This is a genomic window from Tistlia consotensis USBA 355, from assembly GCF_900177295.1.
GTDB lineage: Bacteria > Pseudomonadota > Alphaproteobacteria > Kiloniellales > DSM-21159 > Tistlia > Tistlia consotensis.
This window is the reverse complement of record NZ_FWZX01000006.1, coordinates 1-54,776: the sequence shown is the minus strand read 5'-3', so window position 1 is coordinate 54,776 and position 54,776 is coordinate 1. Positions and strand designations below refer to the sequence as shown.

The window sequence follows — 54,776 nt, the reverse complement described above, 5'->3', positions numbered from 1 at the left end:
CAGCCCTGCTGCTGACGGGCATGGACTTCGACCGCGCCGCCGACTACTCGGTGATCACCGAGATGGAGCGGACCGCCGAGCTGCTGGGCTATCTCGCCCTGGCGTGAGGTCGGTGCCGGAGAGGGCTTCACCCTTCGACAGGCTCAGGATGAAGCCCTTTCGATGGGCGAGAGCCCATCGGTCGCTTCATGGTGAGCTTCATCCTGAGCCTGTCGAAGGGCGAACCATGGAGCGACAGGCGCCACGGGCGTCGAGTTGCGAATCGAACGAGGCACAAGGGGGAAAGCAATGGCTGCGCTCTGCGATCTGACGGCGGTCGAGCTGGCGAAGGGGATGCGGGCGCGCGAGCTCTCGCCGGTGGAGCTGCTGGACAGCTGCCTGGAACGCATCGCCGCGGTCAACCCGACGCTCAACGCCGTGGTCGCGACCGACGAGCCGGGCGCCCGCAAGGCAGCCGAGGCCGCCGAGGCCGCCTTCGCCGCCGGCGAGGATCCGGGGCCGCTGGCCGGCCTGCCGCTCGGCATCAAGGACCTCAACGAGACCAGGGGCCTGAAGACGACCTACGGCTCCCTGATGTATTCGGAGTTCGTGCCGACCGCCGACTGCGGCGTGGTCGCCAGCCTGCGCGCCGGCGGCGGCAGCATCTTCGCCAAGACCAACACGCCGGAGTTCGGCGCCGGCGCCAACACGACCAACAAGGTCTACGGCGTCACCGGCAATCCCTACGACCCGGCGCTCACCTGCGCCGGCTCGTCGGGCGGCTCGGCCGTCGCGCTGGCGACTTCCATGCTGCCGCTGTGCAACGGCTCGGACCTCGGCGGCTCGCTGCGCACGCCGGCCGGCTACTGCGGCGTCGTCGGCCTCAGGCCGACACCCGGCACGGTGCCCGACGAGACCCGGGTCAACGCCTTCTCGCCGCTCTCGGTCGAGGGGCCGATGGGCCGCACGGTCGCCGACTGCGCGCTGCTGCTCTCGGCCATGCTGAAGGGCAACACCGGCGAGGCGCTGGATCCCTACGCCGGGCGCCCGGCGGACGCCAGCCTGCTGGGCGCGCTGCCCGAGGTCGACCCCGGCCGCCTCAAGGTCGCCTTCACCGAGGATCTCGGCTTCGCGCCGGTCTCCCAGCAGGTCCGCGGCCTGTTCCGCCAGCGCCGCCAGGCGATCGGCGGCCTCTTCGCCGAGGCCCAGGACCGCGACCCGGAGCTCGGCGAGGCCGACCGGCTGTTCGAGACGCTGCGCGGCCTCAACTTCGTCGCCAGCTACGCCAAGACCTACCGCTCGAAGCCGGAGTCCCTGGGCCCGAACGTCAAGGCCAACGTCGAGCTCGGCCTGAAGCTCGGCGCCGAGGAGCTGGGCTGGGCGGCCGCCGAGCACAGCCGCCTGTTCCACCGCTTCGTCGGCTTCATGGAGCAGGTCGACCTGCTGATCGCGCCGACCGCCTCGGTGCAGCCCTTCGACAAGACCCAGCTCTATCCGGCCGAGGTCGACGGCCGGAAGCTGCCGACCTACATCGCCTGGGTCGCGATCACCTACGGCCTGTCGCTGACCGGCCACCCGGTGCTCTGCCTGCCCTGCGGCCTCGACGAGAACGGCCTGCCCTTCGGCCTGCAGATCGTCGGCCGGCGCCGGCAGGAGGGCCGGCTGCTGGCGATCGGCGCGGCCCTGGAGCGGGCCTTCCGGGACATCCCCGGCTGCGCCGCGCCGAAACCCGACCTCGCCCGCCTCGCCGCCGCCTGATCCGCCTCGCGGCATGGTCGGAACGCATGGCCGCCCCGACTTGCCGGGGCGGGGGCTTCCTGCTTTGCTGAAGCCAATTCCCTGATCCCCCGGGTCGAAACCACGGAGCGTTCCATGAGTCAGCGTCTGTTCATCGGCGGCAAGGTCATCGACGGCGACGGCAAGGCCCTGGAGGGCCACGGCGTCCTGGTCTCGGGCGAGCGGATCGCGCGGGTCGCACCGGCCGCCGAGTTCGAGGGCTTCGCCGGGGAGCGTGTCGATACCGCCGGCATGACGCTGCTGCCCGGCCTGATCGACTGCCACGTCCATCTCTGCAGCGGCGCCGAGGCCGACCCGGGCTCCGCCCAGGCCAAGCTGAGCGCGGCGCAGATCGCCATGCGCGCCCTGGAGCGCGCCCAGACGACCCTGGCCGGCGGCATCACCGCGGTGCGCGACTGCGGCGGCAAGGACTACATCGAGTTCGCCGTGCGCGACGCCTGCAACGCCGGCATCCAGCTCGGCCCGACGATCATGGCCTCGGGCCGGATGATCTGCATGACCGGCGGCCACGGCAACCGCAACGGCCGGGTCGCCGACGGCGTCGACGAGGTGGTCAAGGCGGTGCGCGAGCAGATCCACGCCGGCTGCGACTTCGTCAAGATCATGGCGACCGGCGGCGTGATGACCCCGGGCGTCGATCCGCAGGACGCGCACTACTCGCCCGAGGAGATGGCCGCCGGCATCGCCGAGGGCCACCGCTTCCACCGCACCTGCGCCAGCCATGCCCAGGGCGAGGAGGGCATCCTCAACGCCGTGCGCGGCGGCATCGATTCCATCGAGCACGGCTTCTTCCTGACCGAGAAGACGATCGAGGAGATGATGCAGCGCGGCACCTACCTGGTGGCCACGCTCTCGGCCCTGCGCAACATCCTGGGCAACGGCCACCTGGTGCAGCCCTACGTCATCGAGAAGTCCAGGAAGTACGGCGAGTTCCATGTCGAGTCCGTGAAGCGCTACTACGCGGCGGGCGGCAAGATGGCGATGGGCACCGATGCCGGCACGCCCTTCAACAAGCACGGCGAGAACGCCCAGGAGCTGCGCTTCCTGGTCGAGGTCGGCGTCAAGCCGATGGACGCCATCACCATCGCGACCCGCAACGGCGCCGACCTGATGCGCCTGGAGGAGCGGGGCACCGTGACCGAGGGCAAGTTCGCCGACCTGCTGGTCGTCTACGGCGATCCCCTGGCCGACATCGCCGCGGTCGCCGATCCGGCGAACCACGCCCTGGTCGTCAAGAACGGCCGGGTCGCCGCCGACAAGCGGGCGAGCGCCGCCGAGCAGCGGCGCGCCGCCGAGTAGGGCGGGCCGGCCGATGACCGCCGTGCCGGCCGTCGAGGCGCTGCTGTTCGACGTCTTCGGCACGGTGGTCGACTGGCGCGGCTCGATCGCGCGGCTCGGTGCCGCCTTCGCCGAGGGGCGCGACCTGCCGCCGGTCGACTGGGCGGCCTTCGCCGACGCTTGGCGGGCGCGCTACCAGCCGGCCATGGCCGAGGTGCGCGAGGGGCGCCGTCCCTTCGTCCGGCTCGACGTCCTGCACCGGGAGAACCTGGACGCGATCCTGGCGGACTTCGGCCTGGAGAGCCTCTCCGCGGCCGAGCGTGACGAGCTCAATCTCTTCTGGCACCGCCTCGACCCCTGGCCGGACTCGGTGGCCGGCATGACCCGGCTGAAGCGCCGGCTGATCCTGGCCGCCCAGTCGAACGGCAACATCGGCCTCATCGTCGACATGGCGAAGTACGGCGGCCTGCCCTGGGACGTCGTGCTCGGCGCCGAGGTCGTCGGCGCCTACAAGCCGCGCCCCGAGGCCTATCTCGGCGCCTGCGAGAGGCTCGGCCGCGCGCCCGGGCGCTGCCTGATGGTCGCCGCCCACAACGACGACCTGGCTGCGGCGGCCGACTGCGGCCTGCGGACCGCCTTCGTCCGGCGGCCGGAGGAGAAGGCGCCGGGGGAGACCTACGACCTCGTGCCGACGGGCGACTGGGATCTCGTCGTCGACAGCCTCGATGAGCTGGCCGACCGCCTCGGCTGCTAGCCCTCCGCGAACTGCGCGCGCATGAAGGCGACGTAGTCTTCGTCGGACAGCTCCTGGCGGGCGCGCACGAAGCCGCGGGCATCGTCGCCGACCAGATAGCGCAGGCGCGGGCTGCCGTCCGTCGCGGCCTGGAAGATCGCCTCCGCGACCTCCTCGGCCGACAGGGAGCGTGCCGCCGTCATGCGGGCGAAGGCCGCCGCCGTGCGTTCGACGAAGGCGTCGTAGTCGGGCAGGCCGGCCGCCGCCTGCCGCTCCTGCGCCGAGCGCTCGCCGAAGGCCGTGCCGGTGACGCCGCCATGGGGCACGACCAGCTTCACTGCGACGTTCTGCGAGGCGAGCTCGTAGGCCAGCGCCTCGGAGAAGCCGTCGAGCGCGAACTTGCTGGCGCAGTAGAGCGAGAGCAGCGGCAGGGTGAAGAGCGCCGCGCCGGAGCTGACGTTGACGATCGTGCCGCCGCCCTGGGCGCGGAAGTGCGGCAGCAGGGCCCGGGTCACGTCCATCACGCCGAACAGGTTGACGTCGAACTGCTCGCGGATCCGCTCGGGCGGCGTCGTCTCGAACAGGCCGAAGAGGCCGAAGCCGGCATTGTTGACCAGCAGGTCGATCCGCCCGAAGCGCGCGATGCCGGCCTCGACCGCGGTGGCGATACTCGGGCCGTCGGTGACGTCCAGCCGCTGCACCAGGACGGCCGGGTCTTCGGCGAGATCCGCGGCCTTCGCGGTGTCGCGCAGCGTCGCGACGACGTTCCAGCCGCGCGCCGCGAAGAGCCGCGCCGTCGCGCGGCCGATGCCCGACGAGGCGCCGGTGACGAAAAGGGTTCTGCTCATGGGAGTTCCTTTCTGCCCCTTGCCCGAAGATCGGCAGGGCTGAGATGGACTCCTGTTCGTGCCGGGACAATCGGCCTAGGATTGCACAAGTTGATGCAGGATCTGGGACAATGCAGCGGGCCGGCCTCTTCGAGCTGAACGCCGTGGTCGCGGTCGCGGCGCGGCGCAGCTTCCGCGCGGCGGCCGCCGAGCTCGGCATGTCGCCCTCGGCGCTGAGCCACGCCGTGGCGGCCCTGGAGCGGCGGCTCGGCGTGCGCCTGTTCAACCGCACGACGCGCAGCGTCGCGCTCTCGGAAGCCGGGGAGCAGTTCCTGGCGCGCGTCGGCCCGGCGCTGCGCGAGATCGCCGAGGCGATGGAGGCGGTCGAGCACTACCGCGACCGGCCGGCCGGGACGCTGCGGATCAACGCCTCGGAGGGGGCGGCGCGCCAGATCCTGGAGCCGGTCGTGCTGCCCTTCCTGGAGCGCTATCCCGAGATGTCCGTCGACCTGGTGACCGAGGGCCGGCTGGTCGACATCGTCGCCGAGGGCTTCGACGCCGGCATCCGCATCGCCGAGGCGGTGCCGCGCGACATGATCGCCGTGCCCTGCGGTCCGCCCCAGCGCTTCGTCGTGGTCGCCGCCCCCGGCTACCTCGCGCGGCGCGGCCGGCCCGAGACGCCCGGCGATCTCGTCGGCCACGCCTGCATCCGCGGCCGCCTGCCGAGCGGCGCGCCGCTGCGCTGGGAGTTCGCGAGGCACGGCGAGCCGCTCGCCGTCGAGGTCTCGGGCCCGCTGACCCTCGGCGGCTCGGACCTGATCGTCGAGGCGGCGCTGAACGGCGCCGGGCTCGCCTACGTCAGCGAGTGGGCGGCCGCGCGCGAGCTCGCCGCCGGCCGCCTGGTCCGGCTGCTAGACGACTGGGCGCCGGCCTTCCCGGGCCTCAGCCTCTACTACCCCGGCCACCGCCTTGTGCCGGCCGGGCTCAAGGCCTTCGTCGCCCTGGTCCGCGAGGCGACGGCCCGCTGGGACGCGGCGGATTCCTGACGCCGGCGTCGCGTCACAGCATGGCCAGCGGCTCGGGCCCGCGTGGCGGCGGGAAGAGCCGGTCCAGCTCGGCGAGCTGGCCGTCGTCGAGCGCGAGGTCGCGGGCGGCGACGTTCTCGCGCAGGCGTGCGCGGCTGCCGGTCTTGGGGATCGCGATCACGCCGTCGCGGGCGAGCAGCCAGGCCAGCGCCGCCTGGGCCGGAGTCATGCCGTGGCGCCGCGCGAAGTCGGCGAGGCCCGGCTTGCGCAGCAGCCGCGCCTGCTCGAGCGGCGAGTAGGCCATGACCGGCACGCCGCGCCCTGCCAGCGCCGGCAGCAGGTCCCATTCGGGGCCGCGCCGGGACAGGTTGTAGAGCACCTGGTCGGTCGCGGCGGCGTCGCCGCCGGGGACCGACCACAGCTCCTCCATGTCGGCGAGATCCAGGTTGCTGACGCCCCAGTGGCGGATCTTGCCGGCGCGCCGCAGGGCCTCGAAGGCCTCGACCGTCTCGGCCAGCGGCAGGCTGCCGCGCCAGTGCAGCAGGTAGAGGTCGAGGCGGTCGGTGCGCAGCCGCTTCAGCGAGCGCTCGCAGGCTTCCGGCACGCCGCGCCGCGTGGCGTTGTGCGGATAGACCTTGCTGACCAGGAAAGCCTCGTCGCGGCGCCCGGCCAGGGCCTCGCCGATCAGGCTCTCCGAGGCGCCCTCGCCGTACATCTCGGCGGTGTCGATCAGCGTCGCGCCGAGGTCGAGGGCCTCGCGGATCGTCGCCAGCTCCTCCGCGCGCGCCGATCGGTCGTCGCCCAGGCACCAGGTGCCGAGGCCGAGCGCCGGGACGCGCTCGCCCGAGGGCAGCGCGACCGTTCGCGCCGGCTGTGCGGATGTCGCCATGGATCGGGGCCTCCTTCTGCCGTTCCCCAGGCCTAACCTCTGGCGCAGGGCGAGGGAAGGGGCCTCAGAGGGCCGCCAGGGACTGGGCGTCCAGTTCGCGCAGCCGTCCGGCCGGCAGGCTCACCGTGACGGTGGTGCCGACGCCGGGCTCGCTGACCAGCCCCAGGCTGCCGCCGTGCAGCTCGGTCAGGCCGCGGGCGATCGGCAGGCCGAGGCCGCTGCCTTCGTAGCGCCGGGCCAGGGAACCGTCGGCCTGGACGAAGGGCTGCCAGATGCGCGCCAAGTCGGCCTTGGCGATGCCGATGCCCTGGTCCGCGACCTGGATCGCGAGGCTGCCGTCGGCGCGCCGGTGCGCCGCGACCAGCACGCGGCCGCCGTCGTTCGAGAACTTGACGGCGTTGCTCAGCAGGTTGATCAGCACCTGGCGCAGCTTGGCCGGGTCGCCGAGCAGGCTCGGCTGGTCGAGCAGCTCGACGTCGATGCGGATGGCGCGCCGCTCGGCCGCCGGCGCGACCAGCTTGCGGGCGTGCTCGACCAGTTCGCCGAGGCTGGTCTCGTCCTCCTTGAGCGCCAGCTCGCCGGCCTCGATCCGGCCGATGTCCAGGATGTCGTTGACGACGCTCAGCAGGTGCTCGCCGCTCTTGCGGATGTCCCGGGCATAGTCGCGGTAGCGCTCGCTGCCGAGCGGCCCGAAGGCCTCGGTCGACATGATCTCGGAGAAGCCGATGACGGCGTTGAGCGGGGTGCGCAGCTCGTGGCTCATGTTGGTGATGAACTGCGACTTGGCCCGGCTCGCCTGCTCGGCCAGGGCGTGGGCCCGCTCCATGGCGCGGGCCGCGCGGGCCCGCTCGGTGACGTCGTAGAGCGTGAAGACGAAGCCCTCGATCGCGGGATGGCCGCGCAGGTCCGTGCCGACGAAGTCGAAGTCGCGCCGCCGGCCCTCGACGTCGACCAGCCGGGCACTGCCGGTGACGCGTCCGCCGTCGCCGGCGGCCAGCTCCGCGAGCGCCGCGCCGACGGCGGTGCGGTCCTCGCCGGCGAACAGCGAGGCCAGGTCCCAGTCGCGGAGCAGCCGGCTGTCGAGGCCCAGGCGCTCGGCGGCGGCATAGGCGATCCGGCCCGCGCGGTCGACCAGGAAGATCAGGTCGGAGGAGTTCTCGATCAGCGCCCGCAGGCGCTCCTCGCTGCGCATCAGCGCCAGCGCCTCGCGGCGGCTCAGCGCGTCGAAACGCCGGTGCAGGATCACCGAGGCGAACTCGATGGCCAGGATCAGCGCCGTGCCGACGGCGATCAGCACCGCCAGGCCGATGCGCGGGGTGGTCAGGCCGGCGACCGCCTGGTCGGTCGCCATCGGCACGAAGCTGGCCGCCCACATGCCGGTGAAGTGCATGCCGGAGATCGCGCCGCCCATGAGCACCGAGGCGCCCAGGGTGTAGCGCAGGCTGCGCGCCCGGAAGGCCAGCCACAGGGCGGCGGTTGCCGCGACCACGGCGATCGCGATCGACAGCGCGAAGATCCAGGGGTCGTAGACGATGCGCGCGGCCATGCGCATCGCCGCCATGCCGCTGTAGTGCATCGCGGCGACGCCGAGGCCCATGACCAGGCCGCCGACCACCAGCGCCGAGCGGCCGGCGTCGCGCTGGGCGTTGATCGCCAGGCCGACACCGGCGACCACCACGGCGATCAGCAGGGAGACCAGCGTCCCCGGCAGGTCGTAGGCGATGTAGACCGGGATCGTGAAGGCCAGCATGGCGATGAAGTGCATCGACCAGATGCCGCCGCCGATCGCCGCCGAGGCGGCGGCCAGCCAGACCAGCTTGGTCAGGCCGCGGCTGGATGCGACCTGCTGGGCGACCTGCAGCGCGGTGAAGGAGGCCAGGATCGCGACCAGGATCGCCAGCACGACGAGCCCACGGTCGTGGGCGGTCGTGAAGCAGAAGGCGACCGGGGAATCGAATGCCGGCATGAGCGCCAGTGTCGTCGTCCTTGGTTAAGGGAGCCCTTAGAATCGCCGTGCGAGAATGCGCCCCGCCCGGCGACATTGACCGCTAGGAAGGGACCTCCTAGATGGGATTCTGCACTTGCCGGTGCGGAAAACAATGAGCGGCCGCGGCCGCCGGCCCAGCCGCTTCGGACGGAGCCCGTGAGAAGCCCAGCCAAAGCCCAGGACGAGACGCGCCCGATCCAGGTTCCGGAGCTGGCGCGCCTGCGCGACGACTGGGAGACCTGGCGGGGCTCTGCGGCGCTGCCGCAGCGCTCGGCGCTCAATCCGCTGGCGCTGACCTACTGCCTGCCCAACCTGGCGCTGGTCGACATCGAGCGGGAGCCGTTCCGCCCGCGCTACCGGCTGGTCGGCACGCGGCTGGTCGATCTCTGGGGCCGCGAGCTGCGCGGGCGCTATGTCGACGAGGTCTATCGCTTCCCGGTGCGCAGCGAGGTGCTGGCGGCCTATCGAAAGGTCGTGACCACCGGCGAGCCGCTCTACAACGAACGGCTCTTCAATCTCGGCTTCCGCCGGCTGGGCTATCAGCGGCTGATGCTGCCCCTGACCGCGGGCGGGGACTCGGTCGACCAGGTCGTGCTGGCGATCTATCCGAGCGACCGGCGGATCCGCGTGCGCGCGGACTGGAAGGACCTCGCCGAATAGCGCGCGGCCGGCGCCGGCGTCTCGGGCGCCGCCGTTAACCTCCGTGGCCGGATCGCCTTCTTGCGGCCACGGCTTTGCCGACAGGCCGACCCAGCTATCCCTCGGAAGCGGACCCGTGCCGCCCGGTTCGGTCGGGAACCAGCAGGAGGGACCCATGCTCTCGAGATCTCTGCGCGCCGCCGCCGCGGCGCTGACCGTGATGGCCTGCGCCGGCTTCGCCGGAAGCGCCCTGGCCGACCCGCCGCCCTGGGCGCCGGCCTACGGCTGGCGGGCCAAGCACGGCGGCCATCACCGGGATCGCGACGACTGGGACCGCGACCGCGGCCGGCAGGTCGTGGTCGTCGAGCGGCCGATCCTGGTCCGGCCGCACGACCGGGTCGTCAGCTGCGACCGCTCGCTGCTGGCCGGTGACAATCAGCTGGTCGGACAGATCCTCGGCGGCGCGCTCGGCGGCCTCGCCGGCGCGCAGATCGGCTCGGGCAACGGCAAGCTGGCGGCGACCGCCGGCGGCGCCGTGCTCGGGCTGCTGGTCGGCGGCGAGATCGGCCGCTCGTTCGACGCCGCCGACGCGGCCTGCGCCCAGTACGCCCTGGAGGCCGGGGACACCGGCCGCACCGTGACCTGGCGCGACCCGGATGACGGCGTCGGCTACCGCCTGACGCCGACCCGGACCTTCCGCCGCGGCGACGGCTACTGCCGGGAATACACCGGGACCGCCTCGGTCGGCGGCCGGATCCAGAGGACCTACGGCACGGCCTGCCGCCAGCCGGACGGCAGCTGGCGCCTGGTGAACTGAGCGCGCCGGTCCGGCACGTCCGGCTCCGCTCCGGGCTCAGCCCCGGGCTCAGTCGGTCTCCGCCGGCGAGCCGCAGGCACCGATGGCCAGGAAGGCCGGCACCGGCCGGCCCGCCTCGGTCGTCGCGACCATCGTGCCGTCGATGCAGAGCGCCAGGAAGTCGGGCGCGCGCCACTGCACCTCGGCGATGCAGAGGCTCGGCGCGAGGGTGACCAGGCGGCAGGAGGAGATCGCGATCCGGCTGGCGTCGGCATCCGCCCGGCGCAGTTCGAGGCAGGCCTCGAGCGAGCCGTCCGGGCGTTGCCGGATCGAGAGCGCACCCTGCTCCAGCTCCTTTTCGGCGACGAGCTGCGCGCAGGCAGGCGGCGTCGGTCCGGCGAGGGTGACGGTCAGCAGCAGGCAGCCCTCCTGGACTCCGCTTGGCAGGTCGGCAGTCATCACGCCCGCTGTCCGCTATCCTCCGAGGCATTGCCGGGACACCGCGCGGCGGCGTCCCCGTCGGCCCGACACGGGCCGGCCCATCCTCCCGACAGGCCGTCTGGACCGGCAAGCCGAGATTGACTATTGACTTGGTCATGCCAGACCAAAGATTGCAGCGACCGTTGGATTGCTTGCACCGACGCTTGTGGTCGGCGCGCACCCGACGCGGGCTGTCGCGGGCTGCCGCCAGCGCCGCCCTGGGGGTTTCCAGCAAGCATCTGCAGCGTGTCGAGAACGCCGAGCGCGAGCCGACCGTCGCCCAGGTGACCGCGGCGGCGACCCTCTACGGGGTCGAGGCGCGCTGGCTGCTGCTCGGCGAGCGGTCGCCGGAGACGCCGCAGCCGCCGGTCGCGCTCGCCGAGCTGCTGCACCGCTGCGTGCGGGCCCAGGCGCGGCGCGACGATCCGGGCGGCCCGCAGGAGCCGGGGAGCGCGGCGCAGGGCGAGCTGGCCCGGGACGTCGGCATCCTGACCCTGGCGCTGCTGCGCCGCTGCGCGCAGCCGGCCGAGGCCAGGCCGGGCTGGTGCGGCACCGCCTCGGCGGGAGCGGCGCCGGGCGCGCCGCGTCTCGGCAGCACGGCGGTCAGCCTGTCGCACCGGCCGGCCGAGGCCCTGATCGAGCGTCACGCGGCCTTCCGGGCGGTCCTCGACTGGCATGCGCGGACCGGCGGCGCGCCGCAGGCCGACGAGGCGGCCTTCCAGCGCCAGCTGCCCTGGCTGCAGATCCTGGTGCCGAAGCCGCAGGGCTCGCCCTGCCTCTGGTGCGGCCAGGAGACGCCGCCGGCGGCGATCTGGGGCGAGGCCGCCGCCTTCGAGCTGGTCGGCAAGTGCGCCCTGCCCGATGCCGTCTTCGACCGCGCGATCAGCGGCGAGTTCCTCGAGGTCGCGCGCACCGGCAGGCCGATCGCCCAGGCGGCCAGGGCGCCGCTCAGCGTCGAGGGCCGCAGCTACGTCGTGCAGTGGCACCGCTGGATCGCGCCGCTGCGCTTCCTCGGCCACCCCGCCGTCGCCTCCCTGGCGATCCTCGACCACGACCGGCGCCAGGAGATCTGAAGGCGGATTCTCGGGGCGAGGGGAGCCCAAAGGCGGGAGCGGGCCGGGCCGGACACTTTGAGAATGGTGCCGGGTGAGGGATTTGAACCCCCGACCTTCGGTTTACAAAACCGCTGCACTACCGCTGTGCTAACCCGGCATCCGGCGCCCCGGCAGGGGCGCGTCGGACGAGACGATAGGGGGCCGCTCGCGGCCTCGCAAGACCGAGGGGCCGGCCGGCCTCAGCCGTGCCTGAGCTTCAGCGCCAGGATCGAGCCGGCGAGCAGCAGGGTCAGGGCGTTGGCGACGACGATCGGCACGTCGCCGAGGATCAGGCCGTAGGCCAGCCACAGCACGATGCCCGTCACGAAGACCAGGAACATCGAGAGCGAGAGGTCGCGGGTCTGGCGGGTGCGCCAGGCCTTGAGCGCCTGGGGCAGGAAGGCGGCCGTCGTGCAGGTGCCGGCGGCCAGGCCGACGAGGGTGACGAGGGTCATGGAGGGGTCCGGGCAAAGGGGCCCCGCGCCGTCGCGGAGCTCGTCTGGCGAGACAGATAGAAGCGGCCCGGGCGCTTGACAAGCGGGTCCTTGCGGGCGCTTCGTCGGCCCCTGTATCGTCGCCGAGGATCGGCCCCCCGCGGGCCCTTCGGGCTCTCTCCAGAACGAGGCTTTCCCATGTCCGCCGCGCTGTCCCTCGACACGCTCCGCAGCCAGGCCGCCGGCCTGAACTTCCGCAACCAGGCCTTCATCGGGGGGCGCTACGTCGACGCCGCCGACGGCCGCACCTTCGACTGCATCAGCCCGGTCGACGGGCGGGTGCTGACGCAGATCGCGCGCTGCGGCAAGGAGGACGTCGACCGCGCCGTCAGGGCGGCGCGCGCCGCCTTCGAGGACGGCCACTGGTCGGGCCTGGCGCCGGCCCAGCGCAAGCGCACCATGCTGCGCTTCGCCGAGGCGATCGAGGCGCACGCGACCGAGCTGGCGCTGCTCGAGACCCTCGACATGGGCAAGCCGATCGGCGATTCGACGCGCATCGACGTGCCGGCCACGGTCAACGTCATCCGCTGGTACGCCGAGGCGATCGACAAGGTCTACGACGAGGTCGCCCCGACCGCGCCGAACGTCGTCGCGATGATCCGGCGCGAGCCGATGGGCGTGGTCGCCGCCATCGTGCCCTGGAACTTCCCGATGATCATGGCGGCCTGGAAGATCGGCCCGGCGCTGGCGACCGGCAACTCCCTGATCGTCAAGCCGGCCGAGCAGTCCTCGCTGACCGCGATCCGCCTGGCCGAGCTGGCCCTGGAGGCCGGCATCCCCGAGGGCGTGTTCCAGGTCGTGCCGGGCTTCGGGCCGGAGGCCGGCGAGGCCCTGGGCCGCCACATGGACGTCGACGCCATCGCCTTCACCGGCTCGGGCGAGGTCGGCAAGCTGCTGCTGCGCATGTCCGGCGAGAGCAACATGAAGCGCGTCGGCCTGGAGTGCGGCGGCAAGACCCCGCATATCGTGCTGGCCGACACCCACGACCTGGACGCCGCGGCGACCGCCGCCGCCTGGGGCATCTTCTTCAACCAGGGCGAGGTCTGCAACGCCGGCTCGCGGCTGCTCGTCGAGCGCTCGATCAAGGACCGGCTGCTCGAGAGGGTCGTCGAGGTCGGCCGCAAGATGCGCTTCGGCGATCCCCTCGACCCGCAGACCCAGATGGGCGCGATCGTCGACCAGGACCAGCTCGAGAAGGTGCTGTCCTACATCGGCATCGGCAGCGAGGAGGGGGCGAAGCTGCTGCTCGGCGGCAGGCGCGCCCGTGCCGAGAGCGGCGGCTTCTACATCGAGCCGACGATCTTCGACGGCGTCGAGAACCGCATGCGCATCGCCCAGGAGGAGATCTTCGGGCCGGTGCTCTCGGTGCTGACCTTCGAGGACCTCGACGAGGCGGTGAAGATCGGCAACGACACGATCTACGGCCTGGCCGCGGCGATCTGGACCAGCGACATCAACAAGGCGATGCACGCCTCCAAGAAGCTGCGCGCCGGCTCGGTCTGGGTGAACTGCTTCGACGGCGGCGACATCACGACGCCGTTCGGCGGCTACAAGCAGTCCGGCTTCGGCCGCGACAAGTCGCTGCACGCGCTCGACAAGTACAGCGAGCTGAAGACCATCTGGATCGAGCTGCACTGACGGTGGGCAGGTGAGGGGCCGACGGAGCCAGGTCACCCCTCACCCTCCCACGACCTGACGGTCGCGGGCCCCTCCCTCTCCCCCGAGGGGCGAGGGGTCATTGCGACGCTCCGTCCATTCCCTCGCCCCTTGGGGGAGAGGGAGGGGCCCACGCGACAGCGTGGGAGGGTGAGGGGGGCGGCCTGCTCGATCCGCCGATCAGGGAAGGAGCGGCCGCCATGCTGTTCGTGCTGCTCTCCGGCATCGCCTTCATGGTCATGGGCCACGGCCTGCAGACCTCTCTGCTGGGCGTGCGCGCGGGTTTCGAGGGCTTTCCCGACTACGCCATCGGCCTGATCCAGTCGGCCTTCTACGTCGGCTTCGTGGCCGGCACGCTGTCCGGACCCTGGTTCGTGCGCCGGGTCGGCCACATCCGCACCTTCGCAGCCTTCGCCTCGCTCGCCTCGATGTCGACGGTGCTGCACGCCGTCGTCGTCGACCCCTGGTCCTGGCTCGTGCTGCGCGCGGTCACCGGGGCGGCCCTGGCCGGCACCTTCATGGTCTCGGAAGCCTGGCTCAACGCCATCGCGACGACCGCCAGCCGCGGCCGCATCCTGTCGCTCTACACCCTGGTCAGCCTGGTCGCCTACGGCGCCAGCCAGCTGTTCCTGACCCTGGCCAAGCCGCAGTCCTTCGAGCTCTTCGTGCTGGTCTCGATCCTGATCTCGGCCTCGCTGATCCCGCTCTCGGTCAGCAAGATCGACAACCCGCCGACCATCTCGGTCAACCGCCTGGGCCTCGGCCGGCTCTACCGGACCTCGCCGCTCGGCGCGTTCGGCGCCTTCATGGCCGGCGTCGTGCTGGCGGCCTTCTACGGCCTCGGCGCCGTCTTCGTGCAGCGGCTCGGCTATTCAGGCGACCAGGTCGCCCTGTTCATGACCGTCTCGATCCTGGGCGCCGCGGTGGTCCAGTGGCCGATCGGCGCGCTGTCGGACTGGCTCGACCGGCGCAGCGTGACGGCGGCGACCTGCCTCGCCGCCGCGGTGGCGGCCCTGGCCATCGCCCACCTGGTCGGCGACCGGATGCAGCCGCTGCTGGTCGCCGGCTTCCTGTTCGGCGGCCTGACCGGGCCGATCTACGCGCTCTGCGTCGCCCACGCCAACGACTACATCGACAGCAGCGACGCGGTCGGCGCGGCGAGCAGCCTGCTGACCCTCTACGGCATCGGCGCCGCGGTCGGCCCCTTCGTCGGCGGCACGATCATGGGCCAGCTCGGTCCCGACCGGCTGTTCGACTTCCTGGGCGTCTGCTGCGCCTCGATCTTCGCCTTCGCGCTCTGGCGCATGACGCAGCGCGCAGCGGTGCCGAACGCGGAGCAGAGCGCCTTCGTCGCCGTCGCCTCGACCGCCGCGACGCCGGTCGCCAGCGAGCTCGACCCGCGCGCCGACGACGAGGCGGGGGAGGCCGGCGATCCGCCGGTCGAGCCCGCCGCGCCCGGCCTCGACGAGGCGGGCGAGGAACGGCGCTAGTCCGGCTTGGCAGGCCGCCACGGCGCGCCCACTATGCGCCGTCACCGCCGTCAGGATGGCCCCGATGCTCACGCTCTACTACATGCCGCACAGCTGCGCCTTGGCCTCGCACATCGTGCTCGAGGAGGTCGGCGCCGGCTATCGCTCGGTCCTGGTCGACTTCCGCAAGGAGCAGCAGCGCAAGCCCGAGTACCTGGCGGTCAATCCCAAGGGCCGGGTGCCGGCCCTGGCGACCGGGCGCGGCGTGCTGACCGAGACGCCGGCGATCCTCGCCTTCCTGGCCCAGAGCTTCCCCGAGGCCGGGCTGGCGCCGCTCGACGATCCCTTCGCCTTCGCCGAGCTTCAGGCCGTCAACAGCTATCTCTGCTCGACCCTGCACGTCGCCCACGCCCACCGCATGCGCGGCTACCGCTGGGCCGACGATCCGGCGGCGATCGCCGAGATGAAGCGCAAGGCGCCGCAGGCGGTCGGCGAGGCCTTCGCGCTGGTCGAGCGGGAGCTGTTCCGGGGGCCCTGGGTCCTGGGCGAGCGCTACACGATCTGCGATCCCTACCTCTTCACCCTGGCGCAGTGGCTGGAGGCCGACGGCGTCGACCCCGCCGGCCTGCCGAAGGTCGCCGAGCACCGCCGGCGGATGGCGGAGCGGCCGGCGGTGCGCCGGGCGCTGGCCGCGGAACTGGCGCCGGCCGACTGAGCGGGGCAGCCGGCGCGCGCCCGCTACTCGGGGCAGTAGACCAGGCTCAGATGCCAGGGCGTCGGGTCGCCGGTGCTGGCCCGCGTGTGGAAGTCGAAGCCGTCGAAGGCCAGGCGCTTGGCGACGCGCGCGGCCTGCTCGACCTCCTCGCTGCGCCGCGTGTCGGCCAGCACGTAGAGTCCCGGGTCCGCCAGGTCGGGATCGTCCTGGCGCAGGTTCTCGCCGAGCGCCTTGAGCTCGATCCGGCCGTGTCGCGGATCGGCCTGCTTGAGGCTGGCGAGCAGGCGCGCGATCTCGCTGCGCAGGTAGGGGTCGTGGCGCTCCAGCGCGACCCGGCAGATCAGCAGGTCGTAGTCCCAGCCGTCCTGGCGCCCGGCGGCGACCTGGCCGAAGGGCAGCTTGGCGGCCTCGCTCGAGATCGGCCGGTCGCCTGCTGCGCGGCTCGCCATCGGGCCGGCCAGCGCGGCGCCGGCCTGCTTGGCGGCGACCGGATCGTCGGAGCGGTCGCGCAGCAGGGTCAGCATCTGCCGGCGGAACGGCAGGTCCGGCTGTGCCTCGAGATAGCCGACCAGGGCGCGCTGCTTGGCCGCGTCGCGCCGGGCGACGGCGTCCAGGGCGAGCTGCAGCACGCCGAGCTCGAAGACCTTGCCGTCCTGTGGCAGGGCCGTCGCCGTCGCGGCCGGCTGCGGCGCGGGGGCGGTCCCTGTCGCGACGCCATTCGTCGGGGCGGCGGCGGCCGGGCGGCGGCCCTGGAGCAGGGCGGCCAGCTGGGCGAGCTGCCGGCTCTGCTCGGCGATCGCCTGGCGCAGCGTGGCCTCGTCCTCGGCCAGCTGGTGCTGCTGCCAGGCGAACCAGCCGACCGCCGTGATCAGCAGCAGGGCCACCAGCACGGCGAGAGCGGGGCCGAGTGAGGAGCGCTTGAGCCGAACCATCCGCCAATCCCGGAAAGGCGCCATCAGGCGCTGCGGAGCGTATAGAAGGGCTTAACCGCCGGCCCTGCCGGGGCGCAAGGGCCGGCGGCGGCTACTCGGCGGCGCGCTCCGCCTTCTGGAAGGCGTGGAAGTCGGCCTCCTCCTCGGGCTGGCTCGGGAAGCCCTTGGGCGGGCCGAGCTGCTGGGTGTCGCGCTCGACCGCCGGATAGGACTGCATGTAGGCGGTCAGGAGCTTCGCCAGGCCCTCCAGCGACGACAGGTGCGTGCGCTCGTAGCCGTGGGTCGCGTCGGTGCCGAAGCAGACCAGCGAGACCCGGATGTCGTTGCCGGCCTCGAGCGCCGCGGCGGCGTCGCAGCGGTAGAAGCGGAAGACGTCGCGCACGTGGTCGATGGCGTTCTCGCGGGCGAGGCCGAGCAGCAGGCGGTTGAGGTGCCAGTCGAAGGGCCCGGAGGAGTCCTTCATCGAGATCGTCACTGAGGTCTCGATCGAGGCCTGGCCCGGGGCCTGCGGCGCGGTGTCGATGGCGACCAGCTCCGCGACGTCCTGGTGCAGCACGCCCGAGGCGCCGACGCCGACCTCCTCGGAGATGGTGAAGAGCGGGTGGCAGTCGACCGGCAGTCGGGCGCCCGTCTCGACCACCGCCTTGCAGGCCGCCAGCAGCACCGCGACGCCGGCCTTGTCGTCCAGGTGCCGGCCCTTGACGAAGCCGGAGTCGGTGATCGTCGGGTTGCTGTGCACGCCGACGAAGTCGCCGATGGCGACGCCCATCGCCTCCAGCCCCTCGCGGTCGTGGACCAGCTCGTCGAGCCGGAGCTCGACGTTGTCCCAGCTGACCGGCTGGCTGTCGACCTCGGTGTCGAAGGCGTGGCCCGACGACTTCAGCGGCAGGATCGTGCCGCTGCGGGCGCCCTCCTCGGTCAGCACCGTGACGTCGGCGCCCTCGGCGAAGCGGGCCGACCAGGTGCCGATCGGCGTGACCGCGAGCCGGCCGTTCGGCTTCAGGCCGCAGACCATGGCGCCGATCGTGTCGAGATGCGCGACGATCGCGCGGTCGGGCGCCCGCCGGCTGCCCTGCAGGCTGGCGCGGATCGCACCGCGCCGGGTCAGCTCGTGCTCGATGCCGAGCGCGTTCAGCTCCTCGACGACGACATGGACCACCTGGTCGGTGTAGCCGGTCGGGCTGTGGTGCTCGAGCAGCCGCAGCATGACCCGGCGCAGGTAGTCCATGTCGATGTCGAGGGCCTCGGGCAGCGGCCGCTCGGCGGTCTTTCGGTTCGGTTCGGCCATCATGCCTCCGCAGTAGCCGGGGTGGGCCGGGAGCGCGAAGCCCACGAGGGCCGTGCCGTTCGCCACCATCCCCAAATGGCTTCATCCTGAGCCTGTCGAAGGGCGCGTATGCGCGGCGCGAAGCGCGGGCCATTCGGCCCGGTCCGTGCCGCCTTCGCTCCATCCTTCGACAGGCTCAGGATGAAGCGAATGGGGACATCGAAGCGACGGTTCGGCGCTCTACCCCCCAACGAGCGGCCGTCGATCTGAGAGGCGCGGAAGTCCCGCGATCCCGGCATCCTGGCCTCCTCAGGCGGCGGTCTGGGGGAACAGCAGGTCGACGAAGCGCTCGGCGGTCGGGGCCGGCTCGTGGTTGGCCAGGCCCGGGCGCTCGTTGGCCTCGACGATGGCATACTTCGGCTGCTCCGCCGAGGGCACCAGGAAGTCCAGCCCGACGACCGGGATGCCGAGCGCGCGCGCCGCCTCCTCGGCGGCCGAGCGCAGGCTGGTGTGCAGCCGGTCGGTGACGTCGTGGATCGTGCCGCCGGTGTGCAGGTTGGCGGTCTTGCGCACCAGGATGCCCCGCCCCTCCTCGAGCAGGTCGTCGAAGCCGTAGCCGTAGGATTCGACGCAGCGCCGCGTCTCGGCATCGATCGGGATGCGGCTCTCGCCGCCGGTCGCGGCGGCGCGCCGGCGCGACTGCGCCTCGATCAGCTCGCGGATGGTGTGCTTGCCGGTGCCCGTCACCTCGGCCGGGCGGCGGATCGCGGCGGCGACGACCTTGTAGTCGATGACGATGATGCGCAGGTCCTCGCCCTTGACGTACTCCTCCATCAGGACCTGCTCGCTGAAGCGCCGGGCGTCGGCGACCGCGCGCTCGACCTCGTCGATCGTCGTCAGGTCGACGTAGACGCCGCGGCCCTGCTCGCCGCGCAGCGGCTTGACGACCAGCCGGCCGTAGCGCTCCAGGAAGGCGGCGTTCTCCTCGGTCGTGCCGGCCCGGCGCTGCGCCGGGACCTTGAGGCCGGCGGCGGCGAGCAGCCGCGAGGTCACGGCCTTGTCGTCGCAGCGGCTCATGGCGACCGCCGTGGTCAGCTCCGACAGGGCCTCGCGGCAGACGATCGAGCGGCCGCCGTGGACCAGCCGGAAGAAGCCGCCCTCGGCGTCCAGCACCTCGACGTGGATGCCGCGCCGGCGCGCCTCGTCGACGATGATCTGGGCATAGGGGTTGAGCCTGGCGATGTCCGGCTGCTCGGGGCCGGCGAACAGCACCTCGTTGATCTGGTTGCGGGTCTTCATGGCGAAGACCGGCAGGCGCTCGAAGCCGAGCTTCTCGTAGAGCCCGATCGCCTGCCTGTTGTCGTAGAGCACCGACAGGTCGAGCTGCTCGCGGCCGCGCTCGCGCAGGCGCCGGCCGAGGTCGCGGACCAGCGCCTCGCCGACGCCGGGGTAGGGGGCCTGGGGATCAACGACCAGGCACCAGAGGCTGGCGCCCTGTTCCGGATCGCCGAAGATCTCGACGTGATCGAGGCCGGTCACGCTGCCGATGATCTCGCCGCTGGCCAGGTCGCGGGCAACCAGGTGGATGAAGCGCTCGTCGTCGCGCCGCGCCAGCAGGAAGCCCTCGGGCAGCCGCACCATGCCGGCCTTGGAGTAGCAGCGGTTGACGCCCTTGGCGTCGGCCTCGCCCTCGACCGGGTAGATCTCGCAGGTCGGCGGCAGCGTCCCGCGCGCGAGGCCCGCGAGCCGCAGGCGGAAGGCGTGCGAGGGGTCGAGGAAGACCTGCTGCGGGGCCATCGACTGCACGACGTGCGGCTCGCTGACGTAGAAGGCGATGTCGCGGCAGCCGTCCTTCTCGCGCAGCAGCTCCTCGAGCAGCCCGGCGTGGTCGTCGAAGCTCTGGCCGAACAGCAGCCGGCCCCAGCCGCAGTCGAGCGAGACGTTGCGCGCGGTGGCGCCGGCGGCATTCGGAGCGCTGTGCGGGGCGGCCGCGGCGCTCGGCGATGCGTTGGACAGCATGGTCGCTCTTCCCCTCAGTAGCCGTGCAGCTGCAGCCAGCTTTCCAGCAACGCGATCTGCCAGAGCTTGGATCCGCCGAGCGGCGTGATGTGGTCGCTCGGCGCCTGCAGCAGGCGCTCGACGGTGTCGCGGCGGAACAGGCCGCGCTCGCGCGCCCGGCGGCTGTCCAGCGTGTCGCGCACCCGGTCGAGCACCGGCCCGTCCAGGTACTTGAGGGCCGGCACGGGGAAGTAGCCCTTCGGCCGGTCGATGACCTCGGCGGGGATGACCCGGCGCGCCGCCTGCTTCAGCACGTGCTTGCCGTCGCCGGCGACCTTGTGCTCGGCCGGGATGCACGCCGCCAGCTCGACCAGCTCGTGGTCGAGGAAGGGCACGCGCGCCTCCAGGCCCCAGGCCATGGTCATGTTGTCGACCCGCTTCACCGGATCGTCGACCAGCATCACCGTGGTGTCGAGGTGCAGCGCCTTGTCGACCGGCCGGGCGCCGTCGAGGCCGTCGAAGTGGCTGCGGACGAAGGCGCGGCTGTGGTCCTCGCCGAGCCAGGCGTCCTCGACCAGGGCGGCGTAGTCGGCGTGGTCGCGGTCGGCGAAGACGCGGGCGTAGGCCTCGGCCGCCGTCTCGTCGCTCTCGTCGAGCAGCGGCGGGTACCAGTGGTAGCCGGCGAAGATCTCGTCGGCGCCCTGGCCGGACTGGACGACGCGGACGTGCTTCGAGACCTCCTCGCTCAGCAGGTAGAAGCCGATGTTGTCGTGGCTGACCATCGGCTCCGACATCGCGCGGATGCAGCCGTCGAGGTTGGGCAGCAGGCGCTCGCGGCTGTCGACCCGGATGCGCGTGTGGTCGGTGGCGTAGCGCTCGGCGACGATGTCCGAGTACTGGAATTCGTCGCCGGCCTCGCCGCCGGCGCTCTCGAAGCCGACCGAGAAGGTCTTGAGGCCGGTCTGGCCGAGCTCGCTGAGCAGGCCGACGACCAGGCTGGAATCGACGCCGCCGGACAGCAGCACGCCGACCGGCGTGTCGGCGACCAGGCGGCGGCGCACCGAGGCGCGCAGGCCCTCGAGCACCCGCTCGACCCACTCGCCCTCGCCGCGCGTCAGGTCGGCCTCCTCCCGCGGGCCCATGGCCAGGCGCCAGTAGCGGCGCTGCTCCATGCGGCCGTCGGGGGTGGCGGTCAGGGTGTGGCCGGGCGGCAGCTTGCGCACGCCGGTCAGGATCGTGTGCGGCGCCGGCACGACGGCGTGGAACGAGAGGTAGTGGTGCAGGGCGACCGGATCGATCGAGCGGTCGACCGCCTCGCCGCGGGCGACCGCCGGCAGCGACGAGCCGAAGCGCAGGCCGCCCGGCACCTCGGCGAGGTAGAGCGGCTTGATGCCCAGGCGGTCGCGGGCCAGGAACAGCCTGCCGCTGTCGCGCTCCCAGAGCGCGAAGGCGAACATGCCGTTGAAATGCTCGACGCAGGCCTCGCCCCACTGCCGGTAGGCCTTGAGGATGACCTCGGTGTCGCCGTGCGAGAAGAAGCGGTGGCCCTTGCCCTCCAGCTCCGCGCGCAGCTCCGGATAGTTATAGATGGCGCCGTTGTAGACGATGCCGAGCCCCAGCTCGGGGTCGATCATCGGTTGCTGGGCGGCCTCCGAGTGGTCGATGATCTTCAGCCGTCGGTGGCCGACGGCGATGCCGTTCTGGACGAAGAGTCCTTCGGCATCGGGTCCGCGCGTCTGCATGGCGCGTGCCATCTCCTGGACCAGGGTCGCCGAGGCCGGACGGCCGTCGAAGCGGATCTCACCGACGATTCCGCACATGTCGTTCCGTATTCCCCTGTCTTGGTTGGTCGCCGCGAGCCGCAGCTCAAGCATGGCAAAGGCAAACCCGATCGCCGAGCGACTGGGTGTCAAGATCTGTCGTCGATCTCTCCAATCGAAGCGATCAGACCACAGGATATTGGAGGCTGACGCGAGGCTGTCAACCAACCATAGACGAAGCGAGTGATTGGCGATGACGGTTCCGTGATCGTCAAATCCCGGAAAATATGCCGAAATATACTCACGCCATCCGCTTCCAATACGGCGAACGGGCCGGAATGTTCCGATGGAACGGGCGGGCTTCTATTGCGCGAGAGCTTGCCGGGACGGCGTCGGCGGTGCGCCCGTGCCTTCGAGCAGCGCGCGGCGGGCCAGGATCGCCGGCCCGACGAAGTCGAGGAAGGCGCGGACCCGCGCGGTGTGGCGCAGGTCGTCGTGGAGCAGCAGCCAGAGGCTGCGGTCGGGGACGACCGGGGCGCCGGGCACGCGGACCAGCCCCGGCGAGCGGTCGCCGAGGAAGCAGGGCAGCAGGGTCAGGCCGAGGCCGGCCGCGGCGGCGGCGATCTGCAGGGCATGGCTGGCCAGGTGGTGGCGCACCGGCAGTTGCGGGAAGGACGTGTCGCGCGGCCAGGTCGCGTAGTCGTCGCCGGCGCTCCAGCCGAGCCAGCAGGCCTCGGGGCCGGGCGCCGCGGCATCGAAGCGTTCCAGGAAGGCCGGGGCGGCATAGGTCGTCTTGCCGTAGCGCAGCAGGCGTCGCCGCACGACCTCGCCGGTCACCTTGAAGGCCATGCGGATCGAGACGTCGGCCTCGCGCCGCGCCAGGTCCGAGAAGGCGTCGGTCAGCGCGATCTCCAGATCGATGCCGGGATAGAGCCGGGCGAAGGCCGCGATGTCCTCGGCCAGGAAGGCCTGCATCAGGGCATAGGGCAGGCTGATCCGGAGCCGGCCGCTCAGCGCGGCGTCGCGCCCGGCGATCCGGCGCTGGGCCGCGACCAGCTGCTGCTCGACCCGCTCGGCCGGCTCCAGCAGCGCCTCGCCGGACCGGGTCGGCACCAGGCCCTCGGGCCGGCGCTCGAAGAGGGCCGCGCCGAGCGCCCGCTCCAGGCCCTCGAGCCGTCGGGCCACCGTCGCGTGGTTCACGCCGAGCGCCCGCGCGGCGCCGCGCAGCGAGCGGCTGCGCGCGACGGCCAGGAAGACCCGCAGGTCGTCCCAGTCGAGCGCCGGGTCGAGATCGCCGTGAGTGGATGAAATTCGATCCGCCATGGTGCAGATTATAGGCCTTCCGGATCGCAGGTCATCCAAGGACGGTTCGCAGCGTCGGCGTGGGTGCCCCCACATCCCTCGACAGGCTCGGGATGAAGCGACTGTTTGAGCCAACGCGATTTTTGCTTCGTCCCGAGCTTGTCGAGGGGCGTGCGAGCACGCAGGCCGTCGCGCGACCTCATCGTTCATGATAACCCCCGGGACCCCGCCATGACCGACGCCTGCCCTGTCCACTCTTCGATCCTGGAGCTGATCGGCGAGACGCCGCTGGTCGAGCTGCGCCGCCTGGTGCCGCCGGGCCACGCCCGCGTCCTGATGAAGCTGGAGAGCCGCAACCCGACCGGCTCGATGAAGGACCGCATGGCCCTGGCGATGATCGAGGCGGCGGAGCGGGACGGCCGCCTGAAGCCCGGCGGCCGGGTCGTCGAGTACACCGGCGGCAGCACCGGCGTGTCCCTGGCCCTGGTCTGCGCGGCGCGCGGCTATCCGCTCGACATCGTGACCTCCGACGCCTTCAGCCGCGAGAAGCGCGACCACATGGCCGCGCTCGGCGCCGAGCTCACCATCGTGCCGAGCGAGGGCGGCGGCATGGACGCGGCCCTGACCCGTGCCATGATCGAGGCGGCGCGGCGCATCCAGGCCGCGAAGGGCGGCTTCTGGACCGACCAGCTGAACAACGCCGACCAGCTCGCCGCCTACCGCACCCTCGGCGAGGAGATCTGGCGCCAGACCGGCGGCCGCCTCGACGCCTTCGTCCAGGCGACCGGCACCGCCGCCTCGGTGCGCGGCACCGCCGAGGCGCTGCACGCCCGCGACCCGAAGATCCACGTCGTCGCGGTCGAACCCAGCGAGTCGGCGGTGCTGTCGGGCGGGCCGAGCGGCGTGCACAGGATCGAGGGGGTCGGCGCCGGCTTCGTCGTGCCGCTCTGGGACCCGGCGGCGGTCGAGGAGATCGTCCCCGTCTCGACGGAGGAGGCCAAGGCCATGGCCCGGCGCCTCGCCCGCGAGGAAGCGCTCTTCGCCGGCACCTCGACCGGCGCCAACCTGGTCGCGGCCCTCCGGGTCGCCGAGCGGCTCGGTCCCGAGGCGACGGTCGTGACCCTGCTCTGCGATTCCGGGATCAAGTACCTCTCGACCGACCTCTACCGGGCGCCCGAGGCCTCCGTCTCGCCATCGAGCGTCAGCAGCGGGCGGTAGAGGTCCGGCCGGCGGTCGCGGTAGAAGCCCCAGGAGGCGCGGCGGGCGCGGATGCGGTCGAGGTCGACGGTCGCGGTGACGACCTCCTGGCGGTCCTGGGAGGCCTCGGCCAGCTTGGCGCCCAGCTCGTCGGCGATGAAGGAGCTGCCGTAGAAGGTCATGGTCGCCGCCTCGCTGGGCTCGCTGCCGATGCGGTTGGAGGCGACCAGCGGCACCATGTTGGCGGCGGCGTGGCCCTGCATGGCGCGCTGCCAGTGGCCCAGGGAGTCGATCGTCGGGTCCTGCGGCTCGATGCCGATCGCGGTCGGGTAGAGCAGCACCTCGGCGCCCTTCAGCGCCATGGCCCGCGCGCACTCCGGGAACCACTGGTCCCAGCAGATGCCGACGCCCAGGCGCCCGAAGCGGGTGTCCCAGACCCGGAAGCCGGTGTCGCCGGGATTGAAGTAGTACTTCTCCTGGTAGCCCGGGCCGTCGGGGATGTGGCTCTTGCGGTAGAGGCCGAGCACCGCGCCGTCGGCGTCGGCGATGGCGATCGAGTTGTAGTGGGCGTTGTTGGCCCGCTCGAAGAAGGAGACCGGCAGCACCACGCCGAGCTCCTTCGCCAGATCGGCGAAGCGCGCGACGACGGGGTTGTCCTTGAAGGGCCTGGCGAGGGCGAAGAGCGCCTCCTTCTGGTCCGGGCAGAAGTAGGGCGTCTCGAAGAGCTCCTGCAGCAGCACGACGTCGGCGCCCTTGGCCGCGGCCTCGCGCACCAGGCCCTCGGCGCGCTTCAGGTTGGCCTCGCTGTCCCAGTCGCAGGCCATCTGGGTCGCGGCGAGGGTGATCGTGGTCATCGGCGGCGCTCCGTCGGTTGCCGTGCAACCTTCGGGGCGCTGTGGCGGCCGGTCAAGGCGGCACGCCTTTGCGACGCGACGGCGGGGCCGGGGAGAATTCGCATCCCGATCGTCCACCGAAAGGACAGCGACCATGCCGAGCAAGCGCCCCGCCCGTTCCGGAACCCGCCCTGCGCGCCGAGACACCTTGCTGGCCGGTCGTGCTGAGGCGCCTGACCGCAAGACGGTCCTCTATGGTGCCGGTCCGTCCCCCGACGAGATCGAGGCCTATTGGAAGCGGAAGGGCTACGGCGGCCCGAGGGGCGATCTGCCTGTCCGCGAATTGCGCAACGAGAAGGACCGTCGCCCCAACATACTTGCCGACGAGGCCGCCATCTTCCCGATCGAGGAAAATCCGGATGCCGATCCGACGCCGCCGTGGTCGTCCTGGCACTCGAAGGGTCGGGACGCCGTCGCGAAGTACGAAAGGCTGATCGGCGCGGCAGCCGAGCGGTACGGCGTCGATCCCGACCTCGTGAAGATGGTCATGTACACGGAGAACGCACGCGGCTGGTGGACGGTGGCCGGAGAGCCTGTTGGTGCGTCAGCCACAATCCTGCCGATGAACGTCAATTCCGAGATGTGGCAGCAGCTCGGCGTGACGCCTGAGGAAGCGAAGGATCCAGCCGCCAACATCGACCTTGGCGTCCGTCTCATCAAGCGCTTGGTGGAACGTGCGCCGGGTGCTTCGGCCGGTCAGATCGAGACGCTCTACAACAGCCTCTACGCCGAAAAGACCAACCAAGTCGGGGCCCAGGCGCAACAGGCCTGCGACCAGAGACTCTGGGAGAAGGAGGAGGCGCCGGAGTTCGGCTTCTGGAACCGGGGTTGGGCCACCGTCGAGCAGGGATGGGAGCGTCTCAGACGGCTGCGCCGCTAATCAGCGCCATCAAATGCCACAATCTTTCCGCGGAAAAGCCCCTGGTCATTCGCTCGCAGCACCGCTAGGTTGGCTCGAACAAATGGCGAACATTGGGTGGCGCGATGACACGGAAGAGTCGGTGGACCTGGCGCCAGTGGCTTGGTGCCTGTCTGGGCACTGCCGTCATCTTGCCCGTCCCGCCGCTCGCCGCTCTTTGGCTGACAGGCGCAACGGCTTGTGGACCAGCGCCGTCCAGAGTGCCCTGCGCGGGCTTCCTGGACGACCTTCTCGTGCAGCTGGCGCTCTGGTTCGCCGCGACGACCGTTCTCTTCCCCCCGTGTGTGACCATCGCCTTCGTCGCCTGGGTGGCCGTACGCGAGCGGGGACGTACCGGCTGGCGGTTCTGGATGGCACGCGGCGCCCGATTGGCGCTGCTGTGCTACGTTAGCGGTGCGGCGCTCGTCCTGTGGTGGGCCATCTTCGGCGACTTGGCCCCGACCGGCGGGGGACCGATCAGGGAACTCGTGGCCTTTGTCGCCAAGCCGGCCCTGTACGGTTCAGGCCTTGCGGCTCTGGCCCTCGTGCTCGGCCTGCTGCTGCGCAGCGTGGTGATGCTGACGCGCCCCCGGCGAGGCGAGATTGCGGACAGTGGCGAAGCCTTGGCTGCGGCGACCCGGGCCCTGGCCACGAGCCCCATCGCCCGATCGGAGGCCTGGGGCCTGCGGCGCGGATGGCGGCGTCGGGCCCGGGCGGTCGGCCGCTTGGCATTGCTCTGCTACGCCTTCGCCTTCGTCGTGCACCTGCTGATCCTGTTGAGCCACCTGCCGCAGGACGCGGCCTGCGCGGACGGCTGGTATGGCAGCATGGCACCCCAGGGCATGATGGATCTGCGGGAGGTCGTCGGCCTGCCCTGCAAGCTGAGGCCGCTCGGCGCTGCCGCGACGCTACTGGCGACGCCGCTCTACGGCGTGCCCGTCCTGCTGCCGGCCGCGCTCGGCTTCGCCCTGGCCTTTCGCAAGCTCGGCCGCGTGATTCGGCAGGCTTGGCAGGAGGAGGCCGCCGCCGGCCGGTCCGGCGCCCTCCGGATGCTTCGCTCGGACTGGCGTGCGTGGGCCGGGACGGCCGGCTGGCTGCTGCTGGCCGCCTACCTGCTCGCCTTCCTGATGAATCTGGACGTTGTCATCTGGGAGGGCATCGGCAGCCACTGGCAGAAGCCTATGTCCCTCTGCCTGTACGACGTCGGCTACAAGTCCGCCGGGCTGCCGGACCTGCGGCCGCTCGGCTGGCCTTGCGTGCTCGACGTCGAGCAGGTCGCCGTCTGGCTCTATCTGATGCCACTGTTCTGGACGCCCGTCGTCCTGATGGCGGCGCTGGTGCTGCTGCCGGTGCCGCTCCTCTTGCTGTGGCGCCTGCTCCTGGCCCTGCGCCGCCTTCTGGTCGGCGGCCCGGGCGGCGGCTCGCCGGACGGTGCAGTCGGGCAGGGCGGGGCCGGCTGACGCTGGTCCTCTGCCGACCCGCGAGATCCCGCTTGCATTCGCCGCCGCTTCGGCTACCGTCCGCCGCCATGAGCGAGAAGCGCCAGCCCTGTCAGCTGCGACGTCGCGCCCCCTGAGGGGCGCGCGGGCGACTCGCTTTTTCCGTTTTCCAGGAGAGCCAGCACCTGCCGCCGAGGAAGGCCGGCGGCATGAGTGCGTGCGTCTCGTCTTCTTCGGTGGCCCAACCGGAGAGGACCCGAGATGGACGCTTCCTTCGATGCCCTGATGACCATCACCAGCCGGCCCGCGACGGTCTTCGTGCGCGGCGAGGGCTCCTGGCTGTTCGACGGGCACGGCCGCCGCTACCTCGACTTCGTCCAGGGCTGGGCGGTCAACTGCCTCGGCCACTGCCCGCTGGTCCTGGCCCGCGCGCTCTGCGAGCAGGCGGCGACGCTGATCAACTGCAGCCCGGCCTTCTACAACGCGCCGATGGTCCGCCTCGCCGAGGCGCTCAAGGCCGCGAGCGGCCTCGACCGGAGCTTCTTCGCCAACTCCGGCGCCGAGGCCAACGAGGGCGCGATCAAGCTGGCGCGCAAGTGGGGCGCCCTCCACCGCGGCGGCGCCCATGAGATCGTCACCTTCGAGCAGGGTTTCCACGGCCGCACCCTGGCGACCATGTCGGCCTCGGGCAAGGCGGCCTGGAAGGGTCTCTTCGAGCCCAAGGTGCCGGGCTTTCCCAAGGTGCCGCTCGGCGACCTCGCGGCGGTCGAGGCGGCGATCGGCCCGGACACCGCCGCCGTCATGCTGGAGCCGATCCAGGGCGAGGCCGGCGTGATCCCGGCCGGCGACGGCTTCCTCAAGGAGCTTCGGGCCTTGACCCAGGCCAAGGGCGTGCTGCTGATCCTCGACGAGATCCAGACCGGCATGGGCCGGACCGGCAGGCTGTTCCACTACCAGCACCTCGGCTTCACGCCCGACATCCTGACCCTCGGCAAGGGCCTGGGCGGCGGCGTGCCGCTCTCTGCCTTGCTGGCCCGCGAGGATGTCTGCTGCTTCGAGCCCGGCGACCAGGGCGGCACCTTCAACGGCAACCCGCTGATGACCGCCGCCGGCCTCGCGGTGCTGGAGGCGGTGACGGCGCCCGGCTTCCTGGAGCGGGTGACCGCGACCGGCGCCTACCTGGCCGAAGGCCTGGCGGCGCTGTCGAGGCGCCACGGCTTCGGCGGGGTGCGGGGCCGGGGCCTGCTGCTGGCCCTCGACCTCGGCCGGCCGGTCGGCCCGGCGCTGGTCGAGGCGGCGCTGGCCGAGGGGCTGCTGATCAACGCGCCGCGGCCCGAGTGCCTGCGCTTCATGCCGGCCCTGACGGTCAGCCGGGAGGAGGTCGACAGCCTGCTGGCGACCCTCGATCCGCTCTGCGGAGCCGTCGCGTGACCGCCGCCGTCGCCGCTCCCGGGGCGACCGCTGGGGCTGCGGTCGCACTGCGGCCGGCCCGTCGCTCCGAGGCCGAGACCCTGACAATGCTGCACGTCGCGATCTGGCGCGAGACCTACCGCGAGCTGGCGCCGCCGGAGACCGTGGCCACGCTCGATGTCGAACGGCGCCTCGGGCGCTGGCGGGAGATGCTGGCGGATCCCGAGCGGATCGTGCTGGTCGCCGAGGCGGCCGGTGGGCTCGCCGGCTTCGGCGTCGCCGGTCCGCCGAGCGATCCGGTGTTCGGCGCCCGCGGCGAGGTCAAGCTGCTCTACGTCGCCGCCGGCTTCGCGCGCCAGGGCCTCGGCCGCCGGCTGCTCGCGGCGCTCGCCGGTGGGCTGCTGGCACGCGGCTACGGCGGCCTCGCGCTCGGCGTCGTCGTCGGCAACGACCCGGCGATCGCCTTCTACGAGGCGCTCGGCGGCCGTCGGCTCACGGCCTACCGGGACCGCGGCCCGCTCTGGCGCTCCGACAACCTGGCCTACGTCTGGGACGACCTGCCGGCGCTGGCGGCATCGGCGCCTGCGCGAGCGGCCCCCTCACCCTCCCACGGCCTGACGGCCGCGGGCCCCTCCCTCTCCCCTGAGGGGAGAGGGGCGGGGTGAGGGGGACGCCTGCGCTGCCTCAGCCGGCCCCCAGGTCCTTCGCGGTCAGGTCGAGGCAGGTCCTGAGGCGCGAGACCAGCTCGTCGATCTCCTCCGTCGAGATGGTCAGCGGCGGCGCCATCACCATGCCGTCGCGCACGGCGCGCAGCACCACGTTGTGGGCGAAGCAGTGGTCGCGGCAGATCGTGCCGGCCTTGCCGTTGCCCGGGAAGCGGGTGCGCGGGCGCTTCTTCTGGACGATCTCGAGGGCGCCGATCAGCCCGAGCGAGCGGACCTCGCCGACGATCGGGTGCTCGGCCAGCTCGGCGAGGCGCTTCGCCAGGTGCGGGCCGGTCTCCTCGCGGACCTTCCGGACCAGCTCCTCGCGCTCGATGATGTCGATGTTGGCGAGCGCCACGGCGCAGGCCGTCGGATGGCCCGAGTAGGTGTAGCCGTGGAAGAACTCGCCGCCGGCCTCGACCAGGGTGCGGCCGATCTCGCCGCTGACCATCACGCCGGACAGCGGGATGTAGCCGGAGGTGATGCCCTTGGCCATGGTCATCATGTCCGGCTCGATGCCGAAGTGCTCCGAGGCGAACATGTAGCCGGTCCGTCCGAAGCCGCAGATCACCTCGTCGGCGACCAGCAGCACGTCGTACTGGCGGCAGATCCGCTGGATCTCCGGCCAGTAGCTGTCCGGCGGGATGATCACGCCGCCGGCACCCTGGATCGGCTCGCCGATGAAGGCGGCGACCTTGTCCGGGCCGATCTCCAGGATCTTGTCCTCGACCTGCTTCGCCGCCTGGCGGCCGAACTCCTCGCGGTCGAGCTCGCCGCCGAAGTCGAACCAGTAGGGCGGGTCGACGTGGTGGAAGCCGGGCAGCGGCAGGCCGTAGCCCTCCTGCATCGGCGTCATGCCGCCGAGCGAGGCCGCGGCCATGGTCGAGCCGTGGTAGGCGTAGGTCCGGCTGATGAAGTGCGCCTTCTCCGGCTTGCCCTTGAGCTTCCAGTAGAAGCGGGCGAGGCGCGCGACCGTGTCGTTCGATTCCGAGCCGGACGAGCCGTAGAACACCATGTCGAGGCCGGCCGGCGTGATCTCGGCCAGCTTCTCGGCCAGCTCGACCGGCGGCGGCGTCGCGGTCTTGAAGAAGGTGTTGTAGTAGGGCAGCTCCAGCATCTGCTTGTAGGCCGCCTCGGCCAGCTCCTTGCGGCCGTAGCCGACGTTGACGCACCACAGGCCGGCCATGCCGTCGAGGATGCGCACGCCCTCGGAATCGGTCAGCCAGACGCCCTCGGCCCTGGTGACGATGCGGGCGCCGGCCTCCGACTCCTTGAGCTGCTTGTAGTCGGTGAAGGGGCTGAGATGATGCTTGCGGTCCGCCTCGCGCCACCAGGCGGTGGTGTTGCGGGCGGGCTTGTCGCTGGTCTGGGTCGACATCGGCTGAATCCTTTCGGCTTGGCTTGACGAGAGAGGAGGGCGCCTCCCGCCGGACGGGGGCAGGGCGCCGGTCGGTCGTCGGGCCGCCGCTAGGGGTTGTAGCCGATGCGCGCGCAGAGGATCAGCAGCTCGGCGTGCCGCGTGCGCGGCTGGCCGAGGGGGGCATAGCGGGGGCTGCCGATCCGGGACTCCATGGGCAGCAGGATACCGGCCGCGGCCGCCGAGGCCAAGCCGCTTGGCCGCCGACTGCTTCCCGCCTGTGCAAGGAGCGGATAGAAGGGCGCCGGCGGTCCGGGCGAGCCTCCGGCCGCAAGCAGCGGGAGCCGCCATGACCGTCACCGAGTCCCTCGTCGCCTTCCTGCTGGCCGCCGGCCTCCTGACCATCACGCCGGGCCTAGACACCGCCCTGGTGCTGCGCACCGCCGCGGTCGAGGGCGCGCGCCGGGCCGCTGCGGCGGCGCTCGGCATCAATGCCGGCTGCCTGGTCTGGGGTGCCGCCGTGGCGCTCGGCCTGGCGGCCCTGCTCGCCGCCTCGCAGCTCGCCTTCGAGATCCTCAAGTGGTGCGGCGCCGGCTACCTCGGCTGGCTCGGCCTGCAGCTGCTGCGCCGGCCGCGCAGCGGGATCGAGCGGGCGGCGGCGTCGCCGGCGGGCGGCCGGCTCGACTGGTTCTGGAAGGGTCTCGCCGGCAACCTGCTGAACCCGAAGGTCGGCGTCTTCTACGTGTCCTTCCTGCCGCAGTTCGTGCCCCACGAGCTTCCCTTGGGAATCGCGGTCGGGGGCTGGTGCTTCCTGCTCGCCGGCATCCACGTGCTGCTCGGCCTCGCCTGGTGCAGCGGCCTGATCCTGGCAACCCGGCCGCTCGCCCGGGCGCTGCAGCGGCCCGGGGTCGTGCGCCTGCTCGACCGCCTGACCGGTTGCCTGTTCCTAGGCTTCGGCGCCGGTCTGCTGTTCGCCCGGCGCTAGGGGGGACCCTCAGGCCGCCTCGCGCGGCCGCGGCCCGACGTAGCGCGACTGCGGCCGCAGCAGGCGGCCGGTGGCGACCTGCTCGCGGGCATGGGCGAGCCAGCCGGGGCCCCGGCCGAGCGCGAAGACGCAGGTGAAGGTCTCGCGCGGGAAGCCGAGCGCCTCCAGCAGCAGGGCCGTGTAGAACTCGACGTTGGTCTCCAGCGGCCGGCCCGGCTTGCGGCGGGCGAGCAGGGCCAGGGCCGCCGCCTCGACGGCCTCGGCGAGCCGCAGGCGGCCGGCGTCGACCCGGCCGGCCGCGGCCAGGGCCGCGACGCCGGCCTTGAGGGCGTCGGCGCGCGGGTCGCGGACCCGGTAGATGCGGTGGCCAAAGCCCATCAGCCGCTCGCCGCGGTCGAGGGCGCCGGACAGCCAGGCCTCGGCCCGCTCCGGCATGCCGACGGCATCGAGCATGTCGAGCACCGGCCCCGGCGCGCCGCCGTGCAGCGGGCCCTTGAGGGCGCCGAGCGCGGCCAGCCAGGCCGAGGTCAGGCCGGCGCGGGTCGAGGCGACGACGCGTGCCGCGAAGGTCGAGGCGTTGAGGCCGTGGTCGGCGACCGTCACCAGGTAGCGGTCGAGCGCCGCCGCCTGGGCGGCATCCGGCATCGTGCCGTGCAGCATGCGCAGCACGTCGGCGGCCTGGCCGAGCGCCGGATCGGGCGCGACCGGCTCGAGCCCGCGGGCGAGGCGGACCAGGCCCGGCGTCAGCACCGCCGGCGCCGCGATCAGGCGCAGCGCGGTCGCGAGGTCGTCGCCGTCGGCGAGGCGCGCGCTCAGGGCGCGCAGCGCCTCGACCGGTGGCAGGCGGCGGATGCCGGCGTCGGCGGCTGCCAGCTCGGCGAAGACCTCGGCGCGCGCGGCGCCGAGCGCGGCCGGCAGGTCGTCCGGCAGGTCGGGAAAGAAGCCGTCGAGCAGCAGGGCCGCGACCGCCTCCGCGCTCGCCCGGCCGGCCAGGGCGTCGAGCGGCCGGCCGCGGATCACCAGCCGGCCGGCGGCGCCGTCGACCTCCGACAGCACGGTCTCGGCGACCACCACGTCGTCCAGGCCGGAGGCGGCTTCGGGCATCCTGTCGGCGATCGTCACGCTTGCGGAACTCATGGGGCTTCTCCTTTGCTTTTCCGCTAGATCGCGCCCATGATGATTGACGTCAATCTTGATGAAATTGATCAATGTAAGATGACCTGGATGACCGCCAGGGAGGCGCTGGCCCGGCTCGGCAGCAAGCCGCAGACGCTCTACGCCAACGTCAGCCGCGGCCGGGTGCGGGCCAAGCCCGACCCCGCGGATCCGCGCCGCAGCCTCTACAGCGCCGCCGACGTCGAGCGGCTGGCCGAGCGGCGGGGCGGCCGGCGCAGCGCCGGGACGGTCGCGGCCGAGGCGATCCGCTGGGGCGACCCGGTGCTGTCCTCGGCGCTCTCGACCATCGTCGCCGGCCGGCTGTTCTACCGGGGCCGCGATGCCGTCGCCCTGTCCGCCACGGCGACGCTGGAGGAGGTCGCGGCCCTGCTCTGGCAGGCCGAGGACCTGGCGTGGGGACCGGCGGAGCCGCCGGGCGCCGGGGACGGACCCCTGGCCGCCGCCTTCGCCTGGCTCGCCGGGCGCGCGGCCCGCGACCTGCCGTCGCTCGGCCGGTCACCGGCGGTGCTGCAGCGCGAGGCCGCCGGGCTGCTCGGCGGGCTCGGCGCGGCGCTGCTTGGCCCGGCGCCGCCCGGCCCGGCGCCGCTCGGCCCGGCGCCGCTCGGCCCTGTGGCTGCCCCGGGCCGGGGCGGCGAGCCGCTGCACCGGCGTGCCGCTCTGGCCTGGGGGCGGCCCGGGGCCGAGGACGCGATCCGCCGGGCCCTGGTGCTGCTCGCCGACCACGAGCTCAACGCCTCGACCTTCGCGGTCCGGGTCACGGTCTCGACCGGCGCCTCGCTGTCCGCGGGCCTGCTCGCCGGCCTCGCGGCCCTGAGCGGGCCGCTGCACGGCGGCGCCTCAGAGGGCGTGCGGGCGCTGGCCGAGGCGGCCGGGCGGTCCGGCCCGCAGGCCGCCGTGCGCGCCTGTCTCGCCGAGGGACGTCCGCTGCCGGCCTTCGGGCACCGGCTCTATCCGGAGGGCGACTGCCGGGCCGCGGCCCTGCTGGCCCGCTTCGAGCTGCCGGAGGTCTTCGCCGGGCTGCGCCGGGCCGCCGAGGCGGCGACCGGCGAGCCGCCGAACATCGACTTCGCCCTGGCCGCCCTGGCCGCCGCCCACGGGCTGCCGCCGCAGGCGCCGCTGCTGCTCTTCGCCCTGGCGCGCGCCGTCGGCTGGCTGGCCCATGGCCTGGAGCAGCGCGCGAGCGGCGAGCTGATCCGGCCGCGCGCCCACTACGTCGGACCGGCGGTCGCGCCGGCCGCCTGAAAGAAGAAAGGGGCGCCCCGCAGGGCGCCCCTCGTCTCCATCGGCCTCTCGGGCCGGGCCTACCAGCTGCCGGTGTTCGGCATCGAGCTCCAGGGCTCGGCCGGCGGCAGGGCGTCGCCAGCCTGCAGGAACTCCAGCGAGATGCCGTCGGGCGAGCGCACGAAGGCCATGCGGCCGTCGCGCGGCGGCCGCAGGATCGTGACGCCGGCGTCCATCATCCGCTGGCACTGGGCGTAGATGTCCTTCACCTGGAAGGCCAGGTGGCCGAAGTTGCGGCCGCCCTTGTAGTCCTCGGGATCCCAGTTGAAGGTCAGCTCGATCTCCGGCGAGCGCTCGCCCTTGGCACGCTCGGCGTCGTCGGGCGCGGCCAGGAAGACCAGGGTGTAGCGGCCCTTCTCGCTCTCGAAGCGGCGGGTCTCGACGAAGCCGACCTTGTTGACGAAGAAGTCGAGCGACTCATCGATGTCGCTGATGCGGATCATGGTGTGCAGGTAGCGCAAGGCTGTCCCCTTCCGTTCCGGTCGCGGTCTCTTGTCCGGGTTCGCCGCAGAAGATGGCGGCAGGCGCCGGCGAAGGCAAGGCGCCGCGGGGGGTGGCAGCCCTGCCGTCGGAGCGGTCGGGCGGCCCCCGCGACGATTGCGCGCGCTCCCGGTGCGCCGCAACCGGGTTTGACACGGCTCAATGCCCGGCTGCCCGCTCTTCCTCAGAGTGGCTCCAGGCGCCGCTGAGCGGCTGCCGTGCTTCTCAGGAGAAGATTCGATGATCAGCAGGAAGACCTTGCTCGCAGCCGGCCTGGCCGCCGGCCTGCTCGGTGCCTTCTCGACGCCGGGCCTCGCCCAGGGCCAGGGCGGCCAGGGCATGATGGACCGCGATGCCGACGACTGCCCGCATTACGGCATGATGGGCCAGGGCTACGGCATGGGCCAGGGCATGTGCCAGGGCTACGGCTCGGGTCCGGGTATGATGGGCCAGGGCTACGGCATGGGTCCCGGCTACGGCATGGGCCCGGGCATGATGGGCCAGGGCTACGGCATGGGGCCCGGCTACGGCATGGGCCCGGGGATGATGGGCCAGGGCTACGGCATGGGGCCCGGCTACGGCATGGGTCCGGGGATGATGGGCCCGGGCTACGGCATGGGACCCGGCTATGGCATGGGCCAGGGCTATGCGACGCCGCAGGCGCAGGACCTGAAGCTGACCGTCGACGACGTCAAGAAGATGCTCGATCAACGCCTGGCCTGGGGCGGCAACCCGCACGTCAAGCTCGGCAAGGTCGAGGCCAAGGACGACGACACGATCGTCGCCGAGATCGTCACCCAGGACGGCTCGCTGGTGCAGAAGCTGGCCGTCGACCGCCATCGCGGCTGGATGCGCCCGGTCGAGTGACATGAAGACGAGACGCCTGCGATATGGACTGGCGGCCGTCGCTTCGGCGGCGGCCTCCGGCCTGCCGGCTGCGGCCTGGGCCCAGCAGGGGCCCTACTACTACGGCCACATGTGGAACGGCGGAATGGGGGGGGACGGCTGGCACGGCTGGTTCCTCGGCCCGATCATGATGATCCTGGTCCTCGTCCTGGTCGTGGTCGGCGTGGCGGTCCTGCTGCGCTGGCTGGTCGGGCCGGCGCACCCGCATCATCCGCCCTATCCGCCCCACTATGCCTCGGGGGGCAAGTCGGCCCTCGACATCCTCAAGGAGCGTTTCGCCCGCGGCGAGATCGACAAGGAGGAGTTCGAGGAGCGGCGGCGCGTGCTCGGCGACTGAGCCGCGGCGCCGGGCGCGCGGTCCCGGCCCTCAGGCGCCGGGGTCGCGCCGCGGCCGGGCGAAGGGCACGGTCAGCAGGGCGAGGGCGGTCAGGAGCGCGGCGAGCGCCCAGGCCTCGTTGATCGAGCGGACCAGGGCGAGCCGCTCGACCAGCGGCTGCACCATCGCCTGGACCATCGGCGGGATCGGGCCGCCGGCCAGTGCCTTGACCTGGTCGAGCGGCAGGCCGAGCGCCCGGGCCGTGTCGAGGTCGCCCTGCCGCAGCCGCTCGACGATGGCCGCGGCGTGGTGCGGCGCCCGGCCGTAGATCACCGTGTCGATCAGCGCCAGGCCGATCGCGCCGCCGAGGTTGCGCATCAGGTTGAACAGCCCGCTGGCGTCCGGCACGCGCTCCGGCGCCAGGCCGCCGAGTGCGATCCGGGTCGGCGGCAGCAGGCAGAACATCACCGCGACGCCGCGCAGCACCTGCGGCCAGAACATCTGGTCGAAGTCGGTCTCGGCGGTCTGGAAGGCGCTGAGCCCGAGGCCGGTCGCGAAGACCAGGAAGCCGGCGCCGGTCAGCAGGCGCGGGTCGAGCCGGCGCTCGAGCGCGACGGCGAGCGGCGCCGTCGCCAGCTGGGCGATGCCGGTGACCAGCATGATCTCGCCGATCTCCAGGGCGTCGTGGCCGCGCACGAAGCCGAGGAACACCGGCATCAGGTAGACCGAGCCGAACAGGCCGATGCCGAGCACGAAGCTCAGCAGGCAGCCGAGCGCGAAGGAGCGCTCGCCGAGCGTGGTCAGCTCGACGACCGGCCGGGCGCGCCGGAGCGAGCGCAGCACGAAGCCGGCCAGGGCGAGGAGCGCGAGGGCGAGCAGCCCGAGCACCGGCGCCGCCAGCCAGCCGTCGTCGGGCGCCTGCTTGAGGCCGATCTCGAGCGCCGAGAGCGCCAGCGCCAGCGCCGCCAGGCCGAGCGGGTCGAGTTGGCGCAGGACGCCGGGCTGCGGCCGCTCGCGCGGCAGCAGCAGGCTCGCCGCGGCGGCGGTGACGAGGCCCGGCGCGACGTTGATCAGGAACAGCCAGTGCCAGGACCAGGTCGAGGTGATCCAGCCGCCGACGATCGGCCCGACGGTCGGCGCCAGCACGGCGAGGACGCCGGCCAGGGTCGTCGCCAGCCCCTGGCGCCGGACCGGGAACAGCAGGAAGACGGCCGAGAAGACCGCCGGGATCAGGGTGCCGCCGGCGAGGCCCTGGACGATCCGCCAGGACAGCAGCTCGGCGAAGCTGCCGCTGGCCGCGCAGCCGAGCGAGGCCAGGGTGAAGAGGCTGAGCGAGGCGACGAACAGCCAGCGCATGGTCAGGATGCGGGTCAGCAGGCCGGTCAGCGGAATCGCCACGACCTCGGCGGTCAGGTAGGCTGTCTGGATCCAGCTGATCCGGTCGGGGCTGACGTCGAGCGCCCGCTGGATGGCCGGAATCGAGGTCGCGACGACCTGGACGTCCAGGATCGCCATGAACATGCCGAGGCACATCATGGCGAAGCCGGCCCAGGTGGCGGTGCCGGCCCGGGCCCTTGCCGCGACGTCGTCGCCGCTCATCGAACGGTCGCCCGGCCGTTCGGCGCGACCAAAGTCCCCCTGGCGTTCGCGGCGCGGGGCCGTAAGGTGGCGCGGCCGCGCGCGACCGCCCGCCCGGTCACGCCGGCGCAGCTTGCCGAGAGAGTCGAAGCGTTCGATGGCACGAGGTTCTTCCCCTTCAGGCGCGGTCCCGGCCAGGGACTATGCCGTCTATCCGCTGTTGCTGGTCGTCGCCGGCCTGGTCTGGTGGCTCTGCCACCGCTTTCCGTCGCGGCTGCCGGTCTGGGCGCCCTGGGAGTTCAACTGGTCCTGGTTCCTGACCGCCACGCTCTGCGCCTGGTGGTACCTGCGCGGCCTGTCGCTCAGCGCGCCGGCCGAACGTCCCTCGCGCTGGCGCAGCCTGTCCTTCGCTGCCGGGTTGCTGGTCATCTACGTCGTGCTGCAGACGCGCTTCGAGTACCTGGCCGAACATATGTTCTTCCTGAACCGCGTCCAGCACATCGTCATGCATCACCTCGGGCCCTTCCTGATCGCCCTGGCCTGGCCGGGCACGACCCTGAAGCGCGGCATGCCGGCGCCGCTGCGACGGATCACCGAGTGGCGGCCGCTGGTCCGCCTGGTCGGCCGGCTGCAGCAGCCGCTGCTCGCGGCCTTCCTGTTCGTCGGCCTGGTCGCGCTCTGGCTGCTGCCGTCGGTGCACTTCGTGGCGATGCTCGATCCCCAGCTCTACGCCTTCATGAACTGGACGATGGTCGTCGACGGCGTGCTGTTCTGGTCGCTGGTGCTCGACCCCCGGCCGGCGCCGCCGGCGCCGCGCTCCTTCGGCACGCGCGCTGCGCTGGCCATCGGCGTGATGTTCCCGCAGATCGTGATCGGCGCCCTGATCGCCTTCAGCGACCACGATCTCTATCCCTTCTACGCCTGGTGCGGCCGCTTCTTCCCCTCGATCGGGGCGGTCACCGACCAGAAGTTCGGCGGCCTGATCATCTGGATCCCGGCGGCGATGATGAGCGTCGTCGCGCTGATCCTGGTGATCAACGCCCTGCGCCGCACCGAGGCCGGGCGCGGCGGCGAGGACCGCGGCGAGGAGGTCGTCTCGGCCGCCCAGTGGACCGGATGAGGGGCGGGATGACGGGGACGAGTCTCAGAACAGCCGGCGGAGCCAGGCGAAGGGACCGCCGCCGCCGCTCCCCTCGGCCAGCCGCTTCAGGTCCGCGGCGGTGCCGACGATCTCCGGCGCGGCGGTGTCGAGGGAGGTCGCCAGCAGGCGGGCCTTGCCCTTCTGGTCGAAGACGTAGACCGCCGGGCTGTGGGTCACCTCGAAGGAGCCCGCCTCCTTGCCCGGCTTGACCGAATAGGCGACGCGGTAGCGCCGGGCCAGGGCGGCGAGCTGGTCGGGGCTGCCGCGCAGGCCGTCGACCTGCGGCCCGAAGGCGGCGGTGTAGTCCTTGAGCACGGTCAGCGTGTCGCGGTCCGGATCGACCGTGACGAACAGCACGCGGACCTGCTTGGCCGCCTCGCCCATCTCGTCGAGCACCTTGGCGACGTTGGCCAGGGTCAGCGGGCAGATGTCCGGGCAGAAGGTGTAGCCGAAGTAGAGCAGCGCGACCTTGCCGCGGTAGTCGTCGGCGGTGACGGTCTTGCCGTCCTCCGCGCGCGTCATGGTGAAGGCGAGGTCCGGCAGGCTGCCGCTGACGTCGGTGTTGTGCCAGTCGGACTCGTCCCGGCAGCCGGTCAGCCCGGCCGCCAGCAGGCAGAGGCCGAGCAGCGCGGCGAGCCCGCGCCGTGCACGCGTCGGAACGGAGAAGGGAAAGACCATTACGCGGAACCTCGTGCCGTGAGGGGCGTCTCGCCGTCGTCCGGCAGCGTCACGCCCGCGCCGTCACGGGGGAGATAGCCTGCCTGGGCCTCGGCCCGCCACCCCTAGCGCAGGCCCGACGGCAGGAGCACGACCTCATATTGCCGCACCGGATACCTCAGGAGCGGGGGAATCCGGGCACGGCGGCCTACTCCGCGGCGACCTCGGGCTCGCGGTGCTTGCGGGTCTCGGGCGAGCCGTAGGTCTTGACGATGTGGTCGCCGTGGACCTGCATCAGCTGCAGCTCGGCCAGGGCCTCCTGGTCGGTCGGCATCAGCGCGGTGTCCCGATAGGCGTCGTAGCTGCCCTCGCGCCTGATGCGCCGGCGGATCCGCTCGTAGGCGAGGTAGAGGGCGATCCAGCGGAGATGGCGGCTGGTCACCTCCCAGGCGCGCCGCGGATAGAAGGCGAGGCGGCTCTCGATCGGCAGACCGGGGCGGCGCTGGGTGCGCACCTTGCGGCGGAACCAGCCGCCCTGCAGCGGGTGGACCTTCTCGATCGGCACGAAGCCCGAGAACCAGACCAGCGGCAGCAGCAGCTTGTCCATCGGCAGGCCGTTGGCGGCGCCGCGGCGCAGGATCGTCTCGACATGGGCCGGCGTGTAGAAGAGGCGCCAGGCGTCGTTGTAGATGCCCTGCCATTCCACGGCGCTCATCCGCGGGTGCCGGCTGACGACGTGCTCGACGTCGTACCTGTTCATGTCGGGATCCATCCAGGCGCCCTGGCGGGTCAGCGTCTGGTGGTCCTCCGAGCCGGGCAGCGGCGTCAGGATGAAGAACTCGACCAGGTCGAGCGGCAGCTCGCGCTGGATGATCTCGAGGTCGGTCCTGATCTTCTCGGGGGTGTCGCCCGGGAAGCCCAGGATGTAGCCGGCGTAGGTCATGGCGCCGTGCCGCTTCCACTCCTGCAGCATGGCCCGGTATTCCCAGATCTTGTTCTGGCGCTTCTTGGCGGCGGCCAGGTTGTCCGGGTTGACGTTCTCCAGGCCGATGAAGACCCGGTGAGCGCCGGCGCGCACCGCCTTCTCGATGAAGCCGGGCGTCTTGTGGCACAGCGTGTCGACCTGGATGATGAACTTGAAGTTCATGCCCTCGACCTCGCGCAGCCGGATGCAGCGGTCGAGGATCGCCTCCCAGTTCCTGTTCCGGGCGAAGTTGTCGTCGGTGATGAAGAAGCGGCGGATGCCCTGCTTCGCGTTCTCGCGGATGATCCGCTCGATGTCGTCGGCGGTGCGGAAGCGGCTCTTGCGGCCCTGGACGTTGATGATCGTGCAGAAGGAGCACTGGAAGGGGCAGCCGCGCCCGGCGTCGAAGGAGGCGTAGGAGCCGGCGTTGCGCCTGACCACCTCCGGCGGCAGGAAGGGCACGGTCGCCGCCTCCATGTCCGGCAGGTCCTTCATGTAGTCGTAGAGCGGCTCCGCCGTGCCGTCCGCCATGGCCTTGATGAAGGCGTCCATGCGCCCCTCGGCCTCGCCGGCGTAGAGGATGCAGCCGAGCTCCCTGGCTTCCCGGATGTCCGGCGGCAGCTCCGGCAGCATGGCGAGACAGCCCGAGACGTGGAAGCCGCCGATCGCCACCGGCACGCCGGCCGTGCGCAGCGGCCGGGCGATGTCGAGGGCGCGCGGGAACTGGTTCGACTGGACCCCGACCAGGCCGAGGAAGCCGCCGGCCTCGGCCTCCTTCAGCCAGGCGGCCAGCCCGGCCGGATCGATCACGGTATTGGTCTCGTCCTGGACGCGGATCTCGATCTCGACCTCGGGGCCGAGCACCCGGCGGTCGCGCGCCTCGAGCATCAGGGCGTGGACCGAAGCCAGCGAGTTCGAGGGGATGAAGGACTTCAGCCACTGGATGACGTAGCCGTCGTCGTCGTAGTGCGACGGCTTGACCAGCGCGATGCGGAAACGCCTCTGGCTCACGGGCTGCCCCCCGGTGTCGGCTCCGATCGTTTCGGTACCGACGATACCAGGGGTGCGGCGCCCTGTCGCGGCGGAATTCTCCCGGTGGATGAGGTGGGCCGGTGCCGTCGACACGCCTTGGGCGACGTGGTCGCCGACCTCAGCGCGCGTTCACCCGGTCACACGTTGAGCAGCAGGTGCTCGCGCTCCCAGGAGGAGATGACCTCCTGGTAGGCGTTGAGCTCGGCGTCCTTCACCGCCTCGACGGCGTCGATGAAGGTCTCGCCCAGGACCTCCTTGAGCGGCCGGGAGGAGGTGAAGCGGTTGAGCGCGTCGTAGAGCGTGCGCGGCAGGGTGTGGGCCAGGCGGTAGGCCGAGCCCTCGATCGGCGAGCGCGGCTTCAGGCGCTGGGTCATGCCGAGGTAGCCGCAGGCCAGCGTGCTGGCGAGCGCGAGATAGGGGTTGGCGTCGGCGCCGGCGACCCGGTTCTCGACCTACAGCTTGCTCAGCGCTTGGGGGGTCGATCGAGGCCGGCTTGAGCCGGCCGTCGAGCGTCTCGACAAAGCGCGCAGCCGCCGCCGGCGTGATCAGCTGCGGACGGTTGAAGATTCACGCCTCCCGCACCACGGCGGGCTCCGGATCGTTGATTACACCTTGAATTGTCGTCTTGGTCGATTTGCAGCTACGCTCTGCCGAGCAATGGAGGCAGACGCATGGAGGGACCGCGTGATTTTTGGGCCCGGTTTCGGGATGCGGCGGGCGGTTTCGCGTCAATTGCTACCGGGCTTGCAGCCATTGGGGTGCCGTTGGTTGCGCTCTATATCGGCAACAACTTCGCAGCCGCGATAAAGCAACGGGAACTCGACGCTCAGATCGTGCAGATCGCGGTGCAGGTGCTCCGCGATGATCCTGCGAAGGTCCCCGGAAGTCCTGCGCTTCGCGATTGGGCCATTGGAATGATAAACCGACACTCTGACATACCACTGAACAGCCAAGCTCAAGAAGAGCTGCGTACAACACCTCTCTTCTTCCCCTCAGGATTCAAGAAACACGCAGAGTAGCCAGCGGGAAATCCGCTATCAATATATCCTCCCGGAACGGAGATTTACGCGAAACATCCAGATTCCATGTCTAAGCCGCGCGAAACTCCCCCGGCGGTTGAGTGCCCCTTCTGGCGGCGCTACTTGTGCTGCCTGCTGTTCGGGATCCGCGAGCGGCTGTCTCGTAGTAGCCTGCGCGGTTGTGGTCGTTCGTGCTCAATGCCGCGTCGCGCTTCCCGTCCAGCGCCTCGGCAGCGACGTCGGGCGGTATCGAGCCTTTGGTCTCGGGGGCCAGGGCTGGGTTGGTGCCAGCACCTTGACCTTCGTTCCGATCAAATTGACCACTGGTGTCGCCCGTCTAAGTCGTACACGCCAACCTCTCCTGGCCAAGGTAAAGTTTGTGCAGTGACTCCTTCCCATCGTCCATGTGTTCGGCAAGTGCGGTGATGCCGGCGCTTTCAGTGCTGTGCTGCTCCAGGGCCACGAGCCTGCTAGGCTTGGTAACTGCCCGATCAGGGGGAGGGGCATTCAAAGATGGAATGTGAAATCTGCGGCACACCGGCGCGGGAGCTTGGCGCACCATTCGGAGACGAAACGCGTCAGCGATGTCCCCGTTGTGGGGAGTTCATTGTCACGGGTTCTGCCAGAGAAGTCTTGGAACGTGATCGCGAACGCTACCGCGTTAAGCTCTCGGGCTGGGTTAGGGAGCAGAACCGTCTTGGCGACATACCGAAGATTTCATCGGAGCGACTAGACTTTGTAGAGCGCATGCCTCCCCCACGCGTCGTAGAGAGGGTCGACCGCCTTTTGTTGGCGCTTGTGGACGGTGAGAGTACGCTTGGCGAGACGTGCGACATCAATGATATAAAGCTCATTGCCGAAACATACTCCGTGAACAAAAAGGAGGTTGCGCTTCTCTGTCAGTATTTGAAAGAAGCTGGCTTAGTGAGATACCGGACCCTGAACGACTCGTCGCTCCAGGTTACCCTCAGCGGATATCGCCGTTACGAAGAGCTTGGTGCTACGCAGAGCGCTTCTGCGCAAGGATTTGTCGCCATGTGGTTCCACGATTCCATGAAAGAGACCTACGATCTCGGGTTTGAGGTTGGTGTCGCCGCAGCAGGATACTCACCGCTCCGAGTAGACCGGGTGGAACACGCTGACCGGATCGATGATGAGATAATTCGGCAGATACGTAGGTCACGCTTCGTAGTGGCGGATTTCACTGGCCATCGAGGGGGCGTCTATTTCGAAGCAGGGTACGCGATGGGGCTTGGCCTTCCGGTGATCTGGGCCTGTCGCAAAGATCAAATTCCTGAGCTGCACTTCGACATTCGTCAGTTCAACTGCATCGATTGGAGCGCGGCTGACGAACTCGCGGCCCGGCTCCATCGCCGAATTGAAGCGGTAGTGGGGGCAGGCCCAAGACCAGTGGCTACTTAGCTCGCACATGTGTTCACATCCGCGCTGCTGAGCTAGCGAGGTGGCCGGAGACGAGGCTTCGGAGGCTCGTCTGCCGAACGCGGTTCGACGGCGGGAGGCTTGCGGCCCATCTTGTGGATTGGCAGCGTTTGGCCGCAATGCACATCCTGCGCACCCATGACCCGGCGGCGGCGGCCAATCCCTCACACGTTGAGCAGCAGGTGCTCGCGCTCCCAGGAGGAGATGACCTCCTGGTAGGCGTTGAGCTCGGCGTCCTTCACCGCCTCGACGGCGTCGATGAAGGTCTCGCCCAGGACCTCCTTGAGCGGCCGGGAGGAGGTGAAGCGGTTGAGCGCGTCGTAGAGCGTGCGCGGCAGGGTGTGGGCCAGGCGGTAGGCCGAGCCCTCGATCGGCGAGCGCGGCTTCAGGCGCTGGGTCATGCCGAGGTAGCCGCAGGCCAGCGTGCCGGCGAGCGCGAGATAGGGGTTGGCGTCGGCGCCGGCGACCCGGTTCTCGACCCGCCGAGAGGTCGGCCCGGAGCGCGGCACGCGCAGGCCGACGGTGCGGTTGTCGTAGCCCCAGTGGGTGTTGATCGGCGCGTCGGTGTTCGGCATCAGCCGGCGGTAGGAGTTGACGTTCGGCGCGAACAGCGGCATCGCCGCCGGCAGGTGGCGCTGCAGGCCGGCAATGTAGCTCAGGAACAGGCTGGTGTCCTTGCCGGCGCGGGCCGTGGCGAAGAGGTTGCGGCGGCTCTCCCTGTCGACCAGCGACTGGTGGACGTGCATCGAGCTGCCCGGCTCGCCCTGCATCGGCTTGGCCATGAAGGTCGCGTAGACCTTGTGGCGCAGGCCGGCCTCGCGGACCGTGCGCTTGAACAGGAAGGCCTGGTCGGCCTGGGCCAGGGCCTCGCCGTGGTTGAAGTTCATCTCCATCTGCGCTGCCCCCGCCTCGTGGGCCAGGGTGTCGATGTCGATGTTCTGCGCCTCGCAGAAGTCGTAGATCTCCTCGAACATCGGGTCGAACTCGTTGACCGCGTCGACGCCGTAGGCCTGCCGGCTGGTCTCGCGCCGGCCCGAGCGGCCGATCGGCGGGCGCAGGGGGTAGTCGGCGTCCTCGTTGATCTCGACGAGGTAGAACTCCAGCTCGGCGGCGACGATCGGCACCCAGTTCTTGGCCTCGAACAGCGAGACGACGCGCTTCAGCACGTGGCGCGAGGCGAAGGGCACGGGGCTGCCGTCGAAGTAGTAGGGGTCGCAGATGACCTGGGCCGTCGGCTCGGGATACCAGGGCACGAGGCGCACCGTGTCGACGTCGGGCACCAGGTAGACGTCGCTGGTCGCCGGGTCGGTGACGTTCTCGTCGTCCGGATAGCTGCCGTTGACCGTCTGGACGAAGATCGACTCGGGGATGCGCAGCGCGTTGCCGTCGAGCTGCTTCAGGAACTTGTGCGCCGGCAGGATCTTGCCGCGTGCGATGCCGGCCATGTCCGGCACCAGGCACTCGACCTCCTCGATCCGGTTCTCTTTCAGAAAATCCTCTATGGAAGACATGCTATAAACTCTTCAGTCGTGGGTGGTGGCTGTCCAGGACCGTGGTCCCGGGCGGCCGCCGCATCCTGAGCTACACCGGCCCCCGGCCGGGTGGCAAGCGGGACCGCCCGAACCAGGCCCACCCGAACCTTGGCCCAACGAACCGCGAGGAGCCATGCCGCGCGAGCCGCACGTCGAATCCTACTATGCCGCCACCGCCAACCCGGCGCCGGAGCGCCCGCCGCTCGCCGGCGAGGTCTCCTGCGACGTCTGCATCGTCGGCGGCGGCTTCACCGGCCTCTCGGCGGCGCTCGAGCTGGCCGAGCGCGGCTACGCCGTGGTGCTGCTCGAGGCCCGGCGCATCGGCTGGGGCGCCTCGGGGCGCAACGGCGGCCAGGTCTGCTCGGCCTTCTCCTCCTCGATGGACAAGGTCGCCGCCTGGGTCGGCCGGGACGACGCGCGCAAGCTGTTCGACCTGACCGAGGAATCGAAGCGGCTGCTGGCCGAGCGCATCGGCAAGCACGGCATCGACTGCGACCTGACCTGGGGCTACTTCAACTCGGCCGACCGGCCGCGCGAGCTCGACGACTGCCGCGAGTGGCAGGAGGAGTGGTCGCGCGACTACGGCTATGACAAGCTGACCCTTGTCGAGACGCCCGAGGCGGCGCGCGCGCACGTCGACTCGCCGACGGTCATCGGCGGCCTGGCCGACGCCGGCGCCGGCCACCTGCATCCGCTCAACTACTGCCTGGGCCTGGCCGAGGCCGCGGCGGCGGCGGGCGCCGCGCTGCACGAGGGCTCGGCCGTCACCCGCATCGTCCGGGGCGCCAGCCCGGTCGTCGAGACCGCGCAGGGCAAGGTCAGGGCGACGTTCGTCGTGGTCGCCTGCAACGCCTATCTCGGCAACCTGCTGCCCGAGGCGCGGCGCAAGATCATGCCGGTCGGCACCTACATCGGCGCGACCGAGCCGCTCGGCGAAGAGCGGGCGCGGAGCCTGATCCCGAAGAACGAGGCGATCTGCGACCTCAAGTTCGTGCTGAACTACTACCGCCTGTCCAAGGACCAGCGGATGCTGTTCGGCGGCCGGGTCAGCTATTCCGGGATCACCGCGCCGAACCTGCCGCAGGCCATGGGCCGCAAGATGCGCCAGGTCTTCCCGCAGCTCTCGGACGTCCGGTTCGAGTTCACCTGGGGCGGCTTCGTCGCGATCACCATGGAGCGCTCGCCGCACTTCGGCCGGGTCGGCACCAACGTCTTCTTCGCCCAGGGCTACTCCGGCAACGGCGTCGCCATGAGCGCGATCGCCGGCCGCGTGCTGGCCGAGGCGATCGGCGGCCAGGCCGAGCGCTTCGACGTCTTCGCCCGCCTGCCGCACACGACCTTCCCCGGCGGCAAGCTGCTGCGCACCCCGACCCTGGCGCTGGCCATGCTCTGGTTCCGCCTGAAGGACCTCAGGCCGTAGCAGGAAAAAAGGGCCCCGTCCCGCATGGTGCGGGACGGGGCCGAGGGGTCGGACGATGCCGACCTAGGGTAGGGACTCGAAGCGGCTGGCTAGTTCGTCTTCATCTTCATCTTGTGCTCGCCGCTGTAGCCGATCGGCTCGACCGTGATTTCGACCTCGACCTTGCCGGCCTTCTCGAAGGTCAGGGTCATCGGGAAGGACTCGCCCTCCTTGAGGGGCTTCACCAGGCCCATCAGCATGACGTGGTAGCCGCCGGGCGCGAGCGCCGTGCTGGCGCCGGCCGGCAGGGCGAGGCCGCCCTCGACGGCGCGCATCTTCATCACGCCGCCCTCCATCAGGCTCTGGTGGATCTCGGCGCGCTTGGCGGCCGGGGTCTCGACGGCGATCAGGCGGTCGGCCTGCGTGCCCTTGTTGTCGATGGTCAGGTAGGCGGCGCCGGTCGGTGCCGGGCCGGCGCTGGCGCGTGCCCAGGGATGGTCGATGTGCAGCTGGCCGAGCTGGTACTCGTGGGCCTGGGCCACGGCGAGCATGGCGATCAGCAGCGCCAGGGCGGCGCCGACCAGATGGATGATGTTCAGGCGCGTCAGGAAACGCGGCATGGGAAAGCTCCCCTCTCTCGCGGACTCGATGGTGCGGGGCCGCATCCGGCGGCCCGTCTTCGGCTGGGTCATGACGGCGAGAGGGGAGCAGGGGGCGCCCGCGCCTGGACGCTGGTCACCGCCTGGCCGAAGGCGACCTCGGCCGGCGGCGGCGGGAAGGCCGGCGACCGGGCGAGCCCGGACGCGAGCGGCAGGAGCGTGAGCTGCGGCAGCACCGCCTGGCCGAAGGCGAGTCCCTGGCAGGCCAGGCAATCCCAGGGCGGCCGTGGCCGCGTCCGGGTCGGTTCCTCCTCGGGCCCGGCCGGCAGGCCGCCGCCGAGCGCCGAGCAGATGACCAGGGGCTCGCCGTCGGGCCCGGGCAGGGCCTCGGCCGCCGGCACCAGCGCGCGCAGCAGCAGCGCCAGGGCCAGAACGGCCGTGGCCAGGCTGTCACGCACGCGGCGGCGCCGCGGACGTCGGCTCGTCGGGAAGGGGCGGCGGCCTCGGATCATGAGGCGAGGCTGCCCTGCCGCCTGCCCTGCGGCAACGGCGATTTTCGACGCAGGCGGCCGATCGCCGCAGGCCGGCAGGAGGGCGTGCGGCTCAGAGGCCGAGCGCCTCCTGCGGCGGCACATAGGCCAGGCCGTGCACGTCGGCGACCGCCTTGTAGGTGACCTGGCCCCTGGCGACGTTGAGGCCGGCCATCAGATGCGGATCGTCGGCCAGGGCCTTGCGGTAGCCCTTGTCGGCGAGCGCCAGGGTGAAGGGCAGGGTCGCGTTGTTGAGCGCCTGGGTCGAGGTGCGCGCGACGGCGCCGGGCATGTTGGCGACGCAGTAGTGCACGACCTCGTCGACGACGTAGGTCGGATCGTCGTGGGTCGTCGCCCGCGACGTCTCGAAGCAGCCGCCCTGGTCGATCGCGATGTCGACCAGCACCGAGCCCGGCTTCATCGCCCTGACCATCTCGCGGGTCACCAGCTTGGGCGCCTCGGCGCCCGGCACCAGCACTGCGCCGATCACCAGGTCGGCGGTCAGCACGTGCTGCTCGATGGCGTCGACCGTCGAGAAGATCGTGTTGAGCATCGCGCCGAACTGCAGGTCGAGCTCGTAGAGCCGGTGCAGGTTCTTGTCGATCACCGTGACGTGGGCCTCGAGGCCCATGGCCATGCGGGTCGCGTTGGTGCCGGAGACGCCGCCGCCGAGCACCACGACCTTGGCGGCCGCGACGCCGGGCACGCCGCCGAGCAGCATGCCCGAGCCGCCCTGCTCCTTCTCCAGGCAGTGGGCGCCGACCTGGATCGACATGCGCCCGGCGACCTCGCTCATCGGCGCCAGCAGCGGCAGGCGGCCGAGCCGGTCGGTCACGGTCTCGTAGGCGACCGCGATGCAGCCCGACTTCACCAGCCCCTCGGTCTGCGGCAGGTCGGGCGCCAGGTGCAGGTAGGTGAACAGCAGCTGCCCCTCGCGCAGCATGGCGATCTCGGAAGCCTGCGGCTCCTTGACCTTGACGATCATCTCGGCGCGCTCGAAGACCGACCCGGCGTCGGGCGCGATCTCGGCGCCGGCCGCCCGGTACAGCTCGTCGGTGAAGCCGATGCCGAGGCCGGCGCTGGCCTCAACGGTGACCTTGTGGCCGTGGTGGACCAGCTCGCGGACCGAGGAGGGCGTCAGCCCGACGCGGAACTCCTTGGCCTTGATCTCCTTGGGCACGCCGATATGCATGGCGCAGACCTCCCCCGAATGATGATGGCTAACGAATGCGCTGCGGCAGCGACGGTCCGGCTCAGTCCAGGGCCTGCAGCACGTCGCGCACGGTCTGGAACAGCCGGTCGATCTCGGCCTTCTCGATGATCAGCGGCGGCGACAGGGCGATGATGTCGCCGGTGACGCGGATCAGCGCGCCGGCCTCGAAGGCCTTGCGGAAGGCCTCGTAGCCGCGGGCACCGACCTTGCCCGGCCGCGATTCCAGCTCGATGCCGGCGATCAGGCCGATGTTGCGCAGGTCGATGACGTGGCGCGTGCCCTTGAGGCCGTGGACCGCCTGCTCCCAGTAGGGCGCCAGGTCGGCGGCGCGCTGGAACAGCTGCTCCTCCTGGTAGAGCGCCAGGGTCGCGAGGCCGGCCGCGGCGGCGACCGGATGGCCGCTGTAGGTGTAGCCGTGGAACAGCTCGATGGTCTGGCCGGTCTCGTCGGCCCAGTCCGTGAAGGCCTCGTAGATGCCCTTGCGGCAGATCACGGCGCCCATCGGGATGACGCCGTTGGTCAGGCCCTTGGCGCAGGTGATCAGGTCGGGCTGCACGCCGAAGTGCTCGGTCCCGAAGGCCGAGCCGAGCCGGCCGAATCCGGTGATCACCTCGTCGAAGATCAACAGGATGCCGTACTTGTCGCAGATCGCGCGCAGGCGCTCCAGGTAGCCCTTCGGCGGGATCAGCACGCCGGTCGAGCCGGCGACCGGCTCGACGATGACCGCGGCGATGGTCGAGGGATCGTGCAGGGCGACCAGGCGCTCCAGCTCGTCGGCGAACTCGACGCCGTGCTCGGGCTGGCCGCGGCTGTAGGCGTTGCGCTCCAGGTCGTGGGTCGAGCGGATGTGGTCGACGCCGTTCAGCAGCGGGCCGAAGAACATGCGGTTCTTGACGATGCCGCCGACCGAGATGCCGCCGAAGCCGACGCCGTGGTAGCCGCGCTCGCGGCCGATCAGGCGGGTCCGGGCGGCGTCGCCGCGCACCCGGTGATAGGCCAGCGCGATCTTGAGCGCGCTGTCGACCGCCTCGGAGCCGGAGTTGCAGAAGGCGACGTGGTCGTAGTCGCCCGGCACCATCGCCGACAGGCGGTTGGCGAGCTCGAAGGGCAGCGGATGGCCGAGCTGGAAGGTCGGCGCGAAGTCCAGGTGCTCCACCGTCTCCTGCACCGCGCGCACGATCGGCTCGCGGCGGTGGCCGGCGTTGCAGCACCACAGGCCGGCGGTGCCGTCGAGGATCTGCTCGCCCTCGACCGAGGTGTAGTACATGCCCTTGGCGGAGGCCAGCAGCAGCGGCTCCTGCTTGAACCGGCGGTTCCAGGTGAAGGGCATCCAGAAGGGTTCGAGATTGTTCGGCGCGGCGTCGGCGTTGACCGGCAGGGCGGAGCCGTCCATGGGGCACCTCTGAGGCTCGGGGCGAATGGTCCGCGGAGCATAGAAGCGATCAAGAAATTTGACAATCGGCTTGCGATTGCCTTGCTTAGGGAGACTATACTGGCCTTCGTGTCTAGAATGTTGAGCGATTGAGCGGGGCGAGCGTGGACGGCAGCGGCGACTTCGATCTCGGGCAGCGGCTGCGCGAGCTGCGCGAGGACCAGGGGCTGTCGCAGCGCGCGCTGGCCAAGCGCGCCGGCGTCTCCCATGGCGTCGTCTCGCTGATCGAGCAGAACAAGACCAGCCCCTCGGTCGGCCTGCTGAAGAAGATCCTCGACGGCGTGCCGATCAGCCTCGCCAGCTTCTTCGAGGGCCCGACGGTGCAGCGCGACCCGGTGTTCTTCGCCGCCGGCGAGCTCTCGGAGATCGCCGGCGGGCGCATCAGCTACCGCCAGGTCGGCCGCGACCTCTCGGGCAAGAGCCTGCAGATCCTGCACGAGCGCTACGCGCCGGGCGCGGACACCGGCGAGGCGATGCTCAGCCATGCCGCCGAGGAGGGCGGGGTCGTGGTCCGCGGCCGGCTCGAGGTGACGGTGGGCAGTGCCCGCCGGGTCCTGGAGGCCGGCGATGCCTACTACTTCGACAGCCGCCAGCCGCACCGCTTCCGCAATATCGGGCACGAGGAGGCCGAAGTCGTGTCAGCCTGCACGCCACCGACCTTTTGACTTTTCTCGTCCGCTGTTCAATGGTCGAAAAGCAGAACGCCGTAGCCGAGCGGGCGGCATCTACCCTGGTTCGTCTTTCTGGCGACCTTTGCCCGTTTCAGGGGAATAAGACGACCTTGGGACGAGCGATGCTGCAGTTCGTTGAAGACCTCCGGATGTAAAAACGATTTGGCTTTTCGATCCGCTTGACAGGGGGCGGACGTTCGCGCACGCCCACTGCGCTAGCGTTAATGTTTTTCTAAGACGACTCGGAAGGGGACGCCGCGTCGTTGATCGGGGTGAGGAATGGGGATGCGAGACGAACTGGACGCCGAGATCGGCCGGCGGCTGCGCGAGGCGCGGATCGTGCGGGGGATGAGCCAGACCGAGCTGGGCGACGCGCTGGGGATCACGTTTCAACAGATTCAGAAGTACGAGAAGGGTCTGAACCGGATCGGCAGCGGGCGGCTCTTCAAGATCAGCCGGATCCTGCACCTGCCGGTGACCTACTTCTACGACGGTCTCGAGGAGGCCGCTTCCCGGTCGCCGAAGCAGCCGGAGATCGAGCCCGAGGAGGCGCTCGCGACCAAGACGATCCGCGTCGCCCGGCTGCTCAACGAGCTGCCGGAGGGCGAGATCAAGGACAGCGTCTTCAAGCTGATCCGCTCCTTCGCGCGCGCCGGCTAGCCGGCGCGCGGCCGACCTTCCGGGACTGCCGGAGCGCCCGGTCGATTCGCGCCGTGGGGCAGGCGCCGCGGCCGGACGCGAGGCCGTTCCCGGCCGTCCGCACCGCTGCGGGCGCGGGCCTTCAGCCGGCGGCCGGCGGGCGCGCCAGCCCCCGGCGGGCGCAGAGCTCGTAGAGCGCGACCGCGGCGGCGTTCGAGACGTTGAGGTCGCGCAAGGGACCGGCGACCGGCAGGCGGACCAGGAAGTCGCAGCGCTCGCGGGTCAGGCGCCGGAGGCCCGGGCCCTCGGCGCCGAGGCAGAGCAGCAGCCGGTCGGGCAGCGTCGCGCCGGCCAGGTCCTCGCTCGCCTCGCCGGCCAGGCCGACGGTCCAGAAGCCGTGCTTCTTGGCGGTCTCCATGGCCGCCGCCAGGTTGCCGGCCGGCAGGTAGGGCACCAGCTCGAGCCCGCCCGAGGCGGCCTTGGCCAGGGTGCCGCTCTCCGGCGCGGCGTGGCGGTCCGGGGTGATCAGGCCGATCGCGCCGAAGGCGGCGGCCGAGCGCAGGATCGCGCCGACGTTGCGCGGGTCGGTCACCTGGTCGAGGGCGAGCAGCAGCGCCGGCCCCTCGGCGTGGCGCTTCAGCAGGCCCTCGAGATCGGGCTGGGCGAGCGGTGCCACGGCCAGCGCCAGGCCCTGGTGCACGGCCTCCTCGCCGAGCAGCGCGTCGAGCGCCGCCCGCTCGACCGTCTCGGGCTGCAGGCCCGGCCGGGCGGCCAGGGCCGGGCCGAGCGCGGCCTGCTCGCGCTTCAGCGCCTCCTCGGTGACGAGCAGGCGGTGGCAGGTCCGCCGCGGATTGGCGAGGGCGGCGACCACGGCATGGACGCCGTGCAGCCAGAGGCCGCCGCCGGCGGCCCGGGGACGGCCGGAGTCGCCGCGCGGGCGGCCCGGGTGCGGCCCTTGGCCGCTGTGCCGGCGCTCGGGGCGTTCGCCGGACGGGGGGCGGGCGCCCTGGGCGCGCTCGGCCTGGCCGCCGTGCGGCGGGCGGTTCTGGGCCTGGCGGGCTCGGCCGGCCGGGGTGGTCTTGCGCTTGCTCATGCTGGGGACTACTATTGGCCTACAAGCAAGGTGCCGAACAAGGCCCACGTCCGCTATTTTCGGGATGGCGGATTGTGGGTCTTTGTCTTGTCTTAGCGGTTGACAGTGAGAGCCAAATCACCATAGTTCGCGGTCCTCGCTCGCAGGGGCCGCCGGAGGGGTGCCCGAGTGGTTAAAGGGGACGGACTGTAAATCCGTTGGCTTCGCCTACGTTGGTTCGAATCCAACCCCCTCCACCACCCCTGCAGATGACGAAGGATGAGATGCCCGCTCCCGACCGGTCACGCTGGGGCATGTTTCGGGGGCGGTATCGTCGTGGATGTTCGGTTGGGACGGGTTCGCGCTTGCGGGTGTAGCTCAATGGTAGAGCCCCAGCCTTCCAAGCTGGTCATGCGGGTTCGATTCCCGTCACCCGCTCCAGCGCGGCGGGCCCGCAGGCGGGCATCGTGAGTTTGGGCAGTCGTAGAGCAGGATCGAAGAAGAACGATGGCGAAGGCGAAGTTTGAGCGTACGAAGCCGCACTGCAACATCGGGACGATCGGCCATGTTGACCATGGCAAGACGTCTTTGACGGCTGCGATCACGAAGGTTCTTGCCGAGACGGGCGGGGCGACGTTTACGGCCTACGACCAGATCGACAAGGCGCCTGAGGAGAAGGCTCGCGGCATCACGATCTCGACGGCGCACGTCGAGTACGAGACGCAGAACCGGCACTACGCGCACGTCGACTGCCCCGGCCACGCGGACTACGTGAAGAACATGATCACGGGCGCGGCGCAGATGGACGGCGCGATCCTGGTGGTCTCTGCGGCTGACGGGCCGATGCCGCAGACTCGCGAGCACATCCTTCTGGCGCGCCAGGTCGGCGTTCCGGCGCTGGTGGTGTTCCTGAACAAGTGCGACATGGTGGACGACGAGGAGCTTCTGGAGCTTGTCGAGCTGGAGGTTCGCGAGCTTCTGTCGAGCTACGAGTTCCCGGGCGACGACATTCCGATCGTCAAGGGCTCTGCGCTGGTGGCGCTGGAGAACGGCGACCCGAAGCTGGGCCACGACGCGATCCTCGAGCTGATGAAGGCGGTGGACGAGTACATCCCGACGCCGGAGCGTCCGAAGGACCGTCCGTTCCTGATGCCGATCGAGGACGTGTTCTCGATCTCCGGGCGCGGCACGGTGGTGACGGGCCGGGTCGAGCGGGGCATCGTGAAGGTCGGCGAGGAGGTCGAGATCGTCGGCCTGACGGACACGAAGAAGTCTGTCGTGACGGGCGTCGAGATGTTCCGCAAGCTGCTGGACCAGGGCGAGGCGGGCGACAACATCGGCGCGCTGCTGCGCGGCGTGGGCCGCGACGACGTGGAGCGCGGCCAGGTTCTGGCGAAGCCGGGCTCGATCACGCCGCACACGAAGTTCAAGGCCGAGGCCTACATCCTGACGAAGGAGGAGGGCGGGCGTCACACGCCGTTCTTCACGAACTACCGTCCGCAGTTCTACTTCCGGACGACCGACGTCACGGGCGTGATCTCGCTGCCGGAAGGCACGGAGATGGTGATGCCGGGCGACAACGTGTCGATGGAGGTCGAGCTGATCGCGCCGATCGCCATGGACGAGGGCCTGCGCTTCGCGATCCGCGAGGGCGGCCGCACCGTCGGTGCCGGCGTCGTCGCCAGCATCATCGAGTAGG

At 71.3% G+C, this 54,776-nt stretch carries 50 protein-coding genes, 3 tRNA genes and 1 pseudogene (1 of these 54 running past the window's edge); 29 read left to right on the top strand and 25 right to left on the bottom strand.

Annotated elements, in window-relative coordinates; translation table 11 throughout:
- From B9O00_RS10100 to B9O00_RS10085, 4 genes are all read left to right on the top strand, one after another.
- A protein-coding gene (locus B9O00_RS10100) for a phosphate/phosphite/phosphonate ABC transporter substrate-binding protein (RefSeq protein ID WP_085122498.1) crosses the window boundary here: on the top strand, positions 1–107 show its 3' end. Its footprint begins 760 nt before the window's first position; only the last 107 of its 867 coding nucleotides appear in the window; the start codon falls outside the window, past its left edge; its stop codon occupies positions 105–107.
- A 181-nt stretch (positions 108–288) separates the two neighbouring features.
- Entirely contained in the window at positions 289–1,737 is a 1,449-nt protein-coding gene (locus tag B9O00_RS10095) for an amidase (protein WP_085122497.1), read from the top strand.
- Between the two features lie 114 nt (positions 1,738–1,851).
- Positions 1,852–3,075 (top strand): amidohydrolase family protein, encoded by a 1,224-nt coding sequence (locus tag B9O00_RS10090; RefSeq protein WP_085122495.1) that lies wholly within the window; start codon positions 1,852–1,854, stop codon positions 3,073–3,075.
- Between the two features lie 13 nt (positions 3,076–3,088).
- The gene (locus B9O00_RS10085; protein ID WP_085122494.1) at positions 3,089–3,808 is read left to right on the top strand and encodes a haloacid dehalogenase type II; all 720 of its coding nucleotides are present in this window, start codon (positions 3,089–3,091) and stop codon (positions 3,806–3,808) included.
- Here the strand turns inward: B9O00_RS10085 and B9O00_RS10080 are convergent.
- Entirely contained in the window at positions 3,805–4,635 is an 831-nt protein-coding gene (locus B9O00_RS10080) for an SDR family oxidoreductase (RefSeq protein ID WP_085122492.1), read from the bottom strand. The genes B9O00_RS10085 and B9O00_RS10080 overlap by 4 nt on opposite strands.
- Positions 4,636–4,745: 110 nt before the next feature.
- Between B9O00_RS10080 and B9O00_RS10075 the strand changes: the two genes are divergently transcribed.
- Positions 4,746–5,660 carry a LysR family transcriptional regulator gene (locus B9O00_RS10075; protein WP_085122491.1) on the top strand — a complete coding sequence of 305 codons (915 nt, stop codon included), beginning with the start codon at positions 4,746–4,748 and terminating at the stop codon, positions 5,658–5,660.
- Positions 5,661–5,673: 13 nt separating this feature from the next.
- On the opposite strand, the gene B9O00_RS10070 is transcribed toward B9O00_RS10075, so the two are convergent.
- On the bottom strand, positions 5,674–6,528 hold the full coding sequence (locus B9O00_RS10070) for an aldo/keto reductase (RefSeq protein WP_085122490.1): 855 nt from the start codon (positions 6,526–6,528) through the stop codon (positions 5,674–5,676).
- A gap of 64 nt (positions 6,529–6,592) precedes the next feature.
- Positions 6,593–8,494, bottom strand: coding sequence for an MHYT domain-containing protein (locus B9O00_RS10065; RefSeq protein ID WP_085122489.1), 1,902 nt, complete (start codon positions 8,492–8,494; stop codon positions 6,593–6,595).
- Between the two features lie 177 nt (positions 8,495–8,671).
- Here B9O00_RS10065 and B9O00_RS33030 point away from each other — a divergent pair, with 177 nt between their 5' ends.
- Both B9O00_RS33030 and B9O00_RS10055 read left to right on the top strand, forming a co-directional pair.
- Positions 8,672–9,175: a PAS domain-containing protein gene (locus tag B9O00_RS33030; RefSeq protein WP_159460174.1), complete on the top strand. Its 504-nt coding sequence runs from the start codon at positions 8,672–8,674 to the stop codon at positions 9,173–9,175.
- Between the two features lie 154 nt (positions 9,176–9,329).
- The gene (locus B9O00_RS10055; RefSeq protein WP_218822803.1) at positions 9,330–9,971 is read left to right on the top strand and encodes an RT0821/Lpp0805 family surface protein; all 642 of its coding nucleotides are present in this window, start codon (positions 9,330–9,332) and stop codon (positions 9,969–9,971) included.
- 48 nt (positions 9,972–10,019) lie between these two features.
- Here the strand turns inward: B9O00_RS10055 and B9O00_RS10050 are convergent, their stop codons facing one another.
- Entirely contained in the window at positions 10,020–10,409 is a 390-nt protein-coding gene (locus tag B9O00_RS10050) for a hypothetical protein (protein WP_085122486.1), read from the bottom strand.
- 173 nt (positions 10,410–10,582) lie between these two features.
- Between B9O00_RS10050 and B9O00_RS10045 the strand changes: the two genes are divergently transcribed.
- Complete coding sequence (locus B9O00_RS10045; protein ID WP_159460173.1) at positions 10,583–11,503, top strand: helix-turn-helix domain-containing protein; 921 nt, start codon at positions 10,583–10,585, stop codon at positions 11,501–11,503.
- Between the two features lie 64 nt (positions 11,504–11,567).
- Here B9O00_RS10045 and B9O00_RS10040 read toward each other — a convergent pair.
- Together B9O00_RS10040 and B9O00_RS10035 are read right to left on the bottom strand one after the other, a co-directional pair.
- Positions 11,568–11,642 (bottom strand) — tRNA-Thr (locus B9O00_RS10040).
- A gap of 82 nt (positions 11,643–11,724) precedes the next feature.
- Positions 11,725–11,979 (bottom strand): SemiSWEET transporter, encoded by a 255-nt coding sequence (locus B9O00_RS10035; protein WP_085122482.1) that lies wholly within the window; start codon positions 11,977–11,979, stop codon positions 11,725–11,727.
- Positions 11,980–12,156: 177 nt separating this feature from the next.
- Between B9O00_RS10035 and B9O00_RS10030 the strand changes: the two genes are divergently transcribed.
- From B9O00_RS10030 to B9O00_RS10020, 3 genes are all read left to right on the top strand, one after another.
- Positions 12,157–13,656, top strand: a complete 1,500-nt coding sequence (locus B9O00_RS10030) for an aldehyde dehydrogenase (RefSeq protein ID WP_085122480.1) — start codon at positions 12,157–12,159, stop codon at positions 13,654–13,656.
- 218 nt (positions 13,657–13,874) lie between these two features.
- Positions 13,875–15,164, top strand: a complete 1,290-nt coding sequence (locus B9O00_RS10025; RefSeq protein ID WP_085122478.1) for an MFS transporter — start codon at positions 13,875–13,877, stop codon at positions 15,162–15,164.
- Between the two features lie 64 nt (positions 15,165–15,228).
- Positions 15,229–15,858: a glutathione S-transferase family protein gene (locus B9O00_RS10020; protein WP_085122477.1), complete on the top strand. Its 630-nt coding sequence runs from the start codon at positions 15,229–15,231 to the stop codon at positions 15,856–15,858.
- Between the two features lie 23 nt (positions 15,859–15,881).
- On the opposite strand, the gene B9O00_RS10015 is transcribed toward B9O00_RS10020, so the two are convergent.
- The 5 genes from B9O00_RS10015 to B9O00_RS09995 all read right to left on the bottom strand — a co-directional run bounded on the left by B9O00_RS10015 (position 15,882) and on the right by B9O00_RS09995 (position 23,138).
- On the bottom strand, positions 15,882–16,790 hold the full coding sequence (locus tag B9O00_RS10015; protein ID WP_085122475.1) for a hypothetical protein: 909 nt from the start codon (positions 16,788–16,790) through the stop codon (positions 15,882–15,884).
- Positions 16,791–16,881: 91 nt separating this feature from the next.
- Positions 16,882–18,078 (bottom strand): osmoprotectant NAGGN system M42 family peptidase, encoded by a 1,197-nt coding sequence (locus B9O00_RS10010; protein ID WP_085122700.1) that lies wholly within the window; start codon positions 18,076–18,078, stop codon positions 16,882–16,884.
- A 288-nt stretch (positions 18,079–18,366) separates the two neighbouring features.
- Positions 18,367–20,076: an N-acetylglutaminylglutamine synthetase gene (gene ngg / locus B9O00_RS10005; protein WP_085122474.1), complete on the bottom strand. Its 1,710-nt coding sequence runs from the start codon at positions 20,074–20,076 to the stop codon at positions 18,367–18,369.
- Positions 20,077–20,090: 14 nt separating this feature from the next.
- Entirely contained in the window at positions 20,091–21,875 is a 1,785-nt protein-coding gene (locus B9O00_RS10000; protein ID WP_085122473.1) for an N-acetylglutaminylglutamine amidotransferase, read from the bottom strand.
- Between the two features lie 303 nt (positions 21,876–22,178).
- Complete coding sequence (locus tag B9O00_RS09995) at positions 22,179–23,138, bottom strand: LysR family transcriptional regulator (RefSeq protein ID WP_159460172.1); 960 nt, start codon at positions 23,136–23,138, stop codon at positions 22,179–22,181.
- Positions 23,139–23,348: 210 nt separating this feature from the next.
- On the opposite strand from B9O00_RS09995, the gene B9O00_RS09990 reads away from it, so the two are divergent.
- Positions 23,349–24,335, top strand: a complete 987-nt coding sequence (locus B9O00_RS09990; protein WP_085122471.1) for a PLP-dependent cysteine synthase family protein — start codon at positions 23,349–23,351, stop codon at positions 24,333–24,335.
- Here B9O00_RS09990 and aguB read toward each other — a convergent pair.
- Positions 24,281–25,168: an N-carbamoylputrescine amidase gene (gene aguB, locus B9O00_RS09985; RefSeq protein ID WP_085122470.1), complete on the bottom strand. Its 888-nt coding sequence runs from the start codon at positions 25,166–25,168 to the stop codon at positions 24,281–24,283. The two genes, B9O00_RS09990 and aguB, sit on opposite strands and share 55 nt — an antisense overlap.
- A 133-nt stretch (positions 25,169–25,301) precedes the next feature.
- Here aguB and B9O00_RS09980 point away from each other — a divergent pair, with 133 nt between their 5' ends.
- The 4 genes from B9O00_RS09980 (at position 25,302) to B9O00_RS09965 (ending at position 29,619) form a co-directional block, all read left to right on the top strand.
- Positions 25,302–26,087 (top strand): lysozyme family protein, encoded by a 786-nt coding sequence (locus B9O00_RS09980; RefSeq protein ID WP_143596197.1) that lies wholly within the window; start codon positions 25,302–25,304, stop codon positions 26,085–26,087.
- Positions 26,088–26,359: 272 nt separating this feature from the next.
- Positions 26,360–27,565, top strand: coding sequence for a hypothetical protein (locus B9O00_RS09975; protein WP_143596196.1), 1,206 nt, complete (start codon positions 26,360–26,362; stop codon positions 27,563–27,565).
- 240 nt (positions 27,566–27,805) lie between these two features.
- Positions 27,806–28,975: an acetylornithine transaminase gene (locus B9O00_RS09970; protein WP_085122464.1), complete on the top strand. Its 1,170-nt coding sequence runs from the start codon at positions 27,806–27,808 to the stop codon at positions 28,973–28,975.
- On the top strand, positions 28,972–29,619 hold the full coding sequence (locus B9O00_RS09965) for a GNAT family N-acetyltransferase (protein ID WP_200808462.1): 648 nt from the start codon (positions 28,972–28,974) through the stop codon (positions 29,617–29,619). The genes B9O00_RS09970 and B9O00_RS09965 overlap by 4 nt, the downstream gene beginning before the upstream one ends.
- A gap of 19 nt (positions 29,620–29,638) precedes the next feature.
- On the opposite strand, the gene B9O00_RS09960 is transcribed toward B9O00_RS09965, so the two are convergent.
- Positions 29,639–31,036, bottom strand: a complete 1,398-nt coding sequence (locus B9O00_RS09960) for an aspartate aminotransferase family protein (protein WP_085122461.1) — start codon at positions 31,034–31,036, stop codon at positions 29,639–29,641.
- 328 nt (positions 31,037–31,364) lie between these two features.
- Here B9O00_RS09960 and B9O00_RS09955 point away from each other — a divergent pair, with 328 nt between their 5' ends.
- Positions 31,365–32,000 (top strand): LysE family translocator, encoded by a 636-nt coding sequence (locus B9O00_RS09955; RefSeq protein ID WP_085122459.1) that lies wholly within the window; start codon positions 31,365–31,367, stop codon positions 31,998–32,000.
- Positions 32,001–32,009: 9 nt separating this feature from the next.
- On the opposite strand, the gene B9O00_RS09950 is transcribed toward B9O00_RS09955, so the two are convergent.
- Complete coding sequence (locus tag B9O00_RS09950; RefSeq protein ID WP_200808461.1) at positions 32,010–33,137, bottom strand: citrate synthase/methylcitrate synthase; 1,128 nt, start codon at positions 33,135–33,137, stop codon at positions 32,010–32,012.
- 78 nt (positions 33,138–33,215) lie between these two features.
- On the opposite strand from B9O00_RS09950, the gene B9O00_RS09945 reads away from it, so the two are divergent.
- Complete coding sequence (locus tag B9O00_RS09945) at positions 33,216–34,418, top strand: citrate/2-methylcitrate synthase (RefSeq protein ID WP_085122457.1); 1,203 nt, start codon at positions 33,216–33,218, stop codon at positions 34,416–34,418.
- Between the two features lie 59 nt (positions 34,419–34,477).
- Here the strand turns inward: B9O00_RS09945 and B9O00_RS09940 are convergent, their stop codons facing one another.
- Positions 34,478–34,918 carry a VOC family protein gene (locus tag B9O00_RS09940; protein ID WP_085122456.1) on the bottom strand — a complete coding sequence of 147 codons (441 nt, stop codon included), beginning with the start codon at positions 34,916–34,918 and terminating at the stop codon, positions 34,478–34,480.
- A gap of 259 nt (positions 34,919–35,177) precedes the next feature.
- On the opposite strand from B9O00_RS09940, the gene B9O00_RS33465 reads away from it, so the two are divergent.
- Together B9O00_RS33465 and B9O00_RS09930 are read left to right on the top strand one after the other, a co-directional pair.
- Entirely contained in the window at positions 35,178–35,804 is a 627-nt protein-coding gene (locus B9O00_RS33465) for a hypothetical protein (protein ID WP_179243913.1), read from the top strand.
- A gap of 1 nt (position 35,805) precedes the next feature.
- Entirely contained in the window at positions 35,806–36,180 is a 375-nt protein-coding gene (locus tag B9O00_RS09930; RefSeq protein WP_235017088.1) for an SHOCT domain-containing protein, read from the top strand.
- 30 nt (positions 36,181–36,210) lie between these two features.
- Here B9O00_RS09930 and B9O00_RS09925 read toward each other — a convergent pair whose 3' ends face one another.
- Positions 36,211–37,758, bottom strand: coding sequence for a DHA2 family efflux MFS transporter permease subunit (locus tag B9O00_RS09925; RefSeq protein WP_085122455.1), 1,548 nt, complete (start codon positions 37,756–37,758; stop codon positions 36,211–36,213).
- A gap of 136 nt (positions 37,759–37,894) precedes the next feature.
- Here B9O00_RS09925 and B9O00_RS09920 point away from each other — a divergent pair, with 136 nt between their 5' ends.
- Positions 37,895–38,857 (top strand): cytochrome c oxidase assembly protein, encoded by a 963-nt coding sequence (locus B9O00_RS09920; protein ID WP_085122454.1) that lies wholly within the window; start codon positions 37,895–37,897, stop codon positions 38,855–38,857.
- Positions 38,858–38,881: 24 nt separating this feature from the next.
- On the opposite strand, the gene B9O00_RS09915 is transcribed toward B9O00_RS09920, so the two are convergent.
- From B9O00_RS09915 to B9O00_RS09905, 3 genes and pseudogenes are all read right to left on the bottom strand, one after another.
- Positions 38,882–39,556, bottom strand: coding sequence for an SCO family protein (locus B9O00_RS09915; RefSeq protein ID WP_085122452.1), 675 nt, complete (start codon positions 39,554–39,556; stop codon positions 38,882–38,884).
- Between the two features lie 187 nt (positions 39,557–39,743).
- Complete coding sequence (locus B9O00_RS09910) at positions 39,744–41,510, bottom strand: B12-binding domain-containing radical SAM protein (RefSeq protein WP_085122451.1); 1,767 nt, start codon at positions 41,508–41,510, stop codon at positions 39,744–39,746.
- 158 nt (positions 41,511–41,668) lie between these two features.
- Positions 41,669–41,983: pseudogene (locus B9O00_RS09905) on the bottom strand (glutamine synthetase); the annotation flags it as partial.
- Positions 41,984–42,202: 219 nt separating this feature from the next.
- Here B9O00_RS09905 and B9O00_RS32445 point away from each other — a divergent pair.
- A complete protein-coding gene (locus B9O00_RS32445) occupies positions 42,203–42,550 on the top strand; it encodes a hypothetical protein (RefSeq protein ID WP_143596195.1) in 348 nt (115 codons plus the stop codon).
- A gap of 633 nt (positions 42,551–43,183) precedes the next feature.
- Positions 43,184–43,972 carry a TIR domain-containing protein gene (locus tag B9O00_RS32440; protein ID WP_143596194.1) on the top strand — a complete coding sequence of 263 codons (789 nt, stop codon included), beginning with the start codon at positions 43,184–43,186 and terminating at the stop codon, positions 43,970–43,972.
- A 182-nt stretch (positions 43,973–44,154) separates the two neighbouring features.
- Here the strand turns inward: B9O00_RS32440 and B9O00_RS09900 are convergent, their stop codons facing one another.
- Entirely contained in the window at positions 44,155–45,501 is a 1,347-nt protein-coding gene (locus B9O00_RS09900) for a glutamine synthetase family protein (RefSeq protein WP_085122449.1), read from the bottom strand.
- 154 nt (positions 45,502–45,655) lie between these two features.
- On the opposite strand from B9O00_RS09900, the gene B9O00_RS09895 reads away from it, so the two are divergent.
- Positions 45,656–46,942 (top strand): NAD(P)/FAD-dependent oxidoreductase, encoded by a 1,287-nt coding sequence (locus B9O00_RS09895; RefSeq protein WP_085122448.1) that lies wholly within the window; start codon positions 45,656–45,658, stop codon positions 46,940–46,942.
- Positions 46,943–47,031: 89 nt separating this feature from the next.
- On the opposite strand, the gene B9O00_RS09890 is transcribed toward B9O00_RS09895, so the two are convergent.
- The 4 genes from B9O00_RS09890 to aptA form a co-directional block, all read right to left on the bottom strand.
- Positions 47,032–47,541, bottom strand: coding sequence for a copper chaperone PCu(A)C (locus B9O00_RS09890; protein WP_085122447.1), 510 nt, complete (start codon positions 47,539–47,541; stop codon positions 47,032–47,034).
- A 68-nt stretch (positions 47,542–47,609) separates the two neighbouring features.
- Positions 47,610–47,978 carry a hypothetical protein gene (locus B9O00_RS09885; RefSeq protein ID WP_085122445.1) on the bottom strand — a complete coding sequence of 123 codons (369 nt, stop codon included), beginning with the start codon at positions 47,976–47,978 and terminating at the stop codon, positions 47,610–47,612.
- A 145-nt stretch (positions 47,979–48,123) separates the two neighbouring features.
- Positions 48,124–49,242 carry an alanine dehydrogenase gene (gene ald, locus B9O00_RS09880; protein ID WP_085122443.1) on the bottom strand — a complete coding sequence of 373 codons (1,119 nt, stop codon included), beginning with the start codon at positions 49,240–49,242 and terminating at the stop codon, positions 48,124–48,126.
- A 61-nt stretch (positions 49,243–49,303) separates the two neighbouring features.
- The gene (aptA, locus tag B9O00_RS09875) at positions 49,304–50,656 is read right to left on the bottom strand and encodes an omega-aminotransferase AptA (RefSeq protein WP_085122441.1); all 1,353 of its coding nucleotides are present in this window, start codon (positions 50,654–50,656) and stop codon (positions 49,304–49,306) included.
- Between the two features lie 128 nt (positions 50,657–50,784).
- Between aptA and B9O00_RS09870 the strand changes: the two genes are divergently transcribed.
- The gene (locus tag B9O00_RS09870; protein WP_235017087.1) at positions 50,785–51,360 is read left to right on the top strand and encodes a cupin domain-containing protein; all 576 of its coding nucleotides are present in this window, start codon (positions 50,785–50,787) and stop codon (positions 51,358–51,360) included.
- A gap of 291 nt (positions 51,361–51,651) precedes the next feature.
- A complete protein-coding gene (locus tag B9O00_RS09865) occupies positions 51,652–52,026 on the top strand; it encodes a helix-turn-helix domain-containing protein (protein WP_159460171.1) in 375 nt (124 codons plus the stop codon).
- A 121-nt stretch (positions 52,027–52,147) separates the two neighbouring features.
- On the opposite strand, the gene rlmB is transcribed toward B9O00_RS09865, so the two are convergent.
- Positions 52,148–53,098, bottom strand: a complete 951-nt coding sequence (gene rlmB / locus B9O00_RS09860; protein ID WP_085122438.1) for a 23S rRNA (guanosine(2251)-2'-O)-methyltransferase RlmB — start codon at positions 53,096–53,098, stop codon at positions 52,148–52,150.
- 154 nt (positions 53,099–53,252) lie between these two features.
- Here rlmB and B9O00_RS09855 point away from each other — a divergent pair.
- From B9O00_RS09855 to tuf, 3 genes are all read left to right on the top strand, one after another.
- A tRNA-Tyr gene (locus B9O00_RS09855) sits at positions 53,253–53,337 on the top strand.
- A 107-nt stretch (positions 53,338–53,444) separates the two neighbouring features.
- Positions 53,445–53,518 (top strand) — tRNA-Gly (locus tag B9O00_RS09850).
- Between the two features lie 66 nt (positions 53,519–53,584).
- Positions 53,585–54,775, top strand: a complete 1,191-nt coding sequence (gene tuf, locus B9O00_RS09845; protein WP_085122436.1) for an elongation factor Tu — start codon at positions 53,585–53,587, stop codon at positions 54,773–54,775.
- The last annotated feature ends 1 nt before the right edge of the window (position 54,776 follow it).

What these genes read in the sequence shown, in the direction of transcription:
- B9O00_RS09995 (WP_159460172.1), bottom strand. Translation starts at nt 23,138, where the DNA reads ATGGCGGATCGAATTTCATCCACTCACGGCGATCTCGACCCGGCGCTC.
- B9O00_RS32445 (WP_143596195.1), top strand. Translation starts at nt 42,203, where the DNA reads ATGGAGGGACCGCGTGATTTTTGGGCCCGGTTTCGGGATGCGGCGGGC.
- B9O00_RS09960 (WP_085122461.1), bottom strand. Translation starts at nt 31,036, where the DNA reads ATGTCGACCCAGACCAGCGACAAGCCCGCCCGCAACACCACCGCCTGG.
- B9O00_RS10055 (WP_218822803.1), top strand. Translation starts at nt 9,330, where the DNA reads ATGCTCTCGAGATCTCTGCGCGCCGCCGCCGCGGCGCTGACCGTGATG.
- tuf (WP_085122436.1), top strand. Translation starts at nt 53,585, where the DNA reads ATGGCGAAGGCGAAGTTTGAGCGTACGAAGCCGCACTGCAACATCGGG.
- B9O00_RS09915 (WP_085122452.1), bottom strand. Translation starts at nt 39,556, where the DNA reads ATGGTCTTTCCCTTCTCCGTTCCGACGCGTGCACGGCGCGGGCTCGCC.
- B9O00_RS10000 (WP_085122473.1), bottom strand. Translation starts at nt 21,875, where the DNA reads ATGTGCGGAATCGTCGGTGAGATCCGCTTCGACGGCCGTCCGGCCTCG.
- B9O00_RS09950 (WP_200808461.1), bottom strand. Translation starts at nt 33,137, where the DNA reads ATGAGTTCCGCAAGCGTGACGATCGCCGACAGGATGCCCGAAGCCGCC.
- B9O00_RS10015 (WP_085122475.1), bottom strand. Translation starts at nt 16,790, where the DNA reads ATGGTTCGGCTCAAGCGCTCCTCACTCGGCCCCGCTCTCGCCGTGCTG.
- B9O00_RS10075 (WP_085122491.1), top strand. Translation starts at nt 4,746, where the DNA reads ATGCAGCGGGCCGGCCTCTTCGAGCTGAACGCCGTGGTCGCGGTCGCG.
- B9O00_RS09955 (WP_085122459.1), top strand. Translation starts at nt 31,365, where the DNA reads ATGACCGTCACCGAGTCCCTCGTCGCCTTCCTGCTGGCCGCCGGCCTC.
- B9O00_RS10050 (WP_085122486.1), bottom strand. Translation starts at nt 10,409, where the DNA reads ATGACTGCCGACCTGCCAAGCGGAGTCCAGGAGGGCTGCCTGCTGCTG.
- rlmB (WP_085122438.1), bottom strand. Translation starts at nt 53,098, where the DNA reads ATGAGCAAGCGCAAGACCACCCCGGCCGGCCGAGCCCGCCAGGCCCAG.
- B9O00_RS10090 (WP_085122495.1), top strand. Translation starts at nt 1,852, where the DNA reads ATGAGTCAGCGTCTGTTCATCGGCGGCAAGGTCATCGACGGCGACGGC.
- B9O00_RS10070 (WP_085122490.1), bottom strand. Translation starts at nt 6,528, where the DNA reads ATGGCGACATCCGCACAGCCGGCGCGAACGGTCGCGCTGCCCTCGGGC.
- B9O00_RS10030 (WP_085122480.1), top strand. Translation starts at nt 12,157, where the DNA reads ATGTCCGCCGCGCTGTCCCTCGACACGCTCCGCAGCCAGGCCGCCGGC.
- B9O00_RS10085 (WP_085122494.1), top strand. Translation starts at nt 3,089, where the DNA reads ATGACCGCCGTGCCGGCCGTCGAGGCGCTGCTGTTCGACGTCTTCGGC.
- B9O00_RS09980 (WP_143596197.1), top strand. Translation starts at nt 25,302, where the DNA reads ATGCCGAGCAAGCGCCCCGCCCGTTCCGGAACCCGCCCTGCGCGCCGA.
- B9O00_RS10020 (WP_085122477.1), top strand. Translation starts at nt 15,229, where the DNA reads ATGCTCACGCTCTACTACATGCCGCACAGCTGCGCCTTGGCCTCGCAC.
- B9O00_RS10065 (WP_085122489.1), bottom strand. Translation starts at nt 8,494, where the DNA reads ATGCCGGCATTCGATTCCCCGGTCGCCTTCTGCTTCACGACCGCCCAC.
- B9O00_RS10080 (WP_085122492.1), bottom strand. Translation starts at nt 4,635, where the DNA reads ATGAGCAGAACCCTTTTCGTCACCGGCGCCTCGTCGGGCATCGGCCGC.
- B9O00_RS10095 (WP_085122497.1), top strand. Translation starts at nt 289, where the DNA reads ATGGCTGCGCTCTGCGATCTGACGGCGGTCGAGCTGGCGAAGGGGATG.
- B9O00_RS10010 (WP_085122700.1), bottom strand. Translation starts at nt 18,078, where the DNA reads ATGGCCGAACCGAACCGAAAGACCGCCGAGCGGCCGCTGCCCGAGGCC.
- B9O00_RS09945 (WP_085122457.1), top strand. Translation starts at nt 33,216, where the DNA reads ATGACCTGGATGACCGCCAGGGAGGCGCTGGCCCGGCTCGGCAGCAAG.
- B9O00_RS09865 (WP_159460171.1), top strand. Translation starts at nt 51,652, where the DNA reads ATGCGAGACGAACTGGACGCCGAGATCGGCCGGCGGCTGCGCGAGGCG.
- B9O00_RS10035 (WP_085122482.1), bottom strand. Translation starts at nt 11,979, where the DNA reads ATGACCCTCGTCACCCTCGTCGGCCTGGCCGCCGGCACCTGCACGACG.
- B9O00_RS33465 (WP_179243913.1), top strand. Translation starts at nt 35,178, where the DNA reads ATGATCAGCAGGAAGACCTTGCTCGCAGCCGGCCTGGCCGCCGGCCTG.
- B9O00_RS09925 (WP_085122455.1), bottom strand. Translation starts at nt 37,758, where the DNA reads ATGAGCGGCGACGACGTCGCGGCAAGGGCCCGGGCCGGCACCGCCACC.
- B9O00_RS09900 (WP_085122449.1), bottom strand. Translation starts at nt 45,501, where the DNA reads ATGTCTTCCATAGAGGATTTTCTGAAAGAGAACCGGATCGAGGAGGTC.
- ald (WP_085122443.1), bottom strand. Translation starts at nt 49,242, where the DNA reads ATGCATATCGGCGTGCCCAAGGAGATCAAGGCCAAGGAGTTCCGCGTC.
- aguB (WP_085122470.1), bottom strand. Translation starts at nt 25,168, where the DNA reads ATGACCACGATCACCCTCGCCGCGACCCAGATGGCCTGCGACTGGGAC.
- B9O00_RS09990 (WP_085122471.1), top strand. Translation starts at nt 23,349, where the DNA reads ATGACCGACGCCTGCCCTGTCCACTCTTCGATCCTGGAGCTGATCGGC.
- B9O00_RS09930 (WP_235017088.1), top strand. Translation starts at nt 35,806, where the DNA reads ATGAAGACGAGACGCCTGCGATATGGACTGGCGGCCGTCGCTTCGGCG.
- B9O00_RS10025 (WP_085122478.1), top strand. Translation starts at nt 13,875, where the DNA reads ATGCTGTTCGTGCTGCTCTCCGGCATCGCCTTCATGGTCATGGGCCAC.
- B9O00_RS09895 (WP_085122448.1), top strand. Translation starts at nt 45,656, where the DNA reads ATGCCGCGCGAGCCGCACGTCGAATCCTACTATGCCGCCACCGCCAAC.
- ngg (WP_085122474.1), bottom strand. Translation starts at nt 20,076, where the DNA reads ATGCTGTCCAACGCATCGCCGAGCGCCGCGGCCGCCCCGCACAGCGCT.
- B9O00_RS09890 (WP_085122447.1), bottom strand. Translation starts at nt 47,541, where the DNA reads ATGCCGCGTTTCCTGACGCGCCTGAACATCATCCATCTGGTCGGCGCC.
- aptA (WP_085122441.1), bottom strand. Translation starts at nt 50,656, where the DNA reads ATGGACGGCTCCGCCCTGCCGGTCAACGCCGACGCCGCGCCGAACAAT.
- B9O00_RS09920 (WP_085122454.1), top strand. Translation starts at nt 37,895, where the DNA reads ATGGCACGAGGTTCTTCCCCTTCAGGCGCGGTCCCGGCCAGGGACTAT.
- B9O00_RS09970 (WP_085122464.1), top strand. Translation starts at nt 27,806, where the DNA reads ATGGACGCTTCCTTCGATGCCCTGATGACCATCACCAGCCGGCCCGCG.